The 55,664-nt window shown below is 65.9% G+C and carries 52 protein-coding genes and 1 tRNA gene (1 of these 53 running past the window's edge); 14 read left to right on the top strand and 39 right to left on the bottom strand.

Translation table 11 applies throughout. The annotated features are described in order from the left end of the window. The 3 genes from ACT6Y9_RS00265 to ACT6Y9_RS00255 form a co-directional block, all read left to right on the top strand. On the top strand, positions 1-81 hold the final stretch of the coding sequence (locus ACT6Y9_RS00265) for a response regulator (protein ID WP_295477236.1). Its footprint begins 576 nt before the window's first position; 81 of the gene's 657 nt are visible here — the last part of the coding sequence; the start codon falls outside the window, past its left edge; its stop codon occupies positions 79-81. Between the two features lie 91 nt (positions 82-172). Beyond that, the gene (locus ACT6Y9_RS00260; RefSeq protein WP_443743098.1) at positions 173-1,528 is read left to right on the top strand and encodes a sensor histidine kinase; all 1,356 of its coding nucleotides are present in this window, start codon (positions 173-175) and stop codon (positions 1,526-1,528) included. A gap of 399 nt (positions 1,529-1,927) precedes the next feature. Then, on the top strand, positions 1,928-3,367 hold the full coding sequence (locus tag ACT6Y9_RS00255; protein ID WP_295477240.1) for a DegQ family serine endoprotease: 1,440 nt from the start codon (positions 1,928-1,930) through the stop codon (positions 3,365-3,367). 185 nt (positions 3,368-3,552) lie between these two features. On the opposite strand, the gene ACT6Y9_RS00250 is transcribed toward ACT6Y9_RS00255, so the two are convergent. The 4 genes from ACT6Y9_RS00250 to ACT6Y9_RS00235 form a co-directional block, all read right to left on the bottom strand. Continuing rightward, complete coding sequence (locus ACT6Y9_RS00250) at positions 3,553-4,212, bottom strand: TetR/AcrR family transcriptional regulator (protein ID WP_295477242.1); 660 nt, start codon at positions 4,210-4,212, stop codon at positions 3,553-3,555. A gap of 16 nt (positions 4,213-4,228) precedes the next feature. After that, positions 4,229-5,644: an efflux transporter outer membrane subunit gene (locus tag ACT6Y9_RS00245; RefSeq protein ID WP_443743097.1), complete on the bottom strand. Its 1,416-nt coding sequence runs from the start codon at positions 5,642-5,644 to the stop codon at positions 4,229-4,231. Between the two features lie 117 nt (positions 5,645-5,761). Next, positions 5,762-8,932 carry an efflux RND transporter permease subunit gene (locus ACT6Y9_RS00240; protein WP_443743096.1) on the bottom strand — a complete coding sequence of 1,057 codons (3,171 nt, stop codon included), beginning with the start codon at positions 8,930-8,932 and terminating at the stop codon, positions 5,762-5,764. An 18-nt stretch (positions 8,933-8,950) separates the two neighbouring features. After that, positions 8,951-10,156 (bottom strand): efflux RND transporter periplasmic adaptor subunit, encoded by a 1,206-nt coding sequence (locus tag ACT6Y9_RS00235; protein WP_443743095.1) that lies wholly within the window; start codon positions 10,154-10,156, stop codon positions 8,951-8,953. A gap of 293 nt (positions 10,157-10,449) precedes the next feature. On the opposite strand from ACT6Y9_RS00235, the gene ACT6Y9_RS00230 reads away from it, so the two are divergent. Further along, positions 10,450-11,097 carry a MarC family NAAT transporter gene (locus ACT6Y9_RS00230; RefSeq protein WP_295477250.1) on the top strand — a complete coding sequence of 216 codons (648 nt, stop codon included), beginning with the start codon at positions 10,450-10,452 and terminating at the stop codon, positions 11,095-11,097. A gap of 145 nt (positions 11,098-11,242) precedes the next feature. Here the strand turns inward: ACT6Y9_RS00230 and glmS are convergent, their stop codons facing one another. The 25 genes from glmS to mnmE form a co-directional block, all read right to left on the bottom strand. After that, positions 11,243-13,072: a glutamine--fructose-6-phosphate transaminase (isomerizing) gene (glmS, locus tag ACT6Y9_RS00225; RefSeq protein ID WP_295477252.1), complete on the bottom strand. Its 1,830-nt coding sequence runs from the start codon at positions 13,070-13,072 to the stop codon at positions 11,243-11,245. A gap of 22 nt (positions 13,073-13,094) precedes the next feature. Beyond that, complete coding sequence (glmU, locus tag ACT6Y9_RS00220) at positions 13,095-14,459, bottom strand: bifunctional UDP-N-acetylglucosamine diphosphorylase/glucosamine-1-phosphate N-acetyltransferase GlmU (RefSeq protein WP_443743094.1); 1,365 nt, start codon at positions 14,457-14,459, stop codon at positions 13,095-13,097. 140 nt (positions 14,460-14,599) lie between these two features. Beyond that, positions 14,600-16,111, bottom strand: a complete 1,512-nt coding sequence (locus ACT6Y9_RS00215) for a sodium:solute symporter family protein (protein WP_295477256.1) — start codon at positions 16,109-16,111, stop codon at positions 14,600-14,602. A gap of 229 nt (positions 16,112-16,340) precedes the next feature. After that, entirely contained in the window at positions 16,341-17,348 is a 1,008-nt protein-coding gene (locus ACT6Y9_RS00210; RefSeq protein WP_295477259.1) for a Tim44 domain-containing protein, read from the bottom strand. A 98-nt stretch (positions 17,349-17,446) separates the two neighbouring features. Beyond that, positions 17,447-18,208, bottom strand: a complete 762-nt coding sequence (gene ubiE, locus ACT6Y9_RS00205) for a bifunctional demethylmenaquinone methyltransferase/2-methoxy-6-polyprenyl-1,4-benzoquinol methylase UbiE (protein ID WP_295477261.1) — start codon at positions 18,206-18,208, stop codon at positions 17,447-17,449. 32 nt (positions 18,209-18,240) lie between these two features. After that, positions 18,241-18,654: a gamma-butyrobetaine hydroxylase-like domain-containing protein gene (locus tag ACT6Y9_RS00200; protein ID WP_443743093.1), complete on the bottom strand. Its 414-nt coding sequence runs from the start codon at positions 18,652-18,654 to the stop codon at positions 18,241-18,243. A gap of 77 nt (positions 18,655-18,731) precedes the next feature. Continuing rightward, positions 18,732-18,806 (bottom strand) — tRNA-Arg (locus ACT6Y9_RS00195). Positions 18,807-18,828: 22 nt separating this feature from the next. Further along, the gene (locus ACT6Y9_RS00190; RefSeq protein ID WP_443743092.1) at positions 18,829-20,856 is read right to left on the bottom strand and encodes a primosomal protein N'; all 2,028 of its coding nucleotides are present in this window, start codon (positions 20,854-20,856) and stop codon (positions 18,829-18,831) included. Positions 20,857-21,172: 316 nt separating this feature from the next. Beyond that, entirely contained in the window at positions 21,173-22,243 is a 1,071-nt protein-coding gene (gene hemE / locus ACT6Y9_RS00185; RefSeq protein WP_443743091.1) for a uroporphyrinogen decarboxylase, read from the bottom strand. Positions 22,244-22,349: 106 nt separating this feature from the next. Then, complete coding sequence (locus ACT6Y9_RS00180; protein WP_295477269.1) at positions 22,350-22,754, bottom strand: universal stress protein; 405 nt, start codon at positions 22,752-22,754, stop codon at positions 22,350-22,352. A 171-nt stretch (positions 22,755-22,925) separates the two neighbouring features. After that, positions 22,926-23,345, bottom strand: coding sequence for a F0F1 ATP synthase subunit epsilon (locus ACT6Y9_RS00175; RefSeq protein ID WP_295477271.1), 420 nt, complete (start codon positions 23,343-23,345; stop codon positions 22,926-22,928). Positions 23,346-23,409: 64 nt separating this feature from the next. Beyond that, positions 23,410-24,819: a F0F1 ATP synthase subunit beta gene (gene atpD, locus ACT6Y9_RS00170; RefSeq protein ID WP_443743090.1), complete on the bottom strand. Its 1,410-nt coding sequence runs from the start codon at positions 24,817-24,819 to the stop codon at positions 23,410-23,412. Between the two features lie 34 nt (positions 24,820-24,853). Then, positions 24,854-25,738, bottom strand: coding sequence for a F0F1 ATP synthase subunit gamma (atpG, locus tag ACT6Y9_RS00165; protein ID WP_295477275.1), 885 nt, complete (start codon positions 25,736-25,738; stop codon positions 24,854-24,856). 23 nt (positions 25,739-25,761) lie between these two features. After that, the gene (gene atpA, locus ACT6Y9_RS00160; protein WP_295477277.1) at positions 25,762-27,303 is read right to left on the bottom strand and encodes a F0F1 ATP synthase subunit alpha; all 1,542 of its coding nucleotides are present in this window, start codon (positions 27,301-27,303) and stop codon (positions 25,762-25,764) included. 16 nt (positions 27,304-27,319) lie between these two features. After that, entirely contained in the window at positions 27,320-27,871 is a 552-nt protein-coding gene (locus ACT6Y9_RS00155; RefSeq protein WP_443743089.1) for a F0F1 ATP synthase subunit delta, read from the bottom strand. A gap of 2 nt (positions 27,872-27,873) precedes the next feature. Beyond that, positions 27,874-28,344 carry a F0F1 ATP synthase subunit B gene (locus ACT6Y9_RS00150; protein WP_295477281.1) on the bottom strand — a complete coding sequence of 157 codons (471 nt, stop codon included), beginning with the start codon at positions 28,342-28,344 and terminating at the stop codon, positions 27,874-27,876. Between the two features lie 97 nt (positions 28,345-28,441). Next, positions 28,442-28,684, bottom strand: a complete 243-nt coding sequence (gene atpE, locus ACT6Y9_RS00145; protein WP_139688336.1) for a F0F1 ATP synthase subunit C — start codon at positions 28,682-28,684, stop codon at positions 28,442-28,444. Between the two features lie 66 nt (positions 28,685-28,750). Next, entirely contained in the window at positions 28,751-29,581 is an 831-nt protein-coding gene (atpB, locus tag ACT6Y9_RS00140) for a F0F1 ATP synthase subunit A (protein ID WP_295477285.1), read from the bottom strand. 12 nt (positions 29,582-29,593) lie between these two features. Beyond that, positions 29,594-29,959 (bottom strand): ATP synthase subunit I, encoded by a 366-nt coding sequence (locus ACT6Y9_RS00135; protein WP_295477287.1) that lies wholly within the window; start codon positions 29,957-29,959, stop codon positions 29,594-29,596. 142 nt (positions 29,960-30,101) lie between these two features. Further along, positions 30,102-30,977: a ParB/RepB/Spo0J family partition protein gene (locus ACT6Y9_RS00130; protein WP_295479515.1), complete on the bottom strand. Its 876-nt coding sequence runs from the start codon at positions 30,975-30,977 to the stop codon at positions 30,102-30,104. A 7-nt stretch (positions 30,978-30,984) separates the two neighbouring features. Next, on the bottom strand, positions 30,985-31,758 hold the full coding sequence (locus ACT6Y9_RS00125; RefSeq protein ID WP_443743088.1) for a ParA family protein: 774 nt from the start codon (positions 31,756-31,758) through the stop codon (positions 30,985-30,987). 109 nt (positions 31,759-31,867) lie between these two features. Next, positions 31,868-32,527, bottom strand: coding sequence for a MarC family protein (locus ACT6Y9_RS00120; protein WP_443743087.1), 660 nt, complete (start codon positions 32,525-32,527; stop codon positions 31,868-31,870). Between the two features lie 6 nt (positions 32,528-32,533). After that, positions 32,534-33,190, bottom strand: coding sequence for a 16S rRNA (guanine(527)-N(7))-methyltransferase RsmG (gene rsmG, locus ACT6Y9_RS00115; protein WP_443743086.1), 657 nt, complete (start codon positions 33,188-33,190; stop codon positions 32,534-32,536). A gap of 7 nt (positions 33,191-33,197) precedes the next feature. After that, positions 33,198-35,147, bottom strand: coding sequence for a tRNA uridine-5-carboxymethylaminomethyl(34) synthesis enzyme MnmG (gene mnmG / locus ACT6Y9_RS00110; protein WP_443743085.1), 1,950 nt, complete (start codon positions 35,145-35,147; stop codon positions 33,198-33,200). A 31-nt stretch (positions 35,148-35,178) separates the two neighbouring features. Beyond that, positions 35,179-36,564, bottom strand: coding sequence for a tRNA uridine-5-carboxymethylaminomethyl(34) synthesis GTPase MnmE (gene mnmE / locus ACT6Y9_RS00105; RefSeq protein WP_295479532.1), 1,386 nt, complete (start codon positions 36,562-36,564; stop codon positions 35,179-35,181). 84 nt (positions 36,565-36,648) lie between these two features. Between mnmE and ACT6Y9_RS00100 the strand changes: the two genes are divergently transcribed. Further along, a complete protein-coding gene (locus ACT6Y9_RS00100) occupies positions 36,649-36,969 on the top strand; it encodes a hypothetical protein (protein WP_295479535.1) in 321 nt (106 codons plus the stop codon). Positions 36,970-37,081: 112 nt separating this feature from the next. On the opposite strand, the gene yidC is transcribed toward ACT6Y9_RS00100, so the two are convergent. Genes yidC through rpmH form a run of 4 tightly spaced genes read right to left on the bottom strand, consistent with a single transcriptional unit; the run spans position 37,082 to position 39,761 of the window. Continuing rightward, positions 37,082-38,785, bottom strand: a complete 1,704-nt coding sequence (gene yidC / locus ACT6Y9_RS00095; RefSeq protein WP_443743084.1) for a membrane protein insertase YidC — start codon at positions 38,783-38,785, stop codon at positions 37,082-37,084. 30 nt (positions 38,786-38,815) lie between these two features. Next, the gene (gene yidD / locus ACT6Y9_RS00090; RefSeq protein ID WP_295479540.1) at positions 38,816-39,127 is read right to left on the bottom strand and encodes a membrane protein insertion efficiency factor YidD; all 312 of its coding nucleotides are present in this window, start codon (positions 39,125-39,127) and stop codon (positions 38,816-38,818) included. Continuing rightward, positions 39,124-39,585, bottom strand: a complete 462-nt coding sequence (locus tag ACT6Y9_RS00085) for a ribonuclease P protein component (protein ID WP_443743083.1) — start codon at positions 39,583-39,585, stop codon at positions 39,124-39,126. Before ACT6Y9_RS00085 ends, yidD begins: the two co-directional genes overlap by 4 nt. A 35-nt stretch (positions 39,586-39,620) precedes the next feature. After that, positions 39,621-39,761: a 50S ribosomal protein L34 gene (gene rpmH, locus ACT6Y9_RS00080; protein WP_005429158.1), complete on the bottom strand. Its 141-nt coding sequence runs from the start codon at positions 39,759-39,761 to the stop codon at positions 39,621-39,623. 635 nt (positions 39,762-40,396) lie between these two features. Between rpmH and dnaA the strand changes: the two genes are divergently transcribed. From dnaA to ACT6Y9_RS00050, 6 genes are all read left to right on the top strand, one after another. After that, entirely contained in the window at positions 40,397-41,758 is a 1,362-nt protein-coding gene (dnaA, locus tag ACT6Y9_RS00075; protein WP_295479550.1) for a chromosomal replication initiator protein DnaA, read from the top strand. Positions 41,759-41,810: 52 nt separating this feature from the next. Further along, positions 41,811-42,929, top strand: a complete 1,119-nt coding sequence (gene dnaN, locus ACT6Y9_RS00070; RefSeq protein ID WP_443743082.1) for a DNA polymerase III subunit beta — start codon at positions 41,811-41,813, stop codon at positions 42,927-42,929. Positions 42,930-43,079: 150 nt separating this feature from the next. After that, a complete protein-coding gene (locus tag ACT6Y9_RS00065) occupies positions 43,080-45,638 on the top strand; it encodes a DNA gyrase subunit B (protein ID WP_443743081.1) in 2,559 nt (852 codons plus the stop codon). A 57-nt stretch (positions 45,639-45,695) separates the two neighbouring features. Then, positions 45,696-46,637: a 5'-nucleotidase gene (locus ACT6Y9_RS00060; protein WP_295479559.1), complete on the top strand. Its 942-nt coding sequence runs from the start codon at positions 45,696-45,698 to the stop codon at positions 46,635-46,637. Between the two features lie 486 nt (positions 46,638-47,123). Beyond that, a complete protein-coding gene (locus ACT6Y9_RS00055) occupies positions 47,124-47,819 on the top strand; it encodes a hypothetical protein (protein ID WP_443743080.1) in 696 nt (231 codons plus the stop codon). Positions 47,820-47,914: 95 nt separating this feature from the next. After that, positions 47,915-48,568: a BON domain-containing protein gene (locus tag ACT6Y9_RS00050; RefSeq protein WP_443743079.1), complete on the top strand. Its 654-nt coding sequence runs from the start codon at positions 47,915-47,917 to the stop codon at positions 48,566-48,568. 24 nt (positions 48,569-48,592) lie between these two features. On the opposite strand, the gene menA is transcribed toward ACT6Y9_RS00050, so the two are convergent. The 3 genes from menA to ACT6Y9_RS00035 are packed head-to-tail and all read right to left on the bottom strand — an operon-like array spanning position 48,593 to position 51,051. Then, positions 48,593-49,516, bottom strand: a complete 924-nt coding sequence (gene menA / locus ACT6Y9_RS00045; protein WP_443743078.1) for a 1,4-dihydroxy-2-naphthoate octaprenyltransferase — start codon at positions 49,514-49,516, stop codon at positions 48,593-48,595. A gap of 26 nt (positions 49,517-49,542) precedes the next feature. Then, on the bottom strand, positions 49,543-49,908 hold the full coding sequence (locus ACT6Y9_RS00040) for a YbeD family protein (protein ID WP_443743077.1): 366 nt from the start codon (positions 49,906-49,908) through the stop codon (positions 49,543-49,545). Positions 49,909-49,920: 12 nt separating this feature from the next. After that, positions 49,921-51,051, bottom strand: coding sequence for a D-alanyl-D-alanine carboxypeptidase family protein (locus ACT6Y9_RS00035; RefSeq protein WP_295479574.1), 1,131 nt, complete (start codon positions 51,049-51,051; stop codon positions 49,921-49,923). A gap of 133 nt (positions 51,052-51,184) precedes the next feature. Between ACT6Y9_RS00035 and ACT6Y9_RS00030 the strand changes: the two genes are divergently transcribed. Genes ACT6Y9_RS00030 through ACT6Y9_RS00020 form a run of 3 tightly spaced genes read left to right on the top strand, consistent with a single transcriptional unit; the run spans position 51,185 to position 53,523 of the window. Next, the gene (locus tag ACT6Y9_RS00030; protein WP_443743076.1) at positions 51,185-52,015 is read left to right on the top strand and encodes a biotin--[acetyl-CoA-carboxylase] ligase; all 831 of its coding nucleotides are present in this window, start codon (positions 51,185-51,187) and stop codon (positions 52,013-52,015) included. After that, entirely contained in the window at positions 52,006-52,785 is a 780-nt protein-coding gene (locus ACT6Y9_RS00025) for a type III pantothenate kinase (protein ID WP_443743075.1), read from the top strand. The genes ACT6Y9_RS00030 and ACT6Y9_RS00025 overlap by 10 nt, the downstream gene beginning before the upstream one ends. Before the next feature lie 6 nt (positions 52,786-52,791). Continuing rightward, positions 52,792-53,523, top strand: coding sequence for a hypothetical protein (locus tag ACT6Y9_RS00020; RefSeq protein WP_295479584.1), 732 nt, complete (start codon positions 52,792-52,794; stop codon positions 53,521-53,523). Positions 53,524-53,535: 12 nt separating this feature from the next. Here the strand turns inward: ACT6Y9_RS00020 and ACT6Y9_RS00015 are convergent, their stop codons facing one another. The 3 genes from ACT6Y9_RS00015 to ACT6Y9_RS00005 are packed head-to-tail and all read right to left on the bottom strand — an operon-like array spanning position 53,536 to position 55,613. Further along, the gene (locus ACT6Y9_RS00015) at positions 53,536-53,976 is read right to left on the bottom strand and encodes an HIT family protein (protein ID WP_295479587.1); all 441 of its coding nucleotides are present in this window, start codon (positions 53,974-53,976) and stop codon (positions 53,536-53,538) included. A gap of 14 nt (positions 53,977-53,990) precedes the next feature. After that, a complete protein-coding gene (locus ACT6Y9_RS00010) occupies positions 53,991-54,206 on the bottom strand; it encodes a hypothetical protein (RefSeq protein WP_295479590.1) in 216 nt (71 codons plus the stop codon). Positions 54,207-54,209: 3 nt separating this feature from the next. Beyond that, positions 54,210-55,613: a M20/M25/M40 family metallo-hydrolase gene (locus tag ACT6Y9_RS00005; protein ID WP_443743074.1), complete on the bottom strand. Its 1,404-nt coding sequence runs from the start codon at positions 55,611-55,613 to the stop codon at positions 54,210-54,212. Positions 55,614-55,664: the final 51 nt, after the last annotated feature.

The following is a 55,664-nucleotide window of genomic DNA, read 5'->3' as shown; positions in this document are numbered from 1 at the left end:
CACATCCACCATCTGCGCAAGAAGCTTTCGGACAGCGCGATCAAGACCGTGCGCGGCGTGGGCTACCTTCTCGAGACCTGATCGGGTCCGTCAGCTCCCCACCGTCTGACGTTCCGGACCTGCGCGGGCAGGTCCGGCCTACCTGCATCCGCTCTTCGGAATCCCCTCCGCAATGACCTCCATCCGCAGGAAGCTGCTCTTCACGCTGCTCATCGCGCTCCTCGCCGCGGGCTTCACCACGGCGACGGCGACGTTCTTCTCCGCGCAGGCGGAGTTCAACGACTTCCTCGACGCGCACCTGCGCGAGACTGCGGAGTCGCTCGGCGAATCCGCGCGTAACAGCTTGCCCGCCTCCGCGCCCGAGCACCTCACGATCGTGGGCGACGCCCCGAGCTACCGCATCATCGTGCAGGTCTACGACTCGGCGAACAACAGCCTCTGGCAGCGCGAGGGCACGCCCGCGCTGCCGCTTCCCGACGGCCCGGGCTTCGGGCTCGCCAAGGTCGACGGGAAAACCTGGCGCACCTACTCCGTCGCCGCCGGCCCCCTCGTGATCACGGCAGGCCAGGACCTGGGCGTGCGCACCTCGCTCGCGGCGACGGCCGCCTTCCGCATCCTGCAGCCACTTCTGCTCCTTCTGCCCTTCATCGCCATCGCCGTCTGGATCGTCGTCGGCAGCGGCCTTGCTCCGCTCGAGAAGACCGCGCGGTCCGTCGCGCGCCGCTCGCCCACGTCGCTTGAGCCGCTCTCGATGAAGGGACTTCCCACGGAGCTTGCCGGACTCGTCAACGCCATCAACGACCTCCTGCGGCGCCTCGCCGAAAGCCTCTCGGCGCAGCAGCGCTTCGCCTCGGACGCCGCCCACGAACTGCGCACGCCCCTCACGGCCCTCAAGCTGCAGGTGCAGCTCGCGCAGCGCGCAAAGACTCCGGAAGCTCAACAGAAATGCTTCAGCCGCCTCAACGAAGGCATCAACCGCGCCACGCGGCTTGTGCAGCAGCTGCTCACGATCGCGCGCCTTGACCCCGACGCCTCCAAGAAGCCGATGACCACGATCGACCTCGCCGAGCTCGCCGTGAGCGTCCGCGAGGACATGGCGCCCATCGCGCAGCAGAAGAACATCCCAATCTCCGTCAATCCCGGGGCCGCAGTAATCGACGGCATGGAGGACGCCGTGCGGCTGATGGTGACGAACCTCACCGACAACGCCGTGCGCTACACCCCGGAGGGCGGCAGGATCGAACTCTCCACTTCGACCGAAAACGGCCTCTCCGTCATCTGCGTGAGCGACAACGGCCCGGGCATTGCGCCTGAGGAACGCCAGCGCGTCTTCGACCGCTTCTACCGTGCGCTCGGCACCAAGACTTCGGGCACGGGTCTCGGCCTCGCGATCGTCAAGCGCATCGTCGACATCCACCACGGCTCGATCACGATCGAGGACGGGCTCGACGGACGCGGAACCACCTTCCGCCTCACCTTCCCGCCCCTCGGGGCGAGCACGCCGCGCAGTCCCATGCGCATCGCCTGACGATAACGGCGTACGCGCCGCCGCTCCTGCAAGACGGGGGACGGCGCTTCCTTTCGTTTTGGGCGCCCCTCCATGCCTTCCGAATCCTCGCGGACGTGAGGCGCGTCCGGCGGCTGAAGCGTCCGCCGGCTTCAACCTTCAAACTGCGCCGTGAGTGTGCAGCGCGGGGCCTCACCCTGCCCTTGACTGCCTCCGGCACGGAAGCGGAAGGCAACGGATTGATTGTTGACGCGCAGTTGGTCCGAACACCCGTCGAGCTTCTGTTACAAATTTAACCCCAAAAAAACAGGGTTTACGGCCCTCAATCCGCCCGTGAAGCTCGGATCCGCTAGAGTTTTCCTCATTCATAAAGAATCAGGACCGGCGAGAAGCCGGCGCAGGCTTAGAGGAGCCATCTCCATGAAATCCTTCACCCAGACCACGCTTGCCGCAGCGCTTTGCGCGTCCTTCGTTCTCGCCGCGCCGTTTGCTGCGCAGCCCGCCGCAGCCGCCGAACAGGCGCCGGCCGCCCAGACTCAGGCGCAGCTGCCCGACTTCGTCAAGCTCGTCGAGGACAATGGCCCGGCCGTCGTCAACATCTCCGTCATCAAGAACGCCCGCACGGTGAACGTTCCCTTCGGCATCCCCGGCATGGATGAACGTCAGGCCGAAATATTCCGCCGCTTCGGCTTCCCGCTGCCCTTCGGCGGCCAGGAGGAGATCCCCGAGCAGCGCGGCACCGGTTCGGGCTTCATCATCTCGAACGACGGCATGATCCTCACGAACGCCCATGTGGTTGAGGGCGCCGACCGCATCGTCGTGCGCCTCACCGACAAGCGTGAGTTCCAGGGCAAGGTGCTCGGCACCGACAAGCAGACCGACATCGCCGTCGTGAAGATCGAGGCGAAGGACCTGCCCGTGCTCCGCATCGGCGATTCGAGCAAGCTCAAGGTGGGCGAATGGGTCGCGGCGATCGGCAGCCCCTTCGGTCTCGACAACACCGTGACCGCGGGCATCGTCTCCGCGCTCTCGCGCAACCTGCCGACCGACCAGTACGTGCCGTTCATCCAGACCGACGTGGCGGTCAACCCCGGCAACTCCGGCGGCCCGCTCTTCAACATGGCCGGCGAAGTCGTGGGCATCAACTCCCAGATCTTCTCCACCTCGGGCGGCTTCATGGGCCTCTCCTTCGCGATCCCGATCGACCTCGCGATGCAGATCAAGGACCAGCTCGTGAAGGATGGCCACGTGACGCGCGGCTACGTCGGCGTCTACATCCAGCAGGTGACGCAGGATCTCGCCGACAGCTTCGGCCTGAAGACGCCTGAGGGCGCCCTCGTGACGAAGATCGAGCGCGGCAGCCCGGCCGAGAAGGCGGGCCTGCAGCCCGGCGACGTCATCACCGCGCTCAACGGCCGCAAGATCACCTCCTCGGTGTCGCTGCCGATGCTGGTCTCGTCGCTGCGCCCCGGCGCCAAGGCCGATCTCACGATCATCCGCGACAAGAAGCCGCAGACCGTCTCGATCACGATCGGCACGAACCCCGACTCGGCGAAGACGGGCGGCGCGGCCGCGCAGTCCGGTCACCGCCTCGGCATCGAGGGCCGCATGCTTACGGACGCGGAGAGCCGCGAAGCCGACACGACGGGCCTGCTCGTCACGAAGGTGGGCAAGTTCGCCGCCTCCGTCGGCCTGCAGCCCGGCGACATCATCGTTTCGGCCAACGGCAAGCTCATCAAGTCCTCCGACGACCTGCAGAAGGCCTGCCGCGAGAACCAGGTGCTGCTCCTCGTGCAGCGCGACGGCGGCCGCATCTTCATCCCGGTGAAGTTTGAGGACGCCAAGGACGCGAAGAAGTAGTCCGACGGCGCACGCCCTCTGAAGTGACGAAACCCCGGCCTTCTCCGAGAGGAGGACCGGGGTTTTTCGCGTCCTTCAGGCGGGCGGCGAAGGCCGCCTCATCGACGGCCATGAAAAACCCCGGCATCCCGTGAGGGAGGTGCCGGGGCTGTTGAGTCGTCTCTTGGGGGACCTCGATGAGGACGTCACGCCCTGCCGAGCAGCATTTCGGGCGTCCTGCCGCCCGCCTTCGCCTCGTCCCAGAGCCAGAGCACGCGCAGGCGCTCGATCGTCGTGCTGCGCAGCAGCGACCGGTCCACGTCCGGGTGGAAGGTGAGCGCGCCGCGCAGACCTTCGAGGAAGGAGCGCACGATGATGATCCGGGCCTCCATCTCCTCTTCGGTCTCGTCGAGACGCCGGCAGACCGGATCGCGGCGGATCATGTTCACCACGAACTCCCGGATGCGCCGGTTGGCCGCGACGGAGGTCTCCATCACGCGCGGATTGACGAGCGCCTCGGCCGCGATGAAGACGGCGAGCCGCATGGCGTCGGGCTCCATGTAGGCGTCCACGAGGCAGGAGATCTGCCGCATCATGCGGTCTTCATCGCTCTCCCCGGGCACTACCTCGGCCGTGCGCGCGACCGTGGCGATGAAGCGGTTCGTCTGGCGCTCGACGAGCGCCTCGACGATCGCCTCCTTGCTCGGGAAGTAGTTGTAGATGCTCCCGAGACTCTTGCCGCACTCATGGGCGATGTCCCTCAGCTTGAGCTGATGCAGGCCGCGGGCGAAGACGCAGCGCTCGGCCGCGTCGACGATCTCCTCGCGGCGCTGCTGGAAGGACGGCTCATCCATGCTCTTGAACATGCGCCGGCCTCTCCCTTCAGGGCTTCGCGGCGAGCTCGGTGCCGCCGCCGAGGACCTTGTAGAGGGTCACGAGGCTCGAGGCGCGCGAGAGCTGCGCGGTGATGAGCGCCTGGTCGGCGGCGACCTTGGCGCGCTGCTGCTGCAGCACGTCGGAGTAGGACGCCGCGCCGTGCTTGTAGCGCGAGTTGGAGAGCTCGTAGGCGCGGTCCGCGGCCTCGGCGTATTCACGACGGGCGTTGAGCTCACGCTCCACGGTGCCCTCGGTCGCCAGGGCGTCGGCGACCTCCTTGAAGGCCGACTGGATCGACTTCTCATAGGTCGCCGCGGCGATCTTCTGCGAAGCCTCGGCCGCGCGCAGGTTCGCCATGTTCGCGCCGCCCGTGAAGATCGGAATCGACACGCTCGGCGTGAAGCGCCAGAAGTCCGTGCCCGACGTGAAGAGGTCGGAGAGGTGCATACCGCTCGTGCCGACGCTGCCCGTAAGCGAGACGCTCGGGAAGAAGGCCGCGCGGGCCGCGCCGATGTTGGCGTTCGCGGAGATCATGCCGCGCTCGGCCGACATGATGTCGGGACGGTTGAGGAGCACTTCGCTCGGGACGCCGTCGGGGAGCGCCGCGGGAAGCGTCGCATTGAGCGCGAGCGCGTCGGGCAGGAGTTTCTCATCGAGCTCGGCGCCCACGAGGAGCGCGAGCGCGTTGCGGTCCTGCGCGACGGCGCGGATGTAGGAGGCGATCGCGGCGCGGGCGGCCGCGACGGTCGTGCGCGCCTGCTCGAAGTCGAGCTGGCTCGCCGCACCGTACTTGTAGCTCTCCTCAACGAGGCGGAAGGACTCCTCCTGGCTCTTGAGCGTCTCCTGTTGGAGCTTGAGCTGCATCTGATCGGCGCCGAGCTGCAGCCAGCCGATCGTCACCTGGGCGATGAGGGCGCCCTGCGCGGTGCGCTGCGCGTCCTCGCTCTGCAGGTAGCTCTGCAGCGCCTGTTCGGTGAGGTTGCGCACGCGCCCGAAGAAGTCGAGCTCATAGCTCGCCATCGCGAGGTTGGCGGTGTAGGCGTGGGTGGTGGCGTAGACGTGGGTGGTGGTGCTCACCTGATGCGAAACGGCGTTCTCCGCCGCCGCGGCGACGGTCGGGAAGAGGTCGGCGCGCTGCACGCCGTACATCGCGCGCGCCTTCTCGACGTTGAGCGCGCTCACGCGCAGGTCGCGGTTGTTCTCGAGCGCGAGCGTGATCACCTGCTTCAGGCGGTCGTCGCGGATGAAGTCCTGCCAGGCGGGCAGCGCCTCGCGCTTGAGTTCGCTCTGCTTGTAGGCCTCGCCCTGCGGCCAGGTCTGAGCGACGGGCGCGACCGGACGCTCGTAGTCCGGCGCGAGATTCACGCAGCCCGTAAGCGCAAGGGCCGCCGCAAGGGGCAGGATCTGCAGAATTTTCGTCATGTTGTCATCCCGTCCTTCCGGGGACGGGTTCCTTTGGATCAGTGATTCGGAGGCTTCGGCTCAGGTCGCCGCGGATGCCTTTATTTTGATCCGCGGCGACAGAGCTCAGCCCGAGCGTCAGTGCGCTTCGGCGGTGGCAGCGGGCGCAGGGTTCTTCGGCTTCGGACCGCCCGAGATGCGGTGCGAGATCTTCGTGATGAAGACGAAGAAGGCCGGAACGAACGCGACGCAGAGCACCGTGCCGGTGATCATGCCGCCGAGGACGCCCACGCCGATGGCGTTCTGCGCACCCGAGCCGGCGCCGTGGGCCACCGTGAGGGGCAGCACGCCGAGGCCGAAGGCGAGCGAGGTCATCAGAATCGGACGCAGACGCAGCTCGACGGCATGAAGCGCGGCGCGCACGACGTCCTCACCCTGCTCGTAGAGGTCCTTGGCGAACTCGACGATCAGAATCGCGTTCTTCGACACGAGGCCCATCGTCGTGAGCATGCCGACCTTGAAGTACACGTCGTTGCTCATGTTGAGCAGCCACGTGAGGCCGAGGGCGCCCACGATGCCGCAGGGAATGACGAGCAGCACCGCGATCGGCACGGACCACGACTCATAGAGGGCCGCAAGGCAGAGGAAGACCACGAGGAGCGAAATCGCATAAAGCGCCGCCTCCTGCTGGCCGGCCTGACGCTCCTGATAGGAGATGCCGTTCCAGGAGATGCTGTAGCCCTCCGGGAAGACCTGGCGCGCGATCTCCTCGACGGCCTTCATTGCGTCGCCCGAAGAGACGCCCTTGGCGGGGCTGCCCTGGATGTTGACCGAGGCGAGGCCGTTGAAGCGCTCGAGGTTCGGGCTGCCGTAGTTCCAGCTCATCGTCGTGAAGGCCGAGAGCGGCACCATTTCACCCTTGCTGTTGCGCACCTGCCAACGCATCAGGTCTTCGGGCTGCATGCGCGAAGGCTGCGCGCCCTGAACCCAGACCTCCTTGATTCGGCCGCGGTCGAGGAAGTCGTTGACGTACGACCCGGCGAAGGCGGTCGAGATGGTGGAGTTCACGGTGGCGATGTTGAGGTTGAGCGCGGAGAGCTTCTCATAGTCGAGGTTGAGCTTCATCTGCGCGGTGTCGTCCATGCCGTTGTGGCGGACCATGGTGAGGCGCGGATCCTTGTTGGCGGCCGCGAGGAACGCGTTGCGCACCTCCATGAGCTTCTGGTGGCCCTGACCCTTCTGGTCCTGGATGAAGAAGTCGAAGCCGTCGGCGACGCCGAGTTCGGGGACCGCGGGAAGCGGGAAGACGAACGAACTCGCGTTCTTGAAGTCCGGAGCCATCATGAAGGCGCCCATGGCGCGGCGCTGCAGCGCCTCGACGCTCTGGTCGGCGTTGGAACGCTCGGACCAGTCGCGCAGCTTCAGGAAGCCGAGGGCCATGTTCTGGCCCGAGCCGGCGAAGGAGAAGCCGCGCACGGCGAAGAAGCTGTCGAGCGTCGCCTGTTCGGTCTTCTCGAGGAAGCCCTGAACGCGGCTCACTTCTCGATCGGTGCGCTCCATCGTCGCGCCCTGCGGCAGCTGCATCGTGAGAAGCGCCACGCCCTGGTCCTCGGCCGGCATGAAGCCCGTCGGGAGCTTGACGAAACCGATCACCATGGCGGCGACCACGACGCCGTAGGAGACGATGAGCAGCAGCGGATGATGCACGAAGTTGGCGACGAAGTCGCGCACGGCGATCGTGAGCGTCTCGAAGCCGCGGTTGAACCAACCGAAGAAGCCACCCTTGCCCATGTGGTGCTCATGCGAAACGGGCTTGAGGATCTTCGCGCAGAGCGCCGGAGTGAGCGTGATCGCGATGACGACCGAGAGGGCCATCGCCGAAACGATCGTGATCGAGAACTGACGGTAGATCACGCCCGTGGAGCCGCCGAAGAAGGCCATCGGCACGAACACGGCCGACAGCACGAGCGCAATGCCCACGAGGGCGCCGGTGATCTGGCCCATCGACTTCACTGTCGCGTCGTGCGGGTTCGAGCCGTCCTCGCGCATCACGCGCTCGACGTTCTCGACCACCACGATCGCGTCGTCCACGAGCAGGCCGATCGCGAGCACCATGGCGAACATGGTGAGCATGTTGATCGAGAAGCCCGTGATGGCGAGCATGCCGAAGGTGCCGAGCAGCACCACCGGGACCGCAATCGTCGGAATGATCGTTGCGCGCCAGTTCTGCAGGAAGAGGAACATCACGAAGACCACCAGGATGATGGCTTCGACGAGGGTCTTGATCACCTCATGGAGCGCCGCGCGCACGAAGGGCGTAGTGTCGAACGGAATCACGGCTTCGACGCCCTGCGGCAGGAGGTTCTTGAGCTCCTCAACGCGCTCCATCACGGCCGCCTGGGTTGCCAGAGCGTTCGAGCCGGAGGCGAGCTTCACGGCGATGCCGGCGGACGGATAGCCGTTGTACGTGCCGAAGGCCGTGTAGCTCTGCTGGCCGAGCTCGACATCGGCGACGTCGCGCAGATAGACGTTCGCGCCTTCCTCAGTCACCTTGAGGAGGATGTTGCGGAACTCCTCAGGCGTCTGCAGCAGGCTCGAGGAGGAGATGGTCGCCGTGTATTCCTGACGGCCGTCCGTGGGCTGGCCCGCAAGACTGCCCGTGGAGACCTGGGCGTTCTGCGCCGTGATGGCGGCGGTGACGTCCGAGGGGTTCAGATGGTACTTGACGAGCTTGTCCGGGTCGAGCCAGACGCGCATAGCGTACGAGGCGCCGAAGACCTGCACCTCGCCCACGCCGGAGACGCGCGAAAGCGGCTCCTTGATCGAGGAGACGAGGAAGTCGCCGAGGTCGCCCGAGGTGAGCGTACCGCTCTTCGAGATGAAGCCCACCACCATCAGGAAGTTGGCCGACGTCTTCTGAATCGTCACGCCGAGCTGCTGGACCACCTGCGGCAGGGAGGTGAGCGCGGTCTGAATCTTGTTCTGGACCTGCACCTGCGCCATGTCGGGGTTGGTGCCCGCCTCGAAGGTCACCGTGATGCTCACGCGGCCCGCCGAGTCGGAGGTGGAGTTCATGTAGAGGTAGCCGTCGAGACCCGTGAGGTTCTGTTCGATCACCTGCGTGACGGTGTTCTCAATCGTCGCGGCCGAAGCGCCCGGATACTGGGCGGTGATCGACACCTGCGGCGGCGCGATCTGCGGGTACTGGCTCACCGGCAGCGTCTCGATGGAGAGCAAGCCCGCGAGCATGATCACGATCGCAATCACCCAGGAGAAGACCGGGCGATCAATAAAGAAGCGCGAAAACATGAAGTGCGTCTCCGATCTTTAGAACAGCGGCTTGCCCTGAGGAACCGTCTTCGGATCAAGCTCCTTGGGGGCGACGACCGCACCGGGGGCCGTGCGCTGGAAGCCTTCGTAGATCACGCGGTCGCCCGCCTTGAGGCCGGACTTGACGAGCCAGTAGGTGCCCATCGTCTGTTCGACCACGATTTCCCGCTGCTCGACCTTGTTGTCGGCGCCCACGACGTAGACGTAGGGATTGCCGCGCAGGTCGCGCATGACGGACTGCATGTGGATCTTGATGCCGTCGGGACGGACGCCTTCGGTGAGGTTGGCGCGCACGAACATGCCCGGCAGCAGCTGACGGTCCGGGTTCGGGAAGACGGCGCGCAGGCGCACCGTACCGGTCGTCTGGTCAACGATGGCGTCGGTGAAGGTGAGCTTGCCGGTCTGCCCATAGGTGGTGCCGTCCGAGAGGACGAGCGACACGGGAGCGGCGCCCTGAGCGTCGGTCTTGAGCTCGCCCGAGGCGACCTCGCGCTGGATGCGCAACAGGTCGTCGGCCGTCTGCGTCACGTCCACGTAGATCGGGTCGAGCTGCTGCACGGTCGTGAGGGCCTGAGTCTGATAAGCGGAGAGGAGCGCGCCTTCGGTGAATTCCGAGCGCGAAACACGTCCGGAAATGGGCGAGCGGACCTGCGTGTAGTCGAGGTTGATCTTCGCCGTGAGCACGGCCGCCTCGCCCGCCTGAACGGCGGCGAGGGCACTCTTGAGCTGAGCCTGCGCGGCGTCGTCGGACTGCTTGGAGACGGCGTTGATCTTCACGAGTTCGCTCGAGCGCTTGGCGTCCGCACGGGCCTGCACGAGCGCGGCGCGCGCCTGCGCAAGCGTCGCCTCGGCGGTCTTGAGCTGCGCGTCGTAGACGGCCGGATCAATCTGATAGAGCTGATCGCCAGCCTTCACTTCCTCGCCTTCCTTGAAGAGGCGCTTCTGCAGAATACCGTTCACCTGGGGACGCACCTCAGAGACGTTGTAGGCGCTCGTGCGGCCCGTAAGCAGCGTTTCGATGCGTACGTCCTGGGGCTTGACGGTGACGACGACCACCTCGACGGGGGGCCGCTGCTGACCCTGCGCCGCTTCGGCCGCCTCGGCCGCACCGATCACGGCCTGCGGATTGAAGCCGGTGAAGAGCACCGCCGCGCCGAGCGCGAGACCCACGGCGGCATGAAGAGATTTCTGAGCAAACAGCATTCTCAGTCCAACCTGATTGAATTCGATACGAGAAGGGAGGTGTTGGGGTACGAGCCGCGGAAGAATCGTTTTGAACAATTGTTCACGGCTGAACAAGGGTTCATCTTATAGCACAAGAATGAAGGAAACCCCGTGTTCAAATTCTGTCTTTCCGCAATCTGTATGAAACCGCCGCAGGTAGAATTGCCTAGGTTGCAAGCTCTATTTACACTTTTTCGCCCACCTGAACACAGAGCGCCGGACGGTCCCGCCCTCCGGTCAGGGGCCGCACCTTCCGGACGATTCCCGGGATCATGCTCGAAGCCATCCACTTCCAATACTTCCTCGGCGGTCTGATCTCCCTCATCACGATCACCAATCCGCCCTCCAAGATTCCGCTCTTCATCAGCCTCACGCAGGGCATGAGCGAGGAGCGGCGGCGTCAGCAGGCCAAGTGGGCCTGGATCTACGCCGCAGCGATCATGCTCGTATCGCTTGCGGGCGGCAACGTCCTCCTCGCCTTCTTCGGCATCTCCTACGGCGCGATGCGAATCGCAGGCGGCCTCGTCGTGGCCGCGATCGGCTACCAGATGCTCTTCGGCGGCAACTCGCCCAACAAGGCGCCGATCGTGCGCCGCGACCGCGACGACTACGCCTTCTTCCCCATCGCCATGCCCGGCATCGCCGGCCCCGGCACCATCGCCGTCGTGATCGGCTTCTCCACCGAGATCGCGGAACTCACCGACTACATCGACATGGCGATCGCCTTCGCCTGGACGGTGCTCGCCATCCTCGCCGCGAGCGGCGCCTCCTGGTTCGTCATGCGCTACTCCGACGTGATCTCCAGCCGCCTCGGCCCGTCGGGCACGCTCGTGCTCGGCAAGCTCATGGGCTTCCTGCTCATCTGCATCGGCGTGCAGTTCGTCGGTTCGGGCATCCGCACCTTCATGTCGGGCAGCTGATCGAACGCCTCCTTCCTTAACGGCACTCATCTAGGGCGTGCCGAAGTGTTTTCTTCGAAAGGAAGAGTCCGGAACGGGGCCATCAAAAAAAGAAGGCCGCTTGGCGCGGCCCTCTGCTTCGGTTTCCGGGATGCCCTTGCGGGACTTACTCCACCGTAACGCTCTTGGCGAGGTTGCGCGGCTTGTCCACGTCCGTGCCGCGCACGAGCGCAGCGTGGTACGCAAGAAGCTGCAGCGGCACGACGTGCAGGATGGGCGAGAGGGCGCCGTAGTTCTCCGGCAGGCGGATCACGTGCGTGCGCTCGTCGGGCGTGATGTTGGAGTCGCCGTCGGCGAAGACGTAGAGCTCGCCGCCGCGGGCGCGCACTTCGGCCATGTTCGACTTGAGCTTCTCAAGGAGCCGGTCGTTGGGCGCGACCGTCACGACGGGCATGGCGTCGTCCACGAGCGCGAGCGGCCCGTGCTTGAGTTCGCCGGCCGGATAGGCTTCGGCGTGGATGTAGCTGATCTCCTTCAACTTGAGGGCGCCCTCAAGCGCGATCGGATAGTGCACGCCGCGCCCGAGGAAGAGCGCATGCTGTTTCTGCGCGAAACGCTCGGCCCAGTCGATCACCTGCGGCTCCAGGGCGAGCACCGACGAGAGCGCCGCAGGAATGTGGCGCAGCGCTTTGAGCTCCTCGGCCTCGCGCTCGGGCGTGAGGCGCCCATTGAGCTTCGCAAGGGCAAGCGCGAGCAGATAGATCGCGGCGAGCTGCGTGGTGAAGGCCTTCGTCGAGGCGACGCCCACTTCGACGCCGGCGCGCGTGATGTAGGCGAGGCGGCTCTCGCGCACCATCGCCGACGTGGACACGTTGCAGATCGTGAGCGTGCGGCCCATGCCGAGGTCGTCGCGCGCGTGGCGCAGCGCAGCGAGCGTGTCGGCGGTTTCGCCCGACTGGGAGATCGTCACGACGAGCGTATTCGGATCGGGCACGGAGACGCGGTAGCGGTACTCGCTCGCGATCTCCACGTCGCAGTGGATGCCCGCGATCGCCTCGATCCAGTACTTGGCGGTGAGCGCGGCGTAGTACGAGGTGCCGCAGGCGAGGAAGAGGAGGTGGGTGACGCCCGAAAAGACCTCTTCGGCGTCCGCGCCGAAGAGCTTCGGCGTGATGCCGACGACGCCCTCGAGCGTGTCGCCGATCGCGCGCGGCTGCTCGAAGATCTCCTTCTGCATGTAGTGGCGGTAGGGACCGAGGTCCACGGCGCCCGAATAGGCGTGCACCACGCGCACTTCGCGCGTGACGGGCGCGAACTCCGTCCCGCGGCGTTCGTAGACGTCCGCACGGTCGGGTGTGATCTCGCAGACGTCGCCCTCGGCGACGTACATGATGCGGTCGGTGACGCCGGCGACGGCCATGGCGTCCGAGGCGGCGAACATTTCGCCGTCGCCCACGCCGACCACGAGGGGCGAGCCCTGTCGGGCGAGCACGATCGTGTGCGGCTCGTCGCGGCAGACGACCGCGATGGCGTAGCTGCCGCGCACTTCAAGGACGGACGCCTTGACGGCCTCGAGGAGGCTGCCGTGGTAATTGGAGTGGATGAGGTGCGCGAGCACCTCCGTGTCGGTCTGACTCGTGAATTCGTAGCCGAGCGTCTTCAGACGCTCGCGGATCGGCTCGTAGTTCTCGATGATGCCGTTGTGGACGATGCCGATCATGCCGCGCGAGAAGTGCGGATGCGCATTGCACACCTCGGGCTGGCCGTGGGTCGCCCAACGCGTGTGGGCGATGCCCGTGACACCTTCGAGGCCGGCCTTCTCCACTTCGGCCGAGAGCTGCGCGACGCGCGCAGTGGAGCGGGCGCGGTGCAGACCCTCGGCATCGACCGTGGCGATGCCGCAGGAGTCGTACCCGCGGTATTCGAGGCGCCGCAGACCCTCGAGAAGAAGCGGCACAACGTTGCGGCGGCTCGCCGCCGCGACTATTCCACACATTTCAGTTCGTCTCCTCGTGCGCTCAGCGCTTCTTCACCGGCCGCTGCCAGCCTTCGACCGTGACCTGACGGGTGCGGCTCAGCGTGAGCTTCCCGTCGGGCGCCGCGCGGGTGATGGTCGAACCCGCGCCGATCGTGGCGCCCGCGCCCACCGTGACGGGCGCAACGAGCTCGGTGCCCGAGCCGATGAAGGCGTCGTCGCCGATCACGGTGCGGAACTTGTTCACGCCGTCGTAGTTGCAGGTGATGGTGCCCGCGCCGATGTTGACGCGCGCGCCGACGTCGGCGTCGCCGATGTAGGTGAGATGGTTGATCTTGGTCCCGAGCCCGACGTTGGACTTCTTCACCTCGACGAAGTTGCCGATGTGGTTGCCGCCCATGAGCTCGGCGCCGGGACGCAGGCGCGAATAGGGGCCGACGCGGCCGCCGGCGCCCACGTGCGCGCCGTCGATGTGGCAGAAGGGCAGGATCTCGACGCCCTCGTCGACCACGCAGTTGCGCAGCACGCAGTTCGCGCCCACGCGCACGCCGTCGGCGAGCTTCACTTCGCCCTCGAAGACGCAGTTGACGTCGATCTCGACGTCGCGGCCGCATTCAAGCCGGCCGCGCACGTCGATGCGAGCCGGGTCGAGCAACGTCACGCCCGCGTCGAGGAGCGCACTGGCCTGGGCGCGCTGCCAGACGCGCTCGAGCTCGGCGAGCTGCGCCTTGGAGTTGACGCCCTCGACCTCCCAGACGTGCTGCGGATGCACGGCCGAGATGCGCACGCCCTCGCGCGCGGCAAGGTCAATCACGTCCGTGAGGTAGTACTCGCCCTGAGCGTTCGCGGGCGAGAGCGCGGCGAGCCATTGGGCGAGCCGCGCCGTCGGCAGGCACATGATGCCGGTGTTCACCTCGCGCACGCGCTTTTCTTCAGGCGTCGCGTCCTTCTCCTCTACGATCGAGCGCACGCGCCCTTCGGCGTCGCGCAGGATGCGGCCGTACCCGGTCGGATCGTCGAGCTCCACCGTGAGGAGCACGAGGCCGCCTTCGGCGGCTTCGTCCGCCACCCGCCCGAGCGTCGCGCGGCTAAGGAGCGGAACGTCGCCGAGGCAGACGAGCGTCTGCGGGGCGGCGGGATCAATCTGAGGAAGCGCGGCGCGCAGCGCGTGCCCGGTGCCGAGCTGCTCGGCCTGAAGCGCAAAGGCGACGTCGGTGCGGCCTTCGCAATGCGCCATGACGGTCTCGGCGCCGTGTCCCACGACGACGACTCTGGGGGATTGGGAGAGCCCTTCGGTTGCGTCGAGCACGTGGTCGAGCATCGGACGCCCGGCCAGGGGCTGAAGAACCTTCGGGAGGCGGGAGCGCATGCGCTTGCCCATGCCGGCGGCGAGAATGACTACGTTCATCTTCTGCTTTATGTTCAAGTCGCCGTCGCAATGGCGGCGGAAGATGCCTGAAATTCTAAAAGAAGAGGCCCTGCAGAGCAGGGCCTCTTTCATTTCGTTGCCGTTCAGGCGCCGGCGCCGGAGTCGTCGCCGGGATCCCTTCAGGCTGTGGCGCTCACCGGCGTGACGGCGGGCAGACGACCGTCGCCCACCTCGGCGTCGACCGGGCGCTTCATCGTGCTGCGGCTGTGCTCTTCAAGAAAGCGGTGGTTGTCGGCGGTCGGCAGGAGGGAGCCCGCCACCATGCCGAAGCCCGCGGCGATGAAACCGCCCAGGACGTTCGGGAAGACTTCGCCGAGCGAGGTCCAGGTGAGGAGCACCCAGACGGCCGAACCCAAGAAGATCGACAGGTAGCAGCCCTGACGGGTGGCGTTCTTCCAGTAGAGCCCGCAGACGAGCGGCCAGAAGGCGCCGACGACCGGGAACTGGTAGGCCATCGCGACCATGTCGTAGATCGGAGCGCCCTCAAGCGCGATCGAGTACATGAGGACGAGCAGGGCGAAGCCCGCGACCGTGAGGCGCATCGCGAGGAGCATGTTGCGGTCGTCCACCTTGGTGAAGTGGCGCAGCACGTTCTCGACGAAGATCGTCGAGGGCGCGAGCATCGTCGCCGAAGCGGTCGACATCACGGCCGAGAGCACGGCGCCGAAGAAGAGCACGCGCAGCCACATCGGCATGTAGTCGCGCACGAGCGTCGGCAGGAGCTGCTGCGGATCTTCGGCGAGCATCTTCTGCGCGGCCTCGGGCATGACGAGCACGGCGGCGACGACGATGAACATCGGCACGAAGGCGAAGAGGATGTAGAACGACCCGCCGATGATCGGACCGGCGACGGCGGTCTGGACGTTCTTCGCGGACATCACGCGTTGGAAGACGTCCTGCTGCGGGATCGAGCCGATCATCATCGTCATGGCCGCGGAGATCCAGAAAAGCCAGCCCGACGGAGTCGGTTCGGGCAGCGCATGGAAGAGGTCCTTGCCGCGCGCATACTCGATCACGTTGCCGAAGCCGCCGGCGAGGTCGGAGGCGAACCAGAGGATCGCCACGAGGCCGAGCACGATGATGATCATCTGCACGAAGTCGGTCATCGCGACGGACCACATGCCGCCCACCATCGTGTAGGCGAGCACGACGCACGCACCGATCACCATGCCGGTCGTCATCGACACGGCGCCTTCGGTGATGAGGTTGATCACGAGGCCGAGCGCGGTCACCTGAGCGCCCACCCAGCCGAGGTAGGAGATCACGATCGCAACGGAGCAGAGCAGCTCGACGCTGCGGCCGTAGCGGTCGCGGTAGTAGTCGCCGAGCGTGAGGATCTTCTGCTTGTAGAGCCTCTGCGCGAAGAAGGTGCCCACGAGAATGAGCGCCATGCCCGAGCCGAAGGGCTCTTCGATGACGCCGGCAATGCCGCTTTCAATGAATCGGCCGGGAAGGCCGAGGATCGTTTCGGAGCCGAACCAGGTCGCGAAGGTCGCGGTGATGACCATCGGCAGCGGGAGGCTGCGGCCGGCAAGCGCAAAGTCGCTCGTGCTCTTCACACGCGTGGCCGCCCAGACGCCGATGGCGACCGTAGCGGCGAGGTAGAGCAGAACAAAACCAGTCAGCGTCATCTCTTTTGTCCTTATCTGTGAACGACGTTGAACGGAAAACCCCTAGGGGCGTTTATTTGCGCGCATTTTAGGAATCCATCACCCCCCTGCGACCCCTGTGGGCAAAAAAAAGCCCCCTCAGGGGGGCCAATCGGGCAATGTTTCATCGAGATCAAAAAAAATACGCCGCGCCTTCTCGAAAACGCAGCGTATTCAACGAGTTGTGATGCCCGATTCAGGGCGCCGAACCTCAGGCGGCGGGACCGTTCTGACGGATGCCGCAGAGCAGCCAACCGGCGTCGCCCTCGACGGGCTTGCGCAGGATCCAGGTCTCGTCCAGGTCCTCCGCCTCGCCGTTGATCACGAGGCGGCCTGTGAAGCGCACGCTTGCGAAGTAGTCGCCTCCGTCGCGGGCGATGCCGAGGAGCTCGTCGTCGAGCTTCTCAACCTCGGTGTGGTAGACCTCGCCCTTGCGCTCGCGGAGCTGATGCGTCACGGCCGTGAAGAGGTCGTTGTCGGTGAAGTCGGAGATCTCGATCACGTTACCCGTGTCCCAGGCTTTCTGCAGCTTGATGTAGTTCTCGCGGGCGGCCTTGAGAAAGCCCGCGCGGTCAAAGTCGGCGGGCGTCACGTCCACGGGCTCGGCGCCGGAGGCGTTCGCGGCGGCGGGCTGCGGCACGGCGCCGCCCATGAGCTGATCCATCAGGCTGCCGGCGCGCACGCTCTGCTGCGGGGCCTGCTGCCAGGCGGGCGTAGAGGGTTCGGCGGACTGGTTCGCCATCGGCTGCTGCGGCTCGGGGGCGCGCTGTTGATAGGCGTCGGCGGTAGGACCGCCCGCGGCAGAGGCCGTCTGCGGACGGCGGCGCGCGAAGATCATGCGGACCACGAAGAAGACGACCACGGCGAGCAGAAGCCCGGTGATGAGGCTCGTCAGGCCGGCGCCGCCGAGACCGAGCATCGAGAGCAGGGCCGTGATGCCGAGCGCCGCGGCGATGCCGCCGAGGATGCTGCGCATCATCGAGGGCTTCTGCACGGGAGGCGTGGCGGCGTTGGGCCGCGCGGCGGGCTGCTGCGCACCTGTCTGCGGATGCTGTTGGGCGGCCGGAGCAGCGGCCGGAGCGGCCGGAGCCTTCTGCGAGAAGGTCGGCGCCGGGCGGCCGAGGTTCATGCCGGAGCCGAAGCGCTTGGCGGCATCGGCGTCGAAGCTCGCGGTGGCGAGTGCGGCACAGACGACAAGGGCGGCGATGAAATTCTTCATGTGGGGGAAATTCCTTTTGTGGTCGATCTCGGAGCATCGGAACGAAGGCGTTCGTCCTCCTGCATGCGCGCCGTCAGGGGCGAACCGGCGCAGGTCCTTCAGGCGGCCTTGGCGCCGATGTGCAGCGCGCACACTCCGAATGTCAGATTGTGCCATTTAACGTCGGAGAATCCGGCGTCCGTCATGAGTTTTGCAAAGGCGGGCTGATCCGGATGCATGCGGATCGACTCGGCGAGATACCTGTAGGAGTCGGCGTCCGCGGCGATCTTGCCGCCGAGCCAGGGCATGAAGGTGAAGGAGTAAAAATCGTAAAAAGGCTTTAGAAGCGGCGTGCAGCGGCTGAATTCGAGCACGAGGAGTCGTCCACCCGGCCGCAGCACGCGCAGCATCTCGCGCAGCGCCCGGTCCTTGTGGGTCATGTTGCGGATGCCGAAGGAGACGGTCACGACGTCGAAGCTTCCGTCCTTGAAGGGGAGCTTCTCGGCGTCGGCCTGCACGACGCTGCAGTCGAGCCCGGCCGCCTCGATGCGGCGGCGGCCGAAGGACAGCATCTCGTGGTTGATGTCGGTCGCCGTCACGCAGCCCGGACCGGCGAGCTTCGCGAAGGCGATGGCGAGATCGCACGTGCCGCTCGCGATGTCGAGCACCTTCGTGCCGGGGCGCACCTGTGCCTCGGCGATGCAGCGGCGCTTCCAAAGGCGGTGCATGCCGAAGGAGAGCAGGTCGTTCATCAGGTCGTACTTGGGCGCGACGCTGTCGAAGACCTCACGGACCTTCTCCTCCTTCTCGTTCTCGCGCACGGTGCTGTAGCCGAAGTCGATCTGACCTTCCGGCAGGCGCTTGTCTTCTTTCTTCTGCATGAGCTCTCTCGTTCTCGTCGATTTGAAGGCGGTCAGTGTCCGCAGCCCTTCTTGGGCCGCATGCGGGCGAGGAAGGGGGCGTTGGCGGGATCCCCGGGATCGCGCGAGGCGCCGGCCCGGGCGAGCGCCTCGAGGTAGTCCGCCCAAAGCGCCTCGCGCTCGCGGTCGAGCCGCTCGAAGTAGTCCCAGCTGTAGAGGCCCGAGTCGTGGCCGTCGTCGAAGGTGAGGCGCAGCGCGTACTGCCCGACCGGTTCGATCCCCTTCAGGCCTACGTCGCGGCAGCCGACCTGCAGGACGGCCTGGTCGGGGGAGTGACCCTGCACTTCGGCCGAGGGCGAGAGCACGCGCAGAAATTCAAAGGAGAAGACGGCGGCGTGCCCGTCCTCGTAGCGCAGCTCGAGTGCGCGGGTCTTCTGATGGACCAAAACTTCAACGGGAATCTTCACCGCATCCGCCCTGCTGAAATAAAAAACCCGTGCCGCCGACGGACGGTACGGGCTCTTCGAATTGCTTCGATTTTGACTGGTCCCCGCGACAGGAATCGAACCTGTACCGCAGCCTTCGGAGGGCTGCATGATATCCATTTCACCACGCGGAGAGGAGCCAAATTATACAGGGAATCAGGTTTCCAGGGGATCAACCTCCAGGCACCAGACGATGTTCCCGGAGGTCCTGAGTCCCGAGATCGCCTGATTCCAGGCGATGAGGAAGCGGTGCAGCGTCATGCGTCCAACGCTCTCGACGAGAAGCTGCGCGCGCTCGCGGTTCATGAGCCGCACGAGGGGCATGGGCACGGGATCGTAGACGAGGACGTCGTCGCCCGCGAGCGGCGCGGCGGCCCTGGCCGCGTCCTCGAGGAAGCCGATCGCCGAGGAGAGCTGGTCGGCTTCAGCCGTGAGGAGCGCCTGATGCATGAAGGGCGGGCAGGCGCTCTCGCGGCGCTCCTCGAGCGTTGCGTCGGCGAAGGCGGGGTAGCTCTGCCGGGCAAGCGCCGAAAAGAGCGGGTCGTCGGGAAAGCGCGTCTGGATGAGCACCCGTCCGCGTTCGCCGCCGCGCCCCGCACGGCCCGCGACCTGCATGAGCGTCGCAAAGAGCCGCTCGCGGGCGCGCGTCGAGGGCGAAAGGATCTGCGCGTCGGGATTGAGCACGAGCACGAGGCCGATCTTCTGGAAGTCGTGCCCCTTCGCCACCATCTGCGTGCCGACGAGGATGTCGACTTCGCCGCGGTGGACCTTCCCGAAGGCCGCCTCGGCGGCATGCTTCTTCGCGGCGCTGTCGCGGTCGATGCGCAGGATGCGCCTGCCGGGAAAGAGCACCTCGAGCTCCTCCTCGATGCGCTCCGTGCCGGTGCCGCGCGGCAGGATGTCGACGTTGCCGCAGGACGGGCAGGCTTCCGGGACGGGTCGGCGCCACCCGCAGTGGTGGCAGATGAGCGCCTTCTCACGCTTGTGGTAGACGGTGAAGGCCGAGCAACGCACGCACGTGCTCACCCATTCGCAGGCCGGGCAGGAGAGCACCGGCGAGTAGCCGCGCCGGTTGAGAAAGACGAGCGCCTGACGCCCCTCGGCGAGGCACGCCTCGAGGGCGGCGCGGGAGACTTCGGAGATCATTCCGCGCGAACCCTTGGGCGGCGGATCGGTGAGCTCCACGTCGGGGAGCGCGGCGTGCTCCACCGCACGGGCGCTCAGCGTCAGGAGCCGGTAGGCGCCCTCCTTCGCCTTCATCCAACTCTCGAGTGAAGGCGTCGCGGAGCCGAGCACCACGGGAATTCCGAGCTTCGAGGCGCGCCAGACGGCAAGGTCGCGCGCGCTGTAGCGCAGCCCGTCGCCCGACTTGTAGGAGAGGTCGTGCTCTTCGTCCACGAGGATGAGGCGGAGTTTCGAGAAGCTCGCGAAGACCGCCATGCGGGTGCCCACGAGGATCCGCGCGCGCCCCTCGTGAACGCTCAGCCAGGCGGCGGCGCGCTCGCGGTCGGTGAATTCGGAGTTGAGCGCCGCGACGGCGAGGTCGGGAAAGCGCGCTTCAACGCGTCCGACCAGCTGCGGCGTCAGGTTGATCTCCGGCACGAGGAGCAGGACCTGCGCCTCCGGATCAGCCGCCAGCGTGCGCTCCATGAGATGCAGATAGACCTCGGTCTTGCCCGAGCCCGTCACGCCGAAGAGCAGCCAGGTCGCGAAGCCCGGCGCGGCGCAGACGGCCTCGACGGCCGCGCGCTGTTCGTCGTTGAGCTCGGGAGGCGCGGCGCGGGATGCGTCTCCGCGGGCCTTCGGCGCGGCCTCGCGGATGCCCGCGATGCGCTTCTCCTGCTGCGGCGTGGGCGGCCGGCGCAGGGCCGCGGGGAGCGCCGGCAGCGCCGCCTCGCCCCAACCACGCACGTAGTACGAGGCGGCGAAGCGCGTGAGCGCGAGCCACTCCGCCGGCAGCGGCGCCGTCGTCTTCATCACCTTCAGGATGCTCTTGAGGCGCCGGCCCTCGACGTCCGAGGCCGCCGTGATCGAGGCGATCACGCCCGTCATGCGGCGGGCGCCGACCGTGACCACCACGAGGTCGCCCGGAGCCGCGAGCATGTCCTCGGGGATGCGGTAGTCGAGGGGCGCAAGCCCCGGAACGTCCACGAGGACCTGCGCGAACTGATCGAGTTTTGCCATGCGTTGGGCTTCGGGCGAAGGGATCGAAAGAAGGAGATTGTCGCCGCTTCACGGCGCGGATGCACGGCGGGCCGGGCCGCGCTTATGCACCGCACGAGCACAACCTCTGTGGATAACTTTGTGGATTCTTTCCGTCCGACGGCGCCGGAGCGAAAAATCAAGCATCGAAAATGAGAACTCACTCCCATTTTCTTCCCTAGAACCGCAAGGAAAGATGGGAACGGACGGGGCCCGGATTCGAAAATCCGGGCCCCGAAAGAGTTCACATCAGACCAGTACGGCGTTGTGCATAAGTACGCAACGCCGGGCCGACCGGTCAGTCCTGATGGTACCGGCGGCTGTATTCGTGCACTTCGTCCACGAGGATCTGCACGTTCTCCACGGGCGTGAACTGGTTGATGCCGTGGCCGAGGTTGAAGACGTGACCGCCCGCGCCGACCGGTCCGAAGGCGTCGAGCACGCGCCGGGCTTCGCGGCGGATCGTCGCCTCGTCGCCGAAGAGCGCGAGCGGATCCATGTTGCCCTGCAGCGCGACGCGGTCGCCGACCTCGCGGCGCGCGAGGGAGAGGTTCGTCGTCCAGTCGAGGCCGACGGCGTCGCAGCCGCAGGCGGCGATTTCGGAGATCCATTCGCCGCCGCCCTTGGTGAAGACGATGACGGGCACGCGCTCGCCCTCGGAGGTGCGCACGAGCTGATCGACCACCTTCTTCGTCGCGGCGAGCGAGAAGCGTTGGAAGTCACCGTCGGCGAGCATGCCGCCCCAGGTGTCGAAGATCTGCACGGCCTGCGCGCCCGCGGCGATCTGGGCGTTGAGGTAGCGGGCGACGGCTTCGGCGTTGACGTCGAGCACGCGCTCAAAGAGGTCCGGACGGCGGAACATCATCGTCTTGGCGGTGCGGAAGTCGCGGCTGCCGCGGCCTTCGATCATGTAGCAAGCGAGCGTGAAGGGCGAACCGGAGAAGCCGATGAGCGGCACGCGGTTGTCGAGCGCGCGTCGGATGCTCCTCACCGCAGCCGTGACGTACCCAAGCTTCTCCTCAACGTCGGGAACGGCGAGTCGGGCTACGGCCGCCTCGTCCTGCACGGGATGCGCAAAGACGGGCCCCTCGCCCTGCACAAAGGAGAGGCCGAGTCCCATGGCGTCGGGCACCGTCAGGATGTCCGAGAAGAGGATCGCCGCGTCGAGACCGTAGCGGTCGATCGGCTGCAGCGTCACTTCGGTGGCGTAGTCCGGATTCTGCGCGAGCCCCATGAAGCTGCCGGCCTCGGCGCGCGTGCGGCAGTATTCCGGCAGATAGCGACCGGCCTGACGCATGAGCCAGACGGGGGTGAAGTCGGTGCGCTCGCGCTTGAGCGCGCGCAGGAAGCAGTCGTTCTGAGGAGTCATGAGGGGGTCTCTCAAAGTTTTGATGAAAGAAAAATCCGCACCTCACGGGCGCGGATTTCCCTTTGAATTCCTGAAGGCCGCCCGGATGCGGCCGACGGTTGCGCGGTCAGCGCACGACGAGGACCGGACGGTCGGCCTGACTGAGCACCTTCTGCGTCTCGCTGCCGAGCAGGAGCGCGCCGAACGTGCCGAGGCCGCGGCTTGCCATCACGATGTAGGTGGCGTTGCAGCGGGCCGCGCAGGCGAGCACGCCCTGCGACACCGTCTCCGCATGCTCCGCGACGATCTCGCAGGGAACGCTCTTTTCGGCGGCCTTGCGGGCGATCGCCTCAAGCCGGTCCTTGACGGGCTGCTCCTCGTCGGCGAAGCCGCCTTCGGGGGCGGGCGTAAGAACCGCGGTCATGCCGACCACGGAGCCGCCGAGCTGTTCGGCGAGTTCGATGGCGGTGTCCACCGCCTTGTCACTCAGATTAGAACCGTCCGTCGTTACGAGGATCTTAACAGCGCTCATCCCTAGTCTCCTTTGTTCTTGTGCTGCCTGAGACGACGCGCGCTGAGCCGGGCCCGCCGCTTCTCCAGGATGGAGACAATCGTAGCGCAGGGGGCGCGCCTGCGCATAAGAAAAGAGCGGAGGGGTCCGAAGACTTCTCCGCTCTCAGCGTCGTTGCTGACTCGATCGCTATCAGAGCTTGCTGCGAAGCTTCTTGATGGCGGCGAGCTCCGCAGCCAGGGCTGCGATCTCCGCTTCGATGCGGGCGATCTCGATGCTGCCGGTCGCAGAGGAACGGGCGGCTTCGGCCGCAGCCAGGGCTTCCTTGGCGCGGGCCTCGTCGAGGTCCTTGCTGCGCACGGCCGTATCGGCCAGAACAGTCACCAGATCAGGCTGGACCTCCAGGACGCCCCCCGCGACGAAGATCTGCTCAACCTCGGATTCGCCGGACTTGTGGATGCGCACAAACCCGGGACGGACGAGCGTGATGAGCGGGAGATGGCCCGGCATGATGCCAAGTTCGCCAGACGTTCCGGGCAGCGACACGAGTTCGGCCTCGCCGGAGAAGATGTGTTCTTCGGCGCTGACGACGTCGACTTTAATGGTAGCCATATAAGGTTGCTCCGTTTGTCGGGCGCTTGCCGCGGCCGGCGGTCACGCCGGCCGCCGCCAAGCATTACTTGAGGGTCTTAGCCTTCTCGAAGGCTTCGTCGATCGTGCCGACCATGTAGAACGCCTGTTCGGGCAGTTCGTCGCATTCGCCGTCAACAATCATCTTGAAGCCGCGGATCGTTTCCTTGAGGGGAACGTACTTGCCCGGAGCGCCGGTGAACACCTCGGCGACGTGGAACGGCTGCGAGAGGAAGTTCTGGATCTTGCGGGCGCGCTGCACGACGAGCTTGTCTTCCGGAGCGAGCTCATCCATGCCGAGAATGGCGATGATGTCGCGGAGCTCCTTGTAGCGCTGCAGGGTTTCCTGAACGCGGCGGGCGGTCGTGTAGTGCTCGACGCCGATGATGTTCGGGTCGACCTGACGCGAGGTCGAGTCGAGCGGGTCGACGGCCGGGTAGATGCCCAGGGCGGCGATGTCGCGCGACAGAACGACGGTGGCGTCGAGGTGGCCGAAGGTCGTGGCCGGGGACGGGTCGGTCAAGTCGTCAGCAGGGACGTACACGGCCTGGATCGAGGTGATCGAGCCGGTCTTCGTGGAAGCAATACGTTCCTGCAGCTTGCCCATTTCCTCGGCGAGGGTCGGCTGGTAGCCCACGGCGGACGGCATGCGGCCGAGCAGAGCGGACACTTCCGTACCGGCGAGGGTGTAGCGGTAGATGTTGTCGATGAAGAGCAGGATGTCGCGGCCTTCGTCACGGAAGGCTTCGGCCATCGTCAGGCCCGTCAGAGCAACGCGGAGACGGTTTCCCGGGGGCTCGTTCATCTGGCCGAACACCATGGCGACCTTGTCGAGAACCTTCGACTCGCCCATTTCATGGTAGAAGTCGTTGCCCTCGCGGGTGCGCTCGCCGACGCCGGCGAACACGGAGTAGCCGCCGTACTGCTTGGCGATGTTGTTGATGAGCTCCATCATGTTGACGGTCTTGCCCACGCCGGCGCCGCCGAACAGACCGACCTTGCCGCCCTTGGCGAACGGGCAGATCAGGTCGATCACCTTGATGCCGGTTTCGAGCAGGTCGACGGACGGGGAGAGTTCGTCGAACTTCGGAGCTTCATTGTGAATCGGACGGATTTCTTCGGATTCGATCGGACCGCAGTCGTCGATCGGGCGGCCGAGAACGTCCATGATGCGGCCGAGGGTCTTCGGGCCGACCGGAACGGAGATTTCGCGGCCGGTCGATTCGACGGTCATGCCGCGGCGCAGGCCTTCCGACGTGCCCATCGCGATGGTGCGGACGACGCCGTCGCCGAGCTGCTGCTCGACTTCGAACACCAGGCCGCTTTGGGCGAGGGCGTTGGCGTTGGCGTCGTCGTTCTTCAGGACGAGCGCTTCGTAAATCTTAGGCATCGCGTCGCGCGGGAATTCAATATCCACGACCGCGCCGATCACCTGAACGATCTGTCCGATACTCATGGGATTTCCTCAGTTATCGATTTTTTAAATTCGATTAAGAAGACACGGCGGCGGCACCACCGACGATTTCGGTGATTTCCTTCGTAATGCCGGCCTGGCGAGTCTTGTTGTAGACGAGCTGCAGATCGTCGATGAGCTTCTTCGCATTGTCCGAAGCGGCCTTCATGGCGACCATACGGGCGCTCTGTTCGGAGGCCATGTTTTCTGCAACTGCCTGGTAAATCAAAGCCTCGACGTAGCGGCGAAGCAGTTCGTCGAGAACGGTTTTGGCGTCAGGCTCGTAGATGTAGTCCCACGAGTATTTGCGCTGAGGCTCGTCAGCCGAAAGATGCTCGTCCGTGAGAGGCAGAATCTGCTCGATGACAGGGATCTGCTTCATCGCGTTCACGAAGCGGCTGTAGCAGAGGTAGACCTTGTCGACCTTGCCTTCCTTGAACGCCTCGATCTGCACGCTGATGGCGCCGATCAGGCGGTCAAGCGACGGACGGTCGCCAAGCTGGACAGCCTGGCTAAGAACAGGAACACCCATGCGCTGAAGGAAGCCGAGGCCCTTGTTGCCAAGAGCGGCCGCTTCAACCTCGACGCCCTCGTCAGACCACGCCTTCATGCGCTGCAGAAGCAGACGCTGAATGTTCGTGTTGAGAGCGCCGGCCAAGCCCTTGTCGGTGGACACCAGGATGATGCCCACCTTCTTGGCACCTTCGTGCTGAGTGAGGAACGGATGACGGTAGTCCGTCACGTTCGCGCGGGCAAGATGCGAGCAGATCACTCGAATCTTGTCGCCGTACGGGCGGGCAGCGTGCATCCGGTCCTGCGCCTTGCGCATCTTCGAGGCCGCAACCATCTCCATCGCTTTGGTGATCTTGCGCGTGTTCTGCACGCTCTTGATCTTGCCGCGAATTTCCTTTGTACTGGGCATGGAATTGGGTCCTCGATTGGTCGTTAGATGGCGCCGTTCTTCTTGAACTCAGCGATCGCACCCTGCAGGCGAGCCTCGTCCTCCTTGGAGAGGGCCTTGTTGGTTTCGATCGAGTCGACGAGGTCGGCGTAGTGGGCCTTGAGGTACTCGCGCATGGCGCGTTCGACCTTCAGGGCGTCCGCAACGTTGACGTCGTCATACGCGCCGTTGTTCACGGCGTACAGAACGACAGCCTCTTCCCAAACCTGCAGCGGCTGATACTGGGGCTGCTTCATGAGCTCCGTGACCATGCGGCCGCGTTCGAGCTGCTTGCGGGTGACTTCGTCGAGGTCGGAGGCGAACTGGGCGAAGGCCGCGAGAGCGCGGTACTGGGCGAGCGCGAGACGGACACCGCCGCCGAGCTTCTTGATGACCTTGGTCTGGGCAGCGCCGCCGACTCGGGACACCGAAATACCCGGGTTGATGGCGGGACGAATACCCGCGTTGAAGAGATCGGTCTCAAGGAAGATCTGGCCGTCGGTAATCGAAATCACGTTCGTCGGCACGAAGGCGGTGACGTCGCCTGCCTGCGTTTCAATGATCGGCAGAGCCGTCATCGAGCCGGTCTTGCCCTTCACCGCACCCTTCGTGAAGCGCTCGACGTAGTCGGGGTTCACGCGGGCGGCGCGTTCGAGCAGACGGCTGTGCAGGTAGAAGACGTCGCCGGGGTAGGCTTCACGTCCCGGCGGACGACGCAGCAGCAGGGAGATCTGGCGGTAGGCCCAGGCCTGCTTGGTCAAGTCGTCGTAGACGATCAGGGAGTCTTCGCCGCGGTCGCGGAAGTACTCGCCCATCGTGGCGCCGGCGTACGGCGCGATGTACTGCATCGCGGCGGACTCGGAGGCGGTGGCGGCGACGACGATCGTGTAGTCCATGGCGCCGTGCTCTTCGAGCTTGGCGACGACGTTGGCGATCGTGGAGGCCTTCTGGCCGATGGCGACGTAGACGCAGTAGAGGTTCTTGCCCTTCTGGTTGATGATCGTGTCGATCGCAACGGCGGTCTTGCCCGTCTGACGGTCGCCAATGATCAGTTCGCGCTGGCCGCGGCCGATCGGCACCATCGAGTCGATGGACTTGAGACCGGTCTGGACCGGCTGGGAGACCGACTGACGGTCGATCACGCCCGGGGCGACCTTTTCGATCACGTCGAAGGTCTTGGCTTCGATCGGGCCCTTGCCGTCGATCGGCTGACCGAGGGCGTTGACGACGCGGCCGACGAGTTCAGGACCGACCGGCACGGAAAGAATGCGGCCGGTGGTCTTCACCGTGTCGCCTTCCGAAATGCCTTCGTAGTCGCCGAGAATAACGGCGCCGACGGAGTCGCGTTCGAGGTTCAGAGCAAGGCCGTAGACCTCGCCCGGGAACTCCAGCATTTCACCCTGCATCACGTCGCTCAGGCCGTGAATGCGGGCGATGCCGTCGGACAGCGAGACCACGGTGCCCTGGGTGCGAAGATCAGCGGAAACGCCGAGGCCTTCGATACGCTTCTTCAGCAGTTCGCTGATTTCACTGGGATTGAGTTGCATCTTACAGCTCCGAATTTTATGCGGTGAGCGCCGTCTTCATTTGGCTAAGACGCGCGCGGATCGAGGCGTCGAGCAGCTTGTCGCCGACATGCACGCGCACGCCGCCGATCAATTCCTTCTCGACCGAGACGACCGGGTGAAGCTTCACTCCCGGGAACTTCTTCGCTAGCGCTTCCAGCAGCTCCTTCAGCTCATCATCGGTGAGCGGGAAGGCGGTCTCGATGTAGGCGTCGGCGACGCCTTCGGACTTGTTCTTCAGGATGCGGAATTGCCGCGCGATCTCAGGCAGCGCATCAATGCGGCCGTTCTGAATCACGACGCGAAGCAGATTCTTGACTTCTTCCGGCTGATCAGCGCCGAGCATGCCGTCGAGCACGCCGAAGAGCTGGTCATCCGAGAGGCCGGGATCACCCGCGAGCTGACCGACCTGCGGGTCGCGCGACACCTGCGCGAGCTGCGCAACGGCGTCGAGAACCCGGGTCATTTCTTGTGCGCTGGCTTTACGCTCCTGAAGAGCCTCCATGAGGCCTTCGGCGTAAGGGCGCGCTATCGTCGAAAGTTCCGCCATAGTTAGAGCTTCGCCTTCAATTGATCAAGCAGTTGAGCATGAACGTTCTTGTCGACTTCGCGGGCAAGAATCTGTTCAGCACCCTGGACGGCAAGCGCAGCCACCTGATCGCGGAGCTGATCGCGAGCACGCTGAACCTGCACGGCAGCTTCAGCCTTGGCGGATTCGATGATGCGATCGGCTTCAACCGTCGCCTGGGCCTTGGCATCCTCGACGATCGCCAGAGCGCGCTTCTCACCGTCAGCGACGATGGTGGAGGCGCGGGCACGGGCGGCCGCTTCGATGGCCTTGCCCTGCTCGGTCGCAACGGCAAGGGCCTTCTCGCCCTTGTTCGCCGCGGCCAGGCCGTCAGCAATCTTCTTCTGCCGCTCTTCAATCGCGTGAATCAGCGGTGGCCAGATGTACTTCATGGTGACCCAGGCACCAAGGAAGAACACGACCATCTGTACAAACAGAGAGGCATTAATGTTCATTGTTGAACCCCGTTAAGTCAGCAGCGCCGCGCCTATCTACGGGCGGCGCCACGGACAGCGTCATTGAAAAGAAAGACGTTGGTCGTACGGCTGGGAATTAGCCGACGAAGGGGTTGGCGAAGGCGAACATCATGGCGATACCGACGCCGATCAGGAAGGCCGCGTCGATCAGGCCGGCGAGGAGGAACATCTTCGTCTGGAGGGGCTCCATGAGCTCGGGCTGGCGAGCGGAGGCCTCAAGGTACTTGGCGCCCATGAGAGCGATGCCAAGGCAGGCGCCGAGAGCGCCGAGACCGATGATGATACCGCAGGCGATAGCAACTAAAGCGACGTTGGTCATTTTTGAAAGACTCCTAGATGTTTAGAAGGGAGTTGACAAAGTTGATGAGAAAAAACGAATTGTCTGTTAGTGGCTGCTGTGAGCTTGCCCGATATAGACCAGCGTCAGCATCATGAAAATAAACGCCTGCAACAGAACAATCAGCACATGGAAGAGCCACCAGACCAGGCCGGCGATGACTTGTCCAAGTCCGGCAGCAGCAGCACCGGGGAGGCTGAACTCAAGCATGTAGCCGCCCAGGAGCGCAATGAGGAAGAACACGAGTTCGCCGGCGTACATGTTGCCGAAGAGTCGCATGCCGAGCGAAACGAACTTCGCAGCGTATTCAATGAGGTTCATCAGGAAGTTCACCGGCCAGAGCAGCGGGAACTTGCCGAAGGGAGCCGTGAAGAGCTCGACGATGAAGCCCGAGAAGCTCTTCACCTTGATGCCGTAGTAGAAGAGCAGCAGCAGGACGCCGAGGGAGAGGCCGAGCGTGCCGTTCAGGTCGGCGGTCGGCAGCGGGCGCAGGTGGCTCAGGCCGAGGAAGCCGGCGATCCACGGGAAGAGGTCGACCGGGATGAGGTCGATCATGTTCATCATCGCGACCCAGCAGAAGACCGTGAGCGCGAGCGGGGCGATGTAGGTGCGGTCGCCGTGAACGATGTTCTTCGCCTGATTGTCGACCATCTCGACGAGCATCTCGACGGCGCACTGCATCTTGCCCGGAACGCCGGACGTGGCCTTCTTGGCGCCGAGGCGCAGCAGGAAGAACACGATCGCCAGAGCGACGAGCGAGAAGAAGATCGTGTCGTAGTTGATGACCGAGAAGTCGACGATCACGTTCTGGTGCATCGACTGCAGATGCGCCATGTGATGCTGAATATATTCAGTAGCGCTAGGGCTCTCGATTGCCATGAGGACCTATCCTTAGTTTTTCTTGAACAGCAGCACGAAGTAGCTGTTCACCACCGCCATCAGCGAAAAAAGAAAAGCGGGCCAGTTGAGCTCCGCGTAGAGCCGGGCAGCGGTGAGCAGCAGCAATACGACGAGCAGAACTTTTACAAATTCACCGAGCAGCATCGCCATGACGCCCGCTCCCACGCTGAATCTCAGCCGGCGCCCCACAATCAGAAAGACCATGAGAAGCGTGGACATCAACGCGTAGGAGAGTCCTCCGAGAAGAGCGGACAAGCCTGCATCAAACCCGAAGAACACCGCGCCCGCAAGGGATGCGAGCAGCGCAATGACGTACTGCGCGAGAACGACGCGCATCATATCAGAAGAGCCGAACATTCCCACGCGATTGCAGCCTGAATTTGAGTCGAGCGAAGTTTACTTCTTGAAGCATCTCGCAACAATCTACGAAAGCACTACTGCTTGTATCTATTACGGGATATGTACATCTTAAGGGATAGTCGATCTAGACCTAGTCCGCCTACTTCTGGATGTGGTCCACGATGCCCTGGAGCTGATCAAGGCTAGAAAATTCAATCACGATCCGTCCGCGCCCCTTCTGGTTCGCCGTGAGCTTCACGACGGCGCCGAGCGTCTCGGCGAGCGCCTCCTCGAGCCGCTCGTCGTCGCGGGTCTTGATCACCACCTTCTTCTTGGGTGCGGCGCCTTCAATCATGCGGCGCACGAGCTCCTCGGTCTGCCGCACGGAAAGTCCGCGCGCGGCGACCGTCTTTGCAGCCGTCACCTGATCCGCGCCCGCGAGCGCAAGGAGCGCCCGGGCGTGCCCCATTTCAATCGCGCCGTCCATCACCATGGCCTTCACCTCGTCGGTGAGGGCGAGCAGACGCAGCAGATTGCTCGTCGCCGGACGAGAACGGCCGACGGCCTTGGCGGCGGCTTCATGCGTGAACTCGAATTCGTCGATCAGCCGCTGGATGCCCTGGGCCTCCTCGATCGGATTGAGATTTTCACGCTGGATGTTTTCGATGAGGCCGATCACGAGCGCATGCTCGTCGTCCACGTTTTCGATGAGGACGGGCACCTTCTCGAGTCCGGCTTGGCGGGCGGCGCGCAGGCGCCGCTCGCCCGCGAGCACCTCGTAACCGCCCTCGTCGAGCTCGCGCACGAGAATGGGGCTCAGGAGCCCCTGCTCGCGGATGGAGTCGGCGAGTTCGCTGATCGAGGCTTCGTCCATTCGGGTGCGGGGCTGGTAGCGCCCGGCCTGAATGAGGGAGGTTTCAACCTCGGCGAGGCGCTTCGCGCCCGGCGCATCGTCGAGCGCGTCCGCTCCGACCTCGCCCACGAAGAGCGCGTCGAGACCGCGCCCGAGTCCCTTTTCCTTCTTCTTGACAGACATCTCTTCCTCAGGCCTTGGGTTCAATCCGGGCGATGATTTCGTCCGCAAAGGCCTTGTAGGCCATCGCGCCGCGGCTAGAGCGGTCGTAGACCACGCCGGGCTTGCCGTAGCTCGGCGCCTCGGCGAGGCGCACGTTGCGCGGGATGATCGTGTTGAAGACCTTGTCGCCGAAGTGCTTCTTGAGCTGTTCGCTCACCTGCTGCTGCAGCGTGATGCGCGGATCGAACATCACGCGCAGAATGGAGATGATCCGCAGGCCGGGATTTTTCTCCGCGTGAACGCGCCGGATGGAGCTCACGAGATCGGTGAGGCCCTCGAGCGCGAAGTACTCGCACTGCATCGGCACGATCACGCCGTTGGCGAAGCAGAGCGCGTTGAGCGTGAGCATCGAGAGGCTCGGCGGGCAGTCGATCAGAATGTAGTCGTAGCGGTCCTTCACCGGTCCGAGCGTCTTCTTGAGGCGCTGGTCGCGCTCGCGGATGCTGATGAGTTCGATTTCGGCCCCCGAGAGCTCCCGGTTGGCCGGCAGCACGTCGAAGCCGCCCGACTCGCTCCTGCGCACGACGTCGTCGAAGGACTTCAGTCCGAGCAGCAGTTGGTAGACCGAGCACTCCACCTCACGCTTGTCGATGCCGCATCCCATCGTGCCGTTGCCCTGCGGATCCAGATCAACGAGCAGAACCCGCCGGCCGCGCAGCGCTAGACCCGCGGCGAGGTTGACGGTCGTGGTGGTCTTGCCCACGCCGCCCTTCTGGTTGGCGATGCAGAAAACGTGTGCCATGAGGTGAAAGCATGTCCGCGACGGCTCCCGAAGCGCCGCCGCGAAAAATGTAGGACTGGAGCGATGGGGCACATTCTAGCGAAAGCGCCCCGCCGGCCCGGTCGAAACGCTACTTGCCGAGCGTGAGCCAGAGTTCGGAGAATCCCTGCCAGAAGATCGACACGCCGAGGCAGATCAGAATGAAGGCGAAGACGCGCGCGAGAGCGTCGGCGCCCGCCGCACCTACGGAGCGGCTCACGCGGTCGCTGTAGCGGAAGCAGATCCAGATCACGAGCACCGTCGCCACGATGGCGGCGAGCGTCCCGGTGAGGTTCTCCACGTTGTAGGGCAGGCTCGTACCGAGCGCCACCGTGACGGCGATCGCGCCCGGACCGGTCGTGAGCGGCAGCGTGAAGGGGTAGAAGGCCATCGCCTTGAGCCGCGAGCGCGGCAGCGCGAGCGGCGGCTCCTTGGCGCTGCTCTCGTCGTGCGGGGGCGCGTTGAGGGCATTCCAGCCGGCGGCGAAGAGCACCATGCCGCCCGCGCAGCGCAGCACGCCCACGGAGATGCCGAAGAAGCTGAGGATGAGGTGTCCCGCAAAGAGGCACACCACGAGGATCACGAAGGAAAAGATCGCGATGCGGCCGGCGACGTAGGCGCGGTCGGAGTCCGACAGATGGCTCGAGAGCGTGACGAAGAACATCGCCCCGCTGAAGGGGTTGATCACCGGCACGAGCGTCGTGAAGGTGTAGATGAAGGCGCCGAGAAGCGTCGCGGGAAGAAAATCCATTTCCTCTTACCTCCGTTGGTCGACGGGCGTGATCACCACGAGATGCCTGTCTTCGTCGAGCCCGGGCACGGTCATGCGCTCGACCGCCTCCACGCGCACCCAGGCGGGAAGCGCCGCGAGCTCCTCTTCGGGCATCACGCCCTTCATCGCCAGCCAGCGTCCGCCCGGCGCGACGAGGGGGCGCGTGAGGGTGACGAAGTCCGTGAGCGAGGAGAAGGCGCGGCTCGTGACGACGTCCCAGGAGCCGCTGAGCTTCTCGACGCGCCCGTGAACGGCGCGCAGATTGCGCAGCCCGAGCTCGATCGCCGCCTGGTTGACGAAGGCGGCCTTCTTGCCGACCGCGTCGATGCCGGTCACCTGAAGCGCAGGGCGCAGCACGGCCGTCGGAACGGACGGGAGCCCGCCGCCGCAGCCCACGTCGAGGAGAGAGGCCGCTGCGGGCGCGAAGCGGTCGATCAGGGGCGAGAGCGCCGCCGAGTCGAGCAGGTGGTGCGTGAGCACCTCCTCGGGGCGACGGATCGCCGTCAGGTTGTAGACGCGGTTCCACTTGAGCAGCAGCGCGGCGTAGCCCGCGAGCGCGTCGACCACGCGGTCGCCGTTCTCAAGTCCAAGGTCCGCAAGGCCGGAGCGCAGAAGGTCCGTATTGATGGCGGAGGAGGTCATCGTGTACTCAATGAGAGGATTCGGAGCGCTTTTCGGGAGCGAGCGATCCCTTGTCGCGTTGATAGTAATAGCGCCGCTTGAGGTGGACAAGCAGGAGCGCAACGGCCGCCGGCGTGACGCCCGAGACGCGCGAGGCTTGGCCGAGAGTCTCCGGGCGCGCCGCCTTGAGCTTCTGGCGCACCTCGAAGGAGAGGCCCGTGACGGCATCGTAGTCCATGTCGGCCGGGACGGCGAGCGACTCGTTGGCGGCCGCCTTCTCGATCTCGTCCTTCTGGCGCTCGACGTAGCCCGCGTACTTCACCTCCACCTCGACCTGCGTGCGCTCGACGCGGTCGAGGTCGGAGAAGTCTGCGACGGGCGAACCGTCCGCGCGCTTCATCGTCATGAGCGCGTCGAAGCGGACGTTCGGGCGCGCGAGCAGACTGCGCAGCGGATATTCGCGCTCGATGCCTGTGCCGAGCACCCGCTCGGCCTCCGCGGCAGCGACGATCTTCGGATTCACCCAGGTGTCGCGGAGCTTCTCGAGCGCGCGCGCGACGCGCTCGGTCTTGCGGCAGAAGTACTCCCAACGCGCGTCGTCCACGACGCCGAAGCGCCTGCCGGCGGGCGTGAGGCGCGCGTCGGCGTTGTCCTCGCGCAGGCTGAGGCGATACTCCGCGCGGCTCGTGAACATGCGGTAGGGCTCGGTGACGCCCTTCGTCGTGAGGTCGTCCACCATGACGCCGAGGTAGGCCTCGTCGCGCTTCGGGGTCCAGGGCTCCTCGCCGCGCGCCGAGAGCGCGGCGTTGATGCCGGCGAGCACGCCCTGGGCCGCGGCCTCTTCGTAGCCCGTCGTGCCGTTGATCTGGCCGGCGAAGAAGAGCCCCGGCATCGCCTTCGTCTCGAGCGAGCGCTTCAGGCCGCGCGGATCGTAGAAGTCGTACTCGATCGCGTAGCCCGGACGGATCAGATGCGCGTTCTCGAGGCCGGGCATCATGCGCACCATGCGCAGTTGCACGTCGAAGGGCAGACTCGTCGAGATGCCGTTCGGGTAGAACTCGCGCACGTGGAGCCCTTCGGGCTCGAGGAACACTTGATGACTGTCCTTCGAGGCGAAGCGCTTCACCTTGTCCTCAATCGAGGGGCAGTAGCGGGGGCCGACGCCCTGAATGACGCCGGCGTACATGGGAGAGCGGTCGAGGTTCGCGAGGATGAGTTCGTGCATCTCGCGGGTCGTGCGCGTGATCCAGCAGGGCATCTGCCGCGGATGCGCCGCGGCCGGGCGCATGAGCGAGAAGTCCGGCACCGGATCCAGGTCGCCCCACTGCTCCTCGCAGCGACTGAAGTCGATCGTCCGGCCGTCGATGCGCGCGGGCGTGCCGGTCTTGAGGCGTCCCTGCGGCATGCCGAGCTCCTTGAGGCGTTCGGCGAGCCGCACGCTCGCCGGGTCGCCCATGCGGCCCGCCTCATAGTGCTCGAGTCCGATGTGCACGAGGCCGTGGAGGAAGGTGCCCGCGCAGAGCACCACGGCGCGCGAATGGAAGCGGATGCCCGTCTTCGCGACGACGCCGCAGGCGCGGCCGCCCTCGACGATCAGATCGTCGGCGGCCATCTGGAAGACGGTGAGGTTGGGCTGCCCCTCGATGCGCTCGCGCATGGCGCGCCGGTAGAGCTGACGGTCGATCTGCGCGCGCGTGGCGTGCACGGCCGCGCCCTTGGAGGAGTTGAGGATGCGGAACTGGATGCCCGCCTCGTCGGTCACCTGCGCCATCGCCCCCCCGAGGGCGTCGAGCTCCTTGACGAGATGGCCCTTGCCGATGCCGCCCACCGACGGATTGCAGGAGAGCTGCCCCACCGTGTCGAGGTTGTGCGTTATCAAGAGCGTCCTGCACCCCATGCGGGCGGAGGCGAGGGCCGCCTCCGCGCCGGCATGGCCGCAGCCGACAACGATGACGTCGTAGCTTTCGGGGTACTCCATGATGAAATCTTCCTTCTGATGCCGCCGGCGCCTACTTACCGATGCAGAAGCGGCTGAAAATGATGTCGAGGAGGCCTTCGGCGTCCGTCTCGCCGAGAATCTCGCCGAGCGCGCGTCCGGCGAGCCGGAGCTCCTCGGCGAGGAGCTCCATCATAGCGAAGCCAGCCGCGGCGATTTCCTCGGCGCGTCCGAGATGAAGCGCGGCGTTGCGCAGGCATTCGAGATGCCGCTCTCGGGCGAGGAAGAGCCCCTCGGTGTCGCCCGCCATGTCGGTGAGTTCGAGCACGCGCGCCTTGAGTTCGTCGAGCCCCGCGCCGGTCTTGGCGGAGATCACCGCCGCGCCGGCGGCGCGAAGCGCCGCAAGGCGCGCTTCACCGGCCATGTCGGCCTTGTTCGCCACAACGAGGAGCGGCGCGTCCGGACGCACCGCCTCGCGCACGCGCCCGAGCGCCGCCTCGTCGTCGGCGATGCGCCCCGAGGCGTCGGTGAGCGCGAGAATGACGTCGGCTTCGGAGACGGCGCGCATCGAGCGCTCGATGCCCTTGCGCTCGACCACGTCCTCGGTTTCGCGCAGCCCGGCCGTGTCGACGATGCGCAGCGGCACGCCGTCAAAGGCCGTCCAGTATTCGATCCGGTCGCGGGTCGTGCCGGCGATCTCGGTGACGATCGCGATCTCCTCGCCCGCGAGCGCGTTGAGTAGGCTCGACTTGCCGACGTTGGGCGCCCCCACGAGCGCCACGGTGAGGCCTTCGGCGAGCACCGCCCCGCGCCGCGCCGTCGCGAGGAGCGCCTCGATGCGCTCCCGGGCGCCCTTCATGCGTGAGAGGATCTCCTCTTCGCGCAGTCCGTCGAGCTCCTCCTCAGGGAAGTCGAGTTCGGCTTCGGTGAGGGCGCGCGCCTCGTCGAGAAGCGCTCCCGCCCCGCGCACGGCGCGCGAGAACTCGCCCGTGAGCGAACGGGCGGCCGCCTGCGCCGAGCGCTCGCTCACCGCGTCGATGAGGCCGCCGACGGCCTCGGCCTGCGCGAGGTCGAGCCGGCCGTTCAGAAACGCGCGCTTCGTGAATTCGCCCGGTTCGGCGATGCGCAGCCCGATCCCGGAGAGCTTGCGGAGCGCCGCGCGCAGGATGAGGCGCAGCACCATCGGCCCGCCGTGAGCCTGGATTTCGAGCACCGCCTCGCCCGTGTAGCTGCGCGGCGCGTCGAAGTAGAGCACGACCGCCTCGTCGAGGAGCGCCCCCTCGGCGTCCGTCACCGGCAGCAGGTGCGCGCGGCGCGCCTCGATCCGGCGTCCGGGAAAGAGCGTTCCGAGCACGACGGGCGCGAGGGCACCGCCGAAGGAGAGCCGGACGATGCCGACGGCGCCACGGCCCGGCGCGGTGGCGACGGCAATGATGGGATCCTTGTCGCTGAATTGCATGATCTCTCTTCCAAACTGCTGCGCGGCGGCCGGCCGAAGCCGGCGTGCTACGCTCGTTCTTCGTTTTCTCCAGGAGCCGCCCTCATGTCGCTCAATGGTCCGGGTTCTCCCCGGCACGATTCCTTCTTCGGTCCCGCACTCGCAGGCGTCTGCATCGCCGTCGTGCTCTCCGTTCCGGCGGCGGCCTTCACCGCCCGCTTCTTCGGCGACACCTACTCGACCCGGGCGGCCGTCTACTGCGGCTTTCTGCTCTGGGTGGTCTGCGGTGCGGCCGCGGTGTTTCTGAAGACCTGGCGCGCCGAGCAGGACGGACTCACCCCGGGGCGCATCGTGCTCTGGTTCGTCTCCGTCTGGCTCTGGCCGCTTCTGCTCGCCGCCTCGGCGCTCACGAAGAAGCGCGGCTGAGAAGCAGAAGGCCGGGAGCCCCTTCCGTAGGGAAGGATCCTCACCGGCCTTCTGGCGCGGGAGCGCCCGGCTTCCTCCTCAGGAGGGCGCGGACGCCCGTCGCGGCGTTCGACTACTGCTTGGCGAGCCGCTTGGCGCGCTCTTCGGCGATGGTCTTGTTGATCCACCACTGCTGCGCGATCGAGAGCACGTTGTTCGTGAGCCAGTAGAGCACCAGACCGGCGGCGAACACGAAGAACATGATCGAGAACACGAGCGGCATGATGTACATCACTTTCGCCTGCACGGGATCGGTGGGCTTCGGATTGAGCAGGATCTGCAGGAACATCGTCGCAGCCATGAGCAACGGCAGGACGAACCACGGATCGGGCATCGCGAGGTCGTTCACCCAGAGGATCCAGGGGGCGCCGCGCAGCTCGACGGAGCCCTGAAGGACCCAGTAGAGGGCGAGGAAGACCGGGATCTGCAGGAAGATCGGGAGGCAGCCGCCGACCGGGTTGATCTTCTCGGTGCGGTAGAGCTCCATCATCGCCTGGTTGAGGCGCTGCTTGTCGTCCTTGTACTTGTCCTGAAGGGCCTTCATGCGCGGCGTGACCTCCTTCATGCGGGCCATCGAACGATAGCCGGCGGCGGAGATCGGGTAGAGCACGGCCTTCACGATGCAGGTGAGGAGCACGATCGCCCAGCCCCAGTTGCCGACGATGCCGTAGAGGAAGTCGAGAAGCCAGTAGATCGGCTTGGCGAGGAAGGTAAGCCAGCCGTAGTCCACGACGAGCTCGAGGCCCGGAGCGAGCTGCTCGAGACGCGCCTGCTCCTGCGGACCGGAGTAGAAGGTCGCGGCGTCGGTGGCGGAGGCGCCCGGAGCGAGCTCCTTCATCGTGATGAGCGTGCCGACGGAGTAGAGGTCCTTGGAGACCTCGCGCGCGTAGTTGAGGCGCGACTCGCCCTGCGCCGGAATCCAGGCGCTCACGAAGTGGTGTTGGACCATCGCGAGCCAACCGTTGTCCGTCTTCTCGACGAACTTGGCGTCCTTGTCGCGGATGTCGGAGAAGTCGAGCTTCTGGAAGTTCTCTTCGGACGTGTAGAAGGCCGGGCCGGTGAAGGTCGAGTACATCGAGTTGTCGCCGGCGGGCTTGGAGGAGTCGCGGGTGATCTGGTAGTAGATCTGCGGCGTGATCGCCTTGTCCGTTTCGTTCTTCACCGTCGTGGAGACGTCCACGCCGTAGAAGCCGCGCTTGAAGGTGTAGGTCTTCACGACCTTCACGCCGCCCTTGTCGGCCTCGAAGACCACGTCGAGCTTGTCGCCGCCGTCAAGGCTGAGCTGCTTGCTGACGAGACGGAACTCGTCGGCGTGCGTGGGATAGTCGCCGCCCACGAGGCCGCTCTGCGCGACGTAGGTGTGCGAAGGCACGGCTTCGAGGAGCTTCACGTTGCCGAGGTCCTTGGCGGGCTCGCGGCCGAGGATCATGCCGGCAAGGCCGACCTGCGTCCAGTCCGCCTGCTGCGGGAACAGGAGCATCTCGGTGCCGACGATGCGGGCGCCCTGAAGGTCGAACGTGACCTTCATGCGGTCGGTCGTCACGACCACCGGTTCCTTGACGGGAGCGGCGGCCTGAATCTCAGGAGTCTGCTGCGCGGCGGCCGCAGGCGCGGGAGCGGGAATGGAGGCGGTCTGATCCGCCTGAGCGGTCTGCGCCTGTTCCGGAGCGCCGAAGAACGACTTTCCACCCTTGTAGACCTGATAGTTGTCCCAAAGCATGAAAAGCGAGCCGAAAAGAATCACCCACAGAAGGGCGCGCTGTACTTCTCTTCCCATAAAGCTCTCTTGAGTCTCGAGTAAAGCGGATTAAAAATGAAAGAGGGACCGTCCGCCGCGCCGGTCGTCCTTCGAATTCCGGCCGTCCGCGCAGTCGCCGCACCAGCAGCGCCATCTGAAGCACTCCGGCACGGGATCATAACCTCTGCCGCCCAAGGGGTGGCAGCGCAGCAGCCGCATGATCATGAGCCATCCGCCCTTGAGCGCGCCGTAGCGCTCAATCGCCTCCATCGCGTACTGGGAGCAGGTGGGGATGTAGCGGCACTCCCGACCCACCCAGGGCGAGAGCGTGATCTGATAGAGGCGGATCAAGCCTCGGAGGAGCCGCCCGGCGGGAGTCATGACTTCTGCACGCGGCGCACCCCGACGCGGCGGCGCGCCCGTTCAAGGAGCGCCTCCATGAGCGCGCGGGCGTCGGCGTGAAGCGTCTGCTTGAGCGCCGTGCGCGACTCCGCTCCGAGGGAGTGCAGTCCGACCTTGAGCCGCAGCGAAACGTCCATGCCGAGGCCCTCGGCCTCAAGCAGCGCACGCAGCTCAGGCAGCCTCAGGCGGGCGGCCTCGCGCAGCGCGCGCTTGACGATCGCGCGGTCGACGGAGAGCGGCGCATTGTGCTTGCCCACCGTGACGCCGACGCGGATGCGTCCGGCCTCCTCGTTCTCGAGGCATGAGGCGTTCAGACATGCAGAATGGACGCGAAACGACCGCTCGTTTCGCGTCCTCAATATCACCCCGAAGTCGGCCGTCCGAATCAGACGGCAGGTGCGGGGGAAACTGAATTTCTCCGTCGGGCTTGCGGACACGACAGCATCCAGCCGCGGGATCCGTCGCGCTCTGATTAGAGGGCGAGGACGTGACGGCCCTTGGCGCGGCGGCGGGCGAGAACGCGGCGGCCGCCCTTCGTGCGGCTGCGGACGAGGAAGCCGTGCGTGCGGGCGCGCTTGGTCTTGGAGGGCTGGTAGGTACGCTTGGTAGCCATGATTGTTTCCTTTGTCTCGTGAGAGATGCTGCGGGGCGTGCTTTCAGACGCCCCGTGCGGATGAAGAATACAGAGCCGCGCACCGTCGGCGCGGCGCTCTGACGCATTCCTCTTGGTCTCACATGCCCTGCTTGTGCGGGCGGGACTGGAGGAAGCCTAGAAAAGCTCGCTATTACACATCAGGTTCCGGGGTCTTGTCAATTCCAGACCTGTGGAAAAATGCGCGCCGGAGCGGGCGCTCCCCCTCCGGAGCGTCGTTTCAGCGACGCTCCGGGTTGAATCGCCGCAGCTGAATTCACTACATGTTGTGTTCTCAATCCATTCGACCACATAAGCTTGTGCAAAGCTTATTTAAGTGAATGGCTACTCTTCTAAATACGCCTTGTTTTCTAGGGAAGTTTATTCACAGAGCTTTGTGGATAATCGCCGCGGCGGGCCGTTTCCCCCTGCCAATTGTGGATAACTATTTCTTTGGATTTCAAATAGTTGAAAGGTCGTCCACAGGCCGCTTCGGGCGCCGCCGTACCCCGCCGGGGTAAAGCGGGTAAAATGATCTTTTGTGCTCAAGTCACCGAGCGCCTCGGCGGCGCGCTCAGCGCGCGCCCGGCGTCAACGTTCAGATCTTTACGCGACCTATGCAACTCTTCTGGCAACAGTGTCTGGGGAACCTCAAGCAGTCCACGCAGAACGCCCCGAGAATCTACGACACGTGGTTCAAGGTTCTGAACCCGGTCTTCTGGGATGAAGCGAACGGCGTGCTGACGCTCGAGGCCCCCGCCTCCAAGGTCCGCTACATCCGCGACTCGTATCTGAAGAACATCCAGATGATCGCCGGGCACGTGCACGGCCAGCCCGTGACGGTCTCGCTCGTGCCCGCCCAACAGCGGCAGGCGCCCGAGTCCGAAACGTCCGGCCCCGGGCCTTCGGCCATGGACGTGCGCCGCCGCGAGGAGACGGGGCTGCTGCCCGGGCTTACCTTTGAAAACTACGTCAACGGCAACGCCAACCAGCTTGCCGTCGCCGCGGCCGAGCACGTCGCGACCACCACCGGCACGCAGTACAACCCGCTCTACATCTACGGCGGCGTCGGCCTCGGCAAGACGCACCTGATGCAGGCGATCGGCCACCGCTACCTCGACCTTCACCCCAAGGCGAAGGTGCGCTGCGTCTCGGCGCAGGACTTCATCAACGAATACACCGCCGCCGTGCGCGAATCGGCCAACAAGACGCACGCGAGCCTCGAGAAGTTCGACGAGCGCTACCGCAACCTCGACCTGCTGCTCATCGACGACGTGCAGTCGCTCTCGGGCGCCAAGGGCTCGCAGGGGCAGTTCTTCCGCGCCTTCGAGGCGCTCGTGCCGCACAACAAGCAGCTCGTGATCACCTCGGACACGTACACGCGCGGCCTGAAGGACATCGAGCCGCGCCTCATCTCGCGCCTCTCACAGGGGCTCTCGGTCGCGATCGAGCCGCCCGAATTCGAGATGCGCACGGCCATTCTGCTCAACAAGGCGAAGGCGATGGGCGTGAATCTCCCCGACGAGGTCGCCGCCTTCATCGCCAAGCGCCTCAAGTCCAACGTGCGCGAGCTCGAGGGGGCGCTGCAGCAGGTCGTCGCCTACCAGCAGTTCCAACCCTCGGCCTCCCGCGAGATCACGATCGACATCGCAAAGAAGGTGCTGCGCGATCAGTTCCAGGTGGTCAACAGCCTCATCACGATCGAGAACATCCAGAAGACCGTCGCCGACTACTACAAGATCAAGGTCGCCGACATGCACTCCAAGCGCCGTCCGGCCTACATCGCGCTGCCGCGTCAGATCGCCATGTACCTCACCAAGGAGCTCACGCAGCACAGCCTCCCCGAGATCGGCGAAAACTTCGGCGGCCGCGACCACACGACCGTCATGCACGCCGTGCGCAAGATCACTCAGGAGCGGCAGAGCAATGCCGAGCTCAACCACGAGATCCACGTCCTTGAACAGATGATCCGGGGCTGATTCCCGCGCCGCAGACGTCACACCGTATTTCATTTCTCCGTTCACCCAAATCATGAAGCTCATTGCCTGTCCCGTTGAAAACCTGCTCAAGCCCGTCAGATCCGTTTCCGGCATCGTGGAGCGCAACCAGTCCCTGCCGGTGGTGAGCAACATCCTGATCGAACAGACGGGCGGGTCCGTCTGCTTCGTCACCACCGACCTCGACATCCAGATCCGCACCACGGCCGACGTCGGCGTCCCCGGATCCGAGGGCCGCTTCACGGTCTCCGCGCAGAAGACGAGCGAGATCCTCGCGGCGCTGCGTCCGCTCGACAACATCGAGGTCAGCCTCACCGAGGACGGCCTCGCCGAGTTCGCCACCTCCGGCGGCCGCTTCACGATGCAGACCCTGCCCGCGCAGGACTTCCCCGTGATCAAGCCGCAGAACTGGGCGAGCACCTTCAGCATCCCCTCCAAGACGCTGCGCTACCTGCTCACGATGACCGCCTTCGCCATGGCCCAGAAGGAGATCCGCTACTTCCTGATGGGCGTGCTGCTCGTGGTCGAGGGCAGCAAGCTGCGCGCCGTCGCGACGGACACCCACCGCCTCGCCTACTGTGAGGCCGAGGTGGACGACCTCATGCAGGCCGAACGCGTCGAGGCGATCGTTCCGCGCAAGACCGTGCGCGAGCTGCTGCGCATCCTTCCCGAAGACGACACGCCCGTCGAGGTGAACCTCGGCGACACGCAGATCGGCTTCAACTTCGCGGGCATCGAGTTCTTCTCGAAGCTCATCGAGGGCAAGTTCCCCGACTACCAGCGCGTGATGCCCACCGAGGACACGAACCCGCAGTGCGTGCGTCTCAACCGCGAGGAGCTGCTCCTTGCGCTGCGCCGCGTGCAGATCCTCACCAACGAGAAGTTCCACGGCGTGCGCTGGCTCTTCAGCGAGGGCGAGCTTCTCATTCAGGGCAACAACGCCGAGCAGGAGGAGGCGAGCCAGACGCTCTCCGTGCCCTGGCGCTGGGCCGATCTCGACATCGGCTTCAACCTCCTCTACATGATCGAGCTCCTCTCCAACCTCAAGAACGCCGAAGTCGACTTCCACTTCGCCGCGACGCCCAAGAGCGTGCTCGTGACCATGCCCGAGTCCACGAGCTTCCGCTACCTCATCATGCCGATGCGCATCTGATGAACACGTCCGCGCGTCGTCCCGAAGCGGACGGCGCGCCGCCGCGGACGGCCGCACGGGCGGCCGCGGCAAGCCCCATCAATCTGTAGCCGGCGCCGCCCGCCCTGCGGGACGGAGCACCGCGCCGGCGCGAAGAATTATTTTTCAGCAATGACTGAAGCGGAAATCCCCCAGAACGACGCGCCCGAGCGTCTTCCTCAGGTCGAAAACCTCGACGAGGTCCATCCCGATCAGAATCCGGCCGCCTACAACGCCTCGAGCATCCAGATCCTCGAGGGCCTCGAAGCGGTGAGAAAGCGCCCGGGCATGTACATCGGCGACACGGCGGACGGCTCGGGCCTGCACCACCTCGTCTACGAGGTGGTGGACAACTCCATCGACGAGGCGCTTGCGGGCTTCGCCACGCATGTGGAGGTCACCATCCACACGGACAACTCCGTCTCGGTGGTGGACGACGGCCGCGGCATCCCGACGGCGATCAAGTGGGACGACAAGCACGACCCGAAGAGAAGCGCGGCTGAAATCGCCCTCACGGAACTTCACGCCGGCGGCAAGTTCGACAACAACGGCTACAAGATCTCGGGCGGCCTGCACGGCGTGGGCGTCTCCTGCGTCAACGCGCTCTCGACGTGGCTGCGGCTCACCGTGCGCCGCGACGGAGAGGCGCGCTTCCTCGAATTCCAGCGCGGACAGGTGCAGAACCGCATCGTCGAGCAGCAGCCGGATCCGGTGACCGGCGCCCTCGTGTCCGTCTCGCCCATGAAGCTCCTCGGGCCGACGAACCGCCGCGGAACCGAAGTCCACTTCCTGCCCGACACCACGATCTTCGAGCAGGTGACGGAGTTCAGCTACGAGACGCTTCTCTCGCGCCTGCGCGAGCTCTCCTTCCTCAATTCGGGCGTGGCGATCACGCTGCGCGACCTGCGCACCTCGCACGAGGCGCAGCTCAAGACCGACAAGGGCCTCATCGCCTACGTCGAGTACAAGAACCAGTCGCGCAACGTCCTCCACCCGAAGATCTTCCACGCGAAGGAGACCGTCATGTCGAACGGCTCCCCCGTCGAGGTGGAGATCGCCATGCAGTGGCAGGACGGCTACAACGAGAGCCTCACGGCCTACACGAACAACATCCCGCAGCGCGACGGCGGCACGCACGTCACCGGCCTGCGCGTGGCGATGACCCGCGTGCTGAAGAACTACATCGCCGAGCACGAGCTTGCCAAGAAGGCAAAGGTGGATCCCGAGGGCGACGACATGCGCGAGGGCCTCACCTGCGTGCTCTCCGTGAAGATCCCCCAGCCGAAGTTCAGCTCCCAGACGAAGGACAAGCTCGTCTCGAGCGAAGTGCGTCCCGCCGTCGAGGACGTGGTCTCCCGCGAGCTCGAGCTCTTCCTCGAGCAGAACCCGAACGACGCGAAGATCATCTGCGAGAAGATCGTCACGGCCGCCCGCGCGCGCGAAGCCGCGCGCAAGGCGCGCGACCTCACGCGCAAGACGGGCGTGGGCGGGGGGCTGCCCGGCAAGCTCGCGGACTGCCGCGAGAAGAATCCCGCCTACTCCGAACTCTTCCTCGTCGAGGGCGACTCCGCCGGCGGCTCCGCCAAGCAGGGACGCAACTCCCAGAACCAGGCCATCCTGCCGCTGCGCGGCAAGGTGCTCAACGTCGAGAAGGCCGCTCAGGACAAGCTCCTCGACTCCGAGCAGATCCGCATGCTCACGCTCGCGCTCGGCACGAACATCGGCAAGAACTTCGACATCTCCAAGCTGCGCTACCACCGCATCATCATCATGACCGATGCGGACGTGGACGGCGCGCACATCCGCACGCTGCTGCTCACGCTCTTCTACCGCCAGATGCCCGAGCTCCTTGAGAACGGCTACGTCTACATCGCGCAGCCGCCGCTCTACAAGGTGCAGAAGAACAGCAAGGACAAGGGGCGCTTCCTCAAGGACGAGGCGGAGATGAGCGCCTACCTCACCGACCTCGCCCTCAAGGGCGCCGCGCTCTATCCGAACGAAGCCGCGGTCGAGACGGACGCGCCCGTGCGCGGCACGCAGCTCGAGGAACTCGTGGCCGAGTATCTGCAGGCGAACGCGGTGATCACCCGCCTCGGAGGCGTGATCGACAAGGCGGTGCTCCTTGCGGTCGCCGCGGGCGTGGAGCTCTCGCTCGACAATACGTTCGAAGCGCAGGCGAGCGCGGAGCGGCTCGAGCGCGAAATGCGCGACCCCAACGTCAAGGTCGAGGCCGAATGGAACGAAGAGGAGGAGAAGCACCTCCTGAAGATCCACCGCATGAAGCACGGCAACAGCAAGACCACCACCGTCCTGCCCGAGTTCCTCCTCTCGAGCGACTACCAGAAGCTGCGCGAGAGCTCGCGCATGCTCCAGGGCGTGATCGGCGACGGCGCCAAGGTGTGCCGCGACGGCGAGGAGGCGCCGGTGAGGAACTTCGCCGACGCCGTCTCCTGGCTCATGCGCCAGGCCGAAAAGGGCCTCATCCGCCAGCGCTACAAGGGGCTCGGCGAAATGACGCCCGAGCAGCTGCGCGACACGACGATGGATCCCAAGGTCCGCCGCATGCTGCGCGTGCGCATTGAGGACGCCGTCAACGCGGACGCCATCTTCTCCATGCTGATGGGCGACGTGGTCGAACCCCGCCGCGCATTCATCGAGAGCAACGCGCTCTTCGGCAACATCGACACCTAGCAATGACGGGCGTCCGGAGGAATCCGGACGCCCTTTCTCTCTTCAGGAGTCCCCACCATGCCCGCCAGGCCCGACCAGCTCGTCGTCGCCGTCTCCTCCCGCGCGCTCTTCGACCTCGAGAAGGAGCACAAGCTCTTCGAGGAGGAGGGCTATGCCGCCTTCCGCGACTATCAGGTCAAGATGAAGGACGTGCCCCTGCAGCCCGGGGTGGCCTTCCCCTTCGTGAAGCGCCTCCTCGGCCTCAACCGGCTCTTCCCCGAGCTCGAGCCCTTCCGCGTGATCGCGCTCTCGCGCAACTCGCCCGAAACCGCCCGGCGCTTCTTCAGCTCCTGTCGGCACTATGCGCTGCCGATCCACGGCGGCGCCTTCACTTCAGGCCAGTCCACCTTTCCCTACATCTCCGCCTTCAAGGTCTCGCTCTTTCTCTCGGCGAACGCCGACAACGTGACGCGGGCGGTCGAGGCGGGGCTGCCCGGCGGCCTCGTGCTGCCCAATCCGACGGACGACAGCGTCGACGACGACCCGACGCTGCGCATCGCGTTCGACTTCGACGGCGTGCTCGCCGACGACGAGGCCGAACGCGAATACCAATCGCGCGGACTCGAATCCTTCCAGGCGATGGAGGTTGAAAAGGCCGCGACGCCCCACGCCCCCGGTCCGCTGCGGGGACTCTTTGAAAAACTCTCCCAGTTTCAGCGCCTCGACTACGAGCAGCGCGGCAAGTCGGATCCCTACTTCAAGCCGGCGATCCGCATCTCCATCGTCACCTCGCGGGGCGCACCGAGCGAGGAGCGGCTGATCACGACCCTGAAGAGCTTCGGCATGAGCGCCGCGGAGCTCTTTCTCCTCGACGGACTCGACAAGAAGGACATTCTCGAGGCGATCCGTCCGCACATCTTCTTCGACGACCAGATGCGTCATCTCGAGGGGACGCAGACGGTGATTCCGAGCGTTCTCGTGCCCTTCGGCATTCACAACGAAGGTATGAAGAATTCCTGAAAAATCAAATAATTAAAGTCATTCCGCACTCAAAACCACGTAGTAGTCCACCGCCTATCCACAAGTTCTGCACATGTCCGGAAAGCTCCTTTCCACTTCTCCCACAATTCCTCTGTTGTTATTAAATCTTTATATTTATATAAGCAGTAGTTTGTAGTAGGGAAGCTGCATTTCTGTGGAAAACTCAATTTTACATATAAACATCAATATGTTGCGCTATTGATATGTCTGTGGACAGGTGGTGGGACCGGCTGTGGAATAGAGCCGGCGACTCCGGGATAAAATCCGGGGTCGGAAGCCCGTCCGTAGAGTTGTCCACAAAAACAAGCTCAAACATAAAAGTTGTTCACATGAGTTGTTCACAAAAAGAACAACATTTTTGTTGTCATCGTTATGACGTCCTCTTCCTTTCTGCCCTGGTTCGCTCCGAAGCTTTCCCGTTCGATGATGGGGGTGCTGCGCAATCTCGGACACCGGACCACCTTCATGCGGGGGGATCGCATCTATGAGTCGCCCGGGTTCTTTCAAAAGCTGATGGTGGTCGAGCAGGGCGTGGTCGCCAAGGCGCTCATCGACCCCTATCACGAGGATCCGCTCCTGCTGTCGCTCTCGGGCGCGGGCGCCCTCTGCGGGAGCTACGAGACGCTCTATCTGCAGGACCGCATGCAGCGGCGGCACTGGTGCATGACGACGACGCAGGTGCTCATGGTCAACGCGGATCTGCTGCTGCGCATCTGCGACCAGAATCCGGTCTGGCAGCGCGAGCTCGCCCACTACTCCTCCGTGTGCGCGGTGAGCGACCGTCTGGGGCTTCTCGCGACGCACTCCTCCACGATCGAGGAGCGCCTCGGCGTCTTCCTCGTCGCCTGCTCCATGTCGGGTTCGGCCGACTTCTCCCGCGGCCTGCGGGACCCTTCCGTCGAGTGGATTCCGATCAACGCGCTGCCCTCCATGCGCGTGGCGGCGAGCATGCTCAACGCCACGCCCGCGCAGCTGCGCGAGGTCGTCGCGCGCTGGTCCGCAGAGGACGCGCTGCGCTACCGCTCCCACAAGATCCTGCTCTCGCGCGGGCGCTTCTGCGCCTACTGGGAGCGCATCAAGCCCATCCTGCGCACGGTGGACACGTATGAACGCTCGGCGCTCAGCACGGCCCTTCCGGTGCGCGACATGCCGATTCCGTGAGCGTGCATGCTTTAAACTGAGGGCGTTCCGGCCGGCATGAATCTGCCGGACGCAATCCGTCTTCCTTCGTCTATGGACGGAACTCGAGGATCCTGATGAAGCTCTGCGCGTTCAAACAAATCACTCTCGCCGCCTCCGCGGCGCTCGCCGCGGCCGTGCTTTCGGGTTGCATCGCCGCGCCCCTCATCGTGGGCGGCGCCGCCGCCACCACGGCATCGGTCGCCACGGACCGGCGCACCGCCGGCTCCATCGTGAGCGACGAGGTGACGGAGAAGCGCATTGCCTACGACATCGAGCAGGCCTTCAAGAACCGCAAGCACCACGTCTCCGTCACCGCCTACGACGGGCGCGTGCTCCTCTCTGGCGAAGTGACGTCCCTCGCCGACCGGCGTGCGGCCGAGCAGATTGCGAGCGTGAGCCCGGACGTCAAGGACGTCGTGAACGAACTTGCGGTGATGGAGCCCTCGTCGGTTTCGACGCGGCTCTCCGACTCGCTCCTCGCGACGAAGGTGCGCACCGCCATCATCACCGACTCGCGCATCTCGCTCAATCAGATGAAGGTGGTCGTTGAGCGCGGCATCGTCTATCTGATGGGCTTCGTCACGGGCGAGGAGGCGCAGACCGCCGCCCGCACGGCCGCGAAGGTCTCCGGCGTGCAGAAGGTGGTCACGTGCTTCACGACCACCACGCGCGAGGCGATCGAGCAGCGCATGAAGTCGATGCAGGACGCGCAGACGACGACGCCCTGAGCGCCGTCCGGCCATGCGGGGCGGTCAGACGCCGATGAAGCCCGCCACCGCTGCGCCGGCGGCGAAGAGCAGCGCGTAGAGCCCTTCGAGCTTCACGCAGGCGAACATCACTTCGTTCAGAGCCTCGTGCTCGCGGCGCGGGAGCGCCTTCACGACGGCGAGCGCCTTCGGGAGGCTCGCCAGGGCGGCGAGCGTTGGCCAGAGCGCGGGCGTCGTGGCCGCAATGGTGATGAGCGCGGCGTAGGGCAACGCCATCAGCAGGGCGAAGACGATGAGGAACCTTGAGCGGCCGAGCACAACGGCGAGCGTGCGCCGGTCGATGCTCGCGTCGTGCTCGATGTCGCGGAAGTTGTTGACGGCGAGCACGCCCGAGGCGATGGCGCCCAGGGCGGCGCCGAGGAGCACCGCGTTCGCCGAGACCGAGGCGGTCTGCAGATAGTAGGTGCCGCAGACGGCGGTGAGGCCGAAGAAGACGAGGACCATCAGCTCGCCGAAGGGCGTGTAGGCGACCGGCTTCGGTCCGCCCATGTAGCAGTAGGCCGCCGCAAGCGAGGCGAGGCCGATCAATGCGAAGACCCAGCCGCCGAGCCAGATGAGCACGGCCGTGTTGAGGAGTGCGAGCACGGCGCCCGCACGCACCGCGATGCGCGCCGTCGGCAGGCTGATCCACCCCATCGTCGTCGCGCGCGGCAGTCCCCGGCGGTTGCCCCGCTCGGCCTTGCGCTCGGCGTAGCCGAGGTCGTTCTGCATGTTGGAGACGGCCTGCATGAGCACCGCGATCGTGAGGGTGAAGAACGCCGTGAGGGGGTGGAAGACGCCCGCCTCGCCCCAGGCGAGGCCGAGGGCGGCGGCCACCGGTGCGGCGGCGATGATCCAGGTCTTGGGCCGGGTGAAGGCGAGCCAGGCCTTCACGACGCCGGGATGGTCGGTGCTGCGGGCTTCGGACATTCTCAAGCACTCCTTCGGGCGGCGTGTCAGAGGACGAACTTCTTCGTCGGAAGCGCGTTGTAGGCGAGGTAGACGCTGTCGAGCTGCTCGCGCGACTGCGCCGTCACCGTCACCATCACGGAGACGTACTTGCGCGTGCGCGAGTAGGTGAGCCGCATGTCCTTCGCCTCGTCGAAGTCCTCGAAGTGCGCCTTCGTGATGGCCGCGACCTCCTTGGGGAAGCCCGGGTCGTTGAGGCCCATCACGGTGATCGGAAACTCCATCGGGAACTTCATCACCGCTTCGGCCTCCTCGACGGCGCTGCGGAGCTCCCGGGGACCGGCGGCGGGCTCGGCCGCGGAGTCGATCGACACGACGTCCTCTTTTTGAGCAGTCAGTTTTTCTTCAGACATCAGAAATCTCCTTCAGTTTTGCGGCGCATCGGCTTCAAGCGCGATGCGCAGCGTGTCGATGAAGCGCGTCCAGAAGCCGCCTTCTGGCACGTCTTCGGCGGCGGAAAGCGGCGCCGAGGCGACCTCGGAGCCGTCCACGAGAACGTGCAGCGTGCCGACGCGCTCTCCTTTGAATATGGGGGCGATGAGCGGGGATGCGTAGCTTACGCGGATCACGAAGGCGCCGGCGCCCTCGGCGATCATCCGCTCGCGCGGAAGCGTGGCGTAGAGGGCCGAGTCGACGACGGCGCCCACTTCGCCGGCAGCGCCCTTGAAGACGGGCAGGCGCGCGGCCTGCGCGCCCTCCTTGTAGACCTCGAGCGTCTCGTAGTCGCGGTAGGCGCGCAGGAAGAGCGAGGCGAGGCGCTCGCGCAGCGTGCGGCGGTCCGCCGCATTGAGCTCCACGGCGAGAAGCCGTCGGATGCGCTGGCCCGCGCTTGTCGGGTTCTCCGAGAGCGCTGCGCCGCTCGCGGGCGCTTCGTCCGGGGAGAAGTAGACGCCGGTGATCGCGGGGCTGCGCTCGAGGAGCGGGTTTGAAGTCCTCATCGAGGGCAGCCCCGGCACCTCCATCGTCTGCTCGGCGCCCCAGATGCGTGCGAGCGGGAAGTCGTCGTAGAGCGCCTGGGCGAGGCGCGCGACGTCGCGCGCCGAGGCAATGCAGGGCGCCGCCGCGCCGCAGGGATGCGAGAAGTGCGCGCTCGTCATGCCGAGGCGCGCCGCCGCCGCATTCATGCGGAGCGCGAACGCTTCGGGCGTGAGCGAGACGAGGCCCGGGAGCGCCGCCACCGCTTCGGGCGACCCGTTCATCAGCGCCGCCTCGAGAATCGCCGCCGCATCCACTGTCTTCGGAGCATCCGGCCGGTTCGCCGCCCAGGGGTTGGGCGCCTCGGCCGTCAGCCGACTCTCGTTGCCGCGCATCAGGTCGAGCGCCGTGTATACGGCCATCAGGGGCGCCATCGCCGCAGCGTTCTGCGCCGCGTCGGGGTTCTCCTCGAGGATCGTGCGGCCGCTGCCGAGGTCGATCAGAATGGTCGAGGCCGGGGCGGAGGCCGCCGGCAGGGCGAGCAGGAGAAGGGCTGCTGCGTGAAGAAGGTGCTTCTGCATGCCTCGTCGGGTGCGGTTGGAGGGCCGGGCCGGCCGGGAGTGAAAAGGCGTCCCGGGCTGTGCCACAATGAAAAGCTTTCGTGCGCCCTGAGGCGCACTGAACCGATGCATATTAGCAACCAGCCGAACAGCAATGCCCGAGAATCCCTTTCTTTGCGTTCTCGAACGGGAACTGCCTCCCGGGGTGGAGACCGAGTGGCGCCCTGAAACGGGGTCCACGAACGACGACCTGAAGGCGCGCGCCCGGCGGGAAGCCTTCCGCGGGCCGGTGCTGCTCACCGTCGATCGTCAGAGCGCCGGCCGCGGCACCCGCGGCCGCTCCTGGCGCACCATCGCCCAACCGCTCATCTTTTCGCTCGGGCTGCCGCTCACGGCCCCCGTTGCGGCAGCCCGGCCCGGCATCGTCTGCATCGCCGCGGCGCTCGCCGTGGCTGACGCGGCTTCCGACGCCCTCGGCGCGAAGGTGCTTGTCAAGTGGCCCAACGACGTCTGGGCGGCGGGCGGGAAGGCCGGAGGCATTCTGCTCGAGACGGTCGGCGACGCCGAAGGTCGGCGCAGCCTCGTGGTGGGCGTCGGACTCAACCTCTCCGTGGAGCCGGGAGGGCGCACGACGGCGGGCTGGCCCGTCACGGCGCTCCCCTCCCGCATTCCCCTTTGGGATCCCGAAACGAAGGGGGAGCTCCTCGCGCTCATCGTCAAGCGGTTGATCGACGCCTTCGGCGCGCTGCGCTCGGACGAGGACATCGCGCGGCTCACCGAGCGCTGGCCGCTCTACGACGCCTTCTTCGGTAGGACCATCCACTGGCGCCGCATCGACGGCACCGGAACGACCGAGGCGGGCGTGGACCGCGGCATCGACGCCGAAGGCCGGCTCGTGCTGCAGGGGCGCCGCGGCGAGCTGCACGCGCTTTCTGGTGAATTGGTTTCCCTTGCTTCCGGCGACGCTCAGGAGGAATGGACTTGAAGACGCTTCTCATCGACCTCGGCAACACCGCGCTCAAATGGGCGCTGCTTGGAGACGAACGCACGCCGCAGACCGTGGTGCACCGCGACAACGCCGCCTTCAAGGACAAGCTCTACGCGCAGTGGCTCGAGCTTGCACCCGACCGCGTGCTCGGCTGCACGGTCGCCGCGCCCGAGCTCGCCTTCTCGGCGACGAAGTTCTTCAATGACCACGACATCCGCTGGCACTGGATCCGCTCGCAGGCGGCCTTCGAGAGTCCCGGACTCACGCTCAGAAGCGCCTACGAGAATCCCGCGCAACTGGGCGCCGACCGCTGGTGCGCGGCCTTGGGTGCGATCGACGCGATGCCCGGAGAATCGCTCCTCGTGGTGCAGATGGGCACGGCGACCACCGTGGACGCCGTGCGGCACATGGGCGGCAACGAGTACGTCTTTCTCGGCGGGCGCATCGCGCCCGGCCCCACGATGATGAAGAAGAGCCTCGAGGCGATTCCGGCGCTGCGGGGCGAGCCGACCGAATGGGAGGCGTTCCCGCACTCGACGCGCGCCGCGGTGACGACCGGCATTCTCGACGCCCAGGCGGGGCTCGTGCGCGAAGCCTATGAGACGCTCCTCAAGGAGGCCGGCCGGGTAAAGGTGGTTCTCGCCGGGGGCGCCGCCCGCTTCGTCGAGCCGCGCCTGCGCGCGCAGCTTCCCGACGTGATGCTGCAGCACAACCTCGTGCTTCTCGGGCTCGCCGCGCAGGCGCGCCATCAACTGCTCAAGGAGTGATTCCAAATGCGCATCGCTGCGGCTCTTGCGGCGCTCGCCGCCATCGTCTTGTCGGCGCTTCTCTTCATGAAGTCGCAGGAGGCGCCCGTGCGCACGCTGCCCGAAACGGGCTCGGGCGTGGTCGAGGCGGTCTCCGTGCCGCGGGCGCTGCCCGCGGCAGTCGAGCCCGCCGCAGTGCCCGCCCCCGAGAAGGCCGAGACGGCCGCTCCGGCCGGATCGCCTCAGCCGCCCCGCACGGTGCGTTTTGAGGAGGCCGCCGTCCAGTCCCTCCCGCCCGAAGAGGCCGTCTGCCTGCGCTTCGGGCCCGTCGCCGAATCCCGCCTCACGCGGCTGCGCGGGCGCATTGAGCGCACGGGGCAGCTCGACCGGATGCTGATCGAACCGGCCGACACCACCGAGCGGGTCGTCTTCGCGGGTCCCTACGGCTCTCAGACGAAGGCGCGCTCGGCGCTCGAGGCCTTCCGGCGCGGGGGGCTCGATGGCGGCGCCGTCGAGGCGCACGGCGAAGGCGCCTGGATCGTGACCTTCGCGCGCACGAAGAGCCGGCCCCTGGCCGAACGCTGGGCGCGCGAGGCCGCCGCGGCCTTCTCGCTCACCAACGTGGTGGTCGAGGAGCGCGGCCGGCGCCGCGCCATGGTGAACTTGGTCTTCCCGAACCTCTCCGCCGAGGAGAACGCCCGGATCCGGACGGCTCTCGGCGCCGCGGAAGGCGGCGTCTTCGCCGCCTGTCCCTTCTAGATGGGCGGCGCCTCAGCGCCCGGCCGCCTCAACCGCCGTGAAGCGCGCGGCGAGCTTCGGGAGAAGCTTCACCGCCGCGGCGCGCCGTTCGGCCGTCACCGCCGCGGGTACTTCGCGCTGCCGCGGCCCCCAGGGACATTCGGGGTAGAACGCGTCGTCGCGCCAGCGCGCGGTGAGGTGCCAGTGCAGGTGCGGCACCATGTTGCCGAACTGCGCCCAGTTCATCTTGTCGGGATGGAGCGCCGCGATCATCTCCTCCTCGGCGGCGTCGAGGAGCGCGCGGAGCTCCCGGCGCGCCTCCGGGGCGAGCGCCGTCATTTCGGGCACGTGCTCCCGCGCGACGATGCGGATGAAGGCGGGAAAGTCGTCGCTTCCGGCGTCGAGCGCGTAGAAGCGCTCCCCGCGCCAGAAGACGGCGTCGCCGTCCATGCGGCAGAGCGGGCATTCGGTCATGTGTCTTCTCCTCTTCAGTCGATCAGGCGCAGACGGCCTTCCTCGTCCTCAACGATGCGGTAGTCCCACTTCTTGTTGCCCTTCATGTCCTCGAGCCACGCCGCCACGGGCTCGCCGAGTTCGTCGAGCATGTAGTTGACGTAGTTCTCCGCCTCGAAGGGCGTCGCGAAGTTGTCCTCCTCGCCGTCGCTCCAACGCACGATTACTTGTGTGACGCAGTCGCGGCGCATGGCTCACTCCTTCTGCGGCACGGCGGCGATGATGCGCGCGAGCGCCTCGGTGAGCCGCTCGACGTATTCGAGCGGGAGCGACTCGTCCGGTGCGTGGGCGTTTTCAGCGGCGCCGAGCACGCCCGTGTTGAGGAACGAGGCGTGCGGGAAGGCGCGGCGGAAGTCCTTCATCGTGCCGATGGAGGCGCCTTCGAAGCAGTATTCGTAGGGGTTGCCCCAGAGCGATTCGCTCGCCTCGCGAGCGGCTTCGTCGAGCCAGGGTGCGGGCGAGGGCGCCTCGAAGCCGTCCTCGGCGCGCTCGTCGAAGACCGTCACGACGGCGTGCGAGGGCACGTTCTCCGTTACGGCGCGCACCGCCGCCGCGAGGGCCCGGCGGGCGTCCACCCGGGGCGGAATGCGGAAGGAGAGCGCGAGCGTCGTGCTCGCGCGCAGCAGCGCGCTCGCCTCGGCGCACGAGGGCAGGCCGTCGGCGCCGAGAATGGAGAGCGTGGGCTCCCAGGTGTTGCGCCGGATCGCTTCGGCGGGATCCTCGGAGCGCGGTTCGGTCGAGCCCGCGAACGGGAAGTCGAGGACGCGGCGGCCGAGCACCGCCGCGCAGCGCTCGATCGCCTCCTCGAGCTCCGCGGGACGCTCGACGTGGAATTCCGGCGGGAGCACGCGGCCGGTCTTCGGGTCCTCGAGCCGGTCGAGGAGTTCGCGCATGACGGCGAAGGAGCTCGGCACGATGCCGCTCGCGATGCCCGAGTGCACCGGGTGCGCGAGCACCTCGACCTTGAGCTTGAAGCTCACCACGCCGCGCAGGCTGCGGGTGAGCCAGAGCCGCTCGTAGTCACCGATGCCGAGGTCGAGGATGGCGAGCACGCAGGGGTCGCCGCAGCGCGGCGCGATTTCCTCGAGGTAGTGGACGAGGTCGTTCGAACCCGACTCCTCGTCCGTCTCGAAGAAGCCGACGATGCGCGGGTGCGCGGCGCCGGAAGCCTCGAGCGCGCGCACGGCGGTGAGCGCCGCGTAGAAGCTGTAGCCGTCGTCCGAGGCGCCGCGTCCGTAGAGGCGGCCGTCCTTCACGACGGGCGTCCAGGGGCCGAGGCCTTCGGACCAGCCCGGGGTTTCGGGCTGCTTGTCGAAATGCCCGTAGACGAAGACCGGGCGCCCGGCATGACCGCCCGACGCCGGCAGGTCGATGAAGAGCGCGGGCGTGACGCCGAGCTTCTTCATGACCTCGAAGCGCCCCTCGGGGAAGCGCTCCCGCCCCCAGGCGGCCGCGTCCTCGACGGCCTTGAGAAGAAAGCCGTGCTTCTCCCAGTCGGCGTCGAAGGCCGAGCTCTTCGAAGGAATGCGGATGAAGGCCTTGAGGGCGTCGAGCGTGTCGCCCCGCCAGGCGCTGCGGATGAATTCCTGAGTCGTCATAGAAAATCGGCGCGGAAACCTCTGTCTTCAGACAGGGGAGGAAGCGCCGTC

The sequence above is a fragment of the Sutterella sp. genome, from assembly GCF_052272535.1.
GTDB lineage: Bacteria > Pseudomonadota > Gammaproteobacteria > Burkholderiales > Burkholderiaceae_F > Sutterella.
The sequence above is the reverse complement of the archived record's forward strand: the minus strand, read 5'-3'. Positions and strand labels throughout refer to the sequence as shown.

Bases quoted from the DNA above. Each gene is read 5' to 3' on its own strand.
- ACT6Y9_RS00260 (WP_443743098.1), top strand. From the start codon at position 173: ATGACCTCCATCCGCAGGAAGCTGCTCTTCACGCTGCTCATCGCGCTC.
- ACT6Y9_RS00255 (WP_295477240.1), top strand. From the start codon at position 1,928: ATGAAATCCTTCACCCAGACCACGCTTGCCGCAGCGCTTTGCGCGTCC.
- ACT6Y9_RS00250 (WP_295477242.1), bottom strand. From the start codon at position 4,212: ATGTTCAAGAGCATGGATGAGCCGTCCTTCCAGCAGCGCCGCGAGGAG.
- ACT6Y9_RS00245 (WP_443743097.1), bottom strand. From the start codon at position 5,644: ATGACGAAAATTCTGCAGATCCTGCCCCTTGCGGCGGCCCTTGCGCTT.
- ACT6Y9_RS00240 (WP_443743096.1), bottom strand. From the start codon at position 8,932: ATGTTTTCGCGCTTCTTTATTGATCGCCCGGTCTTCTCCTGGGTGATT.
- ACT6Y9_RS00235 (WP_443743095.1), bottom strand. From the start codon at position 10,156: ATGCTGTTTGCTCAGAAATCTCTTCATGCCGCCGTGGGTCTCGCGCTC.
- ACT6Y9_RS00230 (WP_295477250.1), top strand. From the start codon at position 10,450: ATGCTCGAAGCCATCCACTTCCAATACTTCCTCGGCGGTCTGATCTCC.
- glmS (WP_295477252.1), bottom strand. From the start codon at position 13,072: ATGTGTGGAATAGTCGCGGCGGCGAGCCGCCGCAACGTTGTGCCGCTT.
- glmU (WP_443743094.1), bottom strand. From the start codon at position 14,459: ATGAACGTAGTCATTCTCGCCGCCGGCATGGGCAAGCGCATGCGCTCC.
- ACT6Y9_RS00215 (WP_295477256.1), bottom strand. From the start codon at position 16,111: ATGACGCTGACTGGTTTTGTTCTGCTCTACCTCGCCGCTACGGTCGCC.
- ACT6Y9_RS00210 (WP_295477259.1), bottom strand. From the start codon at position 17,348: ATGAAGAATTTCATCGCCGCCCTTGTCGTCTGTGCCGCACTCGCCACC.
- ubiE (WP_295477261.1), bottom strand. From the start codon at position 18,208: ATGCAGAAGAAAGAAGACAAGCGCCTGCCGGAAGGTCAGATCGACTTC.
- ACT6Y9_RS00190 (WP_443743092.1), bottom strand. From the start codon at position 20,856: ATGGCAAAACTCGATCAGTTCGCGCAGGTCCTCGTGGACGTTCCGGGG.
- hemE (WP_443743091.1), bottom strand. From the start codon at position 22,243: ATGACTCCTCAGAACGACTGCTTCCTGCGCGCGCTCAAGCGCGAGCGC.
- ACT6Y9_RS00180 (WP_295477269.1), bottom strand. From the start codon at position 22,754: ATGAGCGCTGTTAAGATCCTCGTAACGACGGACGGTTCTAATCTGAGT.
- ACT6Y9_RS00175 (WP_295477271.1), bottom strand. From the start codon at position 23,345: ATGGCTACCATTAAAGTCGACGTCGTCAGCGCCGAAGAACACATCTTC.
- atpD (WP_443743090.1), bottom strand. From the start codon at position 24,819: ATGAGTATCGGACAGATCGTTCAGGTGATCGGCGCGGTCGTGGATATT.
- atpG (WP_295477275.1), bottom strand. From the start codon at position 25,738: ATGCCCAGTACAAAGGAAATTCGCGGCAAGATCAAGAGCGTGCAGAAC.
- atpA (WP_295477277.1), bottom strand. From the start codon at position 27,303: ATGCAACTCAATCCCAGTGAAATCAGCGAACTGCTGAAGAAGCGTATC.
- ACT6Y9_RS00155 (WP_443743089.1), bottom strand. From the start codon at position 27,871: ATGGCGGAACTTTCGACGATAGCGCGCCCTTACGCCGAAGGCCTCATG.
- ACT6Y9_RS00150 (WP_295477281.1), bottom strand. From the start codon at position 28,344: ATGAACATTAATGCCTCTCTGTTTGTACAGATGGTCGTGTTCTTCCTT.
- atpE (WP_139688336.1), bottom strand. From the start codon at position 28,684: ATGACCAACGTCGCTTTAGTTGCTATCGCCTGCGGTATCATCATCGGT.
- atpB (WP_295477285.1), bottom strand. From the start codon at position 29,581: ATGGCAATCGAGAGCCCTAGCGCTACTGAATATATTCAGCATCACATG.
- ACT6Y9_RS00135 (WP_295477287.1), bottom strand. From the start codon at position 29,959: ATGTTCGGCTCTTCTGATATGATGCGCGTCGTTCTCGCGCAGTACGTC.
- ACT6Y9_RS00130 (WP_295479515.1), bottom strand. From the start codon at position 30,977: ATGTCTGTCAAGAAGAAGGAAAAGGGACTCGGGCGCGGTCTCGACGCG.
- ACT6Y9_RS00125 (WP_443743088.1), bottom strand. From the start codon at position 31,758: ATGGCACACGTTTTCTGCATCGCCAACCAGAAGGGCGGCGTGGGCAAG.
- ACT6Y9_RS00120 (WP_443743087.1), bottom strand. From the start codon at position 32,527: ATGGATTTTCTTCCCGCGACGCTTCTCGGCGCCTTCATCTACACCTTC.
- rsmG (WP_443743086.1), bottom strand. From the start codon at position 33,190: ATGACCTCCTCCGCCATCAATACGGACCTTCTGCGCTCCGGCCTTGCG.
- mnmG (WP_443743085.1), bottom strand. From the start codon at position 35,147: ATGGAGTACCCCGAAAGCTACGACGTCATCGTTGTCGGCTGCGGCCAT.
- mnmE (WP_295479532.1), bottom strand. From the start codon at position 36,564: ATGCAATTCAGCGACAAGGATCCCATCATTGCCGTCGCCACCGCGCCG.
- ACT6Y9_RS00100 (WP_295479535.1), top strand. From the start codon at position 36,649: ATGTCGCTCAATGGTCCGGGTTCTCCCCGGCACGATTCCTTCTTCGGT.
- yidC (WP_443743084.1), bottom strand. From the start codon at position 38,785: ATGGGAAGAGAAGTACAGCGCGCCCTTCTGTGGGTGATTCTTTTCGGC.
- yidD (WP_295479540.1), bottom strand. From the start codon at position 39,127: ATGACTCCCGCCGGGCGGCTCCTCCGAGGCTTGATCCGCCTCTATCAG.
- rpmH (WP_005429158.1), bottom strand. From the start codon at position 39,761: ATGGCTACCAAGCGTACCTACCAGCCCTCCAAGACCAAGCGCGCCCGC.
- dnaA (WP_295479550.1), top strand. From the start codon at position 40,397: ATGCAACTCTTCTGGCAACAGTGTCTGGGGAACCTCAAGCAGTCCACG.
- dnaN (WP_443743082.1), top strand. From the start codon at position 41,811: ATGAAGCTCATTGCCTGTCCCGTTGAAAACCTGCTCAAGCCCGTCAGA.
- ACT6Y9_RS00065 (WP_443743081.1), top strand. From the start codon at position 43,080: ATGACTGAAGCGGAAATCCCCCAGAACGACGCGCCCGAGCGTCTTCCT.
- ACT6Y9_RS00060 (WP_295479559.1), top strand. From the start codon at position 45,696: ATGCCCGCCAGGCCCGACCAGCTCGTCGTCGCCGTCTCCTCCCGCGCG.
- ACT6Y9_RS00055 (WP_443743080.1), top strand. From the start codon at position 47,124: ATGCGGGGGGATCGCATCTATGAGTCGCCCGGGTTCTTTCAAAAGCTG.
- ACT6Y9_RS00050 (WP_443743079.1), top strand. From the start codon at position 47,915: ATGAAGCTCTGCGCGTTCAAACAAATCACTCTCGCCGCCTCCGCGGCG.
- menA (WP_443743078.1), bottom strand. From the start codon at position 49,516: ATGTCCGAAGCCCGCAGCACCGACCATCCCGGCGTCGTGAAGGCCTGG.
- ACT6Y9_RS00040 (WP_443743077.1), bottom strand. From the start codon at position 49,908: ATGTCTGAAGAAAAACTGACTGCTCAAAAAGAGGACGTCGTGTCGATC.
- ACT6Y9_RS00035 (WP_295479574.1), bottom strand. From the start codon at position 51,051: ATGCAGAAGCACCTTCTTCACGCAGCAGCCCTTCTCCTGCTCGCCCTG.
- ACT6Y9_RS00030 (WP_443743076.1), top strand. From the start codon at position 51,185: ATGCCCGAGAATCCCTTTCTTTGCGTTCTCGAACGGGAACTGCCTCCC.
- ACT6Y9_RS00025 (WP_443743075.1), top strand. From the start codon at position 52,006: ATGGACTTGAAGACGCTTCTCATCGACCTCGGCAACACCGCGCTCAAA.
- ACT6Y9_RS00020 (WP_295479584.1), top strand. From the start codon at position 52,792: ATGCGCATCGCTGCGGCTCTTGCGGCGCTCGCCGCCATCGTCTTGTCG.
- ACT6Y9_RS00015 (WP_295479587.1), bottom strand. From the start codon at position 53,976: ATGACCGAATGCCCGCTCTGCCGCATGGACGGCGACGCCGTCTTCTGG.
- ACT6Y9_RS00010 (WP_295479590.1), bottom strand. From the start codon at position 54,206: ATGCGCCGCGACTGCGTCACACAAGTAATCGTGCGTTGGAGCGACGGC.
- ACT6Y9_RS00005 (WP_443743074.1), bottom strand. From the start codon at position 55,613: ATGACGACTCAGGAATTCATCCGCAGCGCCTGGCGGGGCGACACGCTC.